At 72.2% G+C, this 57,544-nt stretch carries 47 protein-coding genes and 1 pseudogene (2 of these 48 running past the window's edge); 27 read left to right on the top strand and 21 right to left on the bottom strand.

All coding sequences use genetic code 11. The features are described 5' to 3' along the window. Both RAN62_RS21510 and RAN62_RS21515 read left to right on the top strand, forming a co-directional pair. On the top strand, positions 1 to 76 hold the final stretch of the coding sequence (locus RAN62_RS21510) for an extracellular catalytic domain type 1 short-chain-length polyhydroxyalkanoate depolymerase (RefSeq protein ID WP_305786482.1). Its footprint begins 1,196 nt before the window's first position; the window shows 76 of its 1,272 coding nt (coding positions 1,197-1,272); its start codon lies off the left edge, out of view; it ends in the stop codon at positions 74 to 76. Positions 77 to 100: 24 nt separating this feature from the next. Then, the gene (locus RAN62_RS21515) at positions 101 to 724 is read left to right on the top strand and encodes a maleylpyruvate isomerase N-terminal domain-containing protein (protein ID WP_305786483.1); all 624 of its coding nucleotides are present in this window, start codon (positions 101 to 103) and stop codon (positions 722 to 724) included. A 22-nt stretch (positions 725 to 746) separates the two neighbouring features. Here RAN62_RS21515 and acnA read toward each other — a convergent pair whose 3' ends face one another. Beyond that, positions 747 to 3,518, bottom strand: coding sequence for an aconitate hydratase AcnA (gene acnA, locus RAN62_RS21520; protein WP_305786484.1), 2,772 nt, complete (start codon positions 3,516 to 3,518; stop codon positions 747 to 749). Between the two features lie 177 nt (positions 3,519 to 3,695). On the opposite strand from acnA, the gene RAN62_RS21525 reads away from it, so the two are divergent. Then, positions 3,696 to 4,085, top strand: a complete 390-nt coding sequence (locus RAN62_RS21525) for a DUF6841 family protein (RefSeq protein WP_305786485.1) — start codon at positions 3,696 to 3,698, stop codon at positions 4,083 to 4,085. Here the strand turns inward: RAN62_RS21525 and RAN62_RS21530 are convergent. Next, a complete protein-coding gene (locus RAN62_RS21530; RefSeq protein WP_305786486.1) occupies positions 4,069 to 4,935 on the bottom strand; it encodes an SDR family oxidoreductase in 867 nt (288 codons plus the stop codon). The genes RAN62_RS21525 and RAN62_RS21530 overlap by 17 nt on opposite strands. Positions 4,936 to 5,020: 85 nt before the next feature. On the opposite strand from RAN62_RS21530, the gene RAN62_RS21535 reads away from it, so the two are divergent. The 8 genes from RAN62_RS21535 (at position 5,021) to RAN62_RS21570 (ending at position 13,961) form a co-directional block, all read left to right on the top strand. Beyond that, a complete protein-coding gene (locus RAN62_RS21535; protein ID WP_305786487.1) occupies positions 5,021 to 5,707 on the top strand; it encodes a TetR/AcrR family transcriptional regulator in 687 nt (228 codons plus the stop codon). A 39-nt stretch (positions 5,708 to 5,746) separates the two neighbouring features. After that, a complete protein-coding gene (locus RAN62_RS21540; RefSeq protein ID WP_305786488.1) occupies positions 5,747 to 6,265 on the top strand; it encodes an RNA polymerase sigma factor in 519 nt (172 codons plus the stop codon). Next, complete coding sequence (locus RAN62_RS21545; RefSeq protein WP_305786489.1) at positions 6,258 to 7,130, top strand: hypothetical protein; 873 nt, start codon at positions 6,258 to 6,260, stop codon at positions 7,128 to 7,130. The genes RAN62_RS21540 and RAN62_RS21545 overlap by 8 nt, the downstream gene beginning before the upstream one ends. A 42-nt stretch (positions 7,131 to 7,172) precedes the next feature. After that, complete coding sequence (gene pulA, locus RAN62_RS21550; RefSeq protein ID WP_305786566.1) at positions 7,173 to 10,412, top strand: pullulanase-type alpha-1,6-glucosidase; 3,240 nt, start codon at positions 7,173 to 7,175, stop codon at positions 10,410 to 10,412. Then, positions 10,412 to 10,909, top strand: coding sequence for a GNAT family N-acetyltransferase (locus RAN62_RS21555; RefSeq protein WP_305786490.1), 498 nt, complete (start codon positions 10,412 to 10,414; stop codon positions 10,907 to 10,909). The genes pulA and RAN62_RS21555 overlap by 1 nt, the downstream gene beginning before the upstream one ends. Before the next feature lie 155 nt (positions 10,910 to 11,064). Further along, on the top strand, positions 11,065 to 12,588 hold the full coding sequence (locus RAN62_RS21560) for an AAA family ATPase (RefSeq protein WP_305786491.1): 1,524 nt from the start codon (positions 11,065 to 11,067) through the stop codon (positions 12,586 to 12,588). A 74-nt stretch (positions 12,589 to 12,662) separates the two neighbouring features. Next, on the top strand, positions 12,663 to 13,415 hold the full coding sequence (locus RAN62_RS21565) for an HNH endonuclease (protein ID WP_305786492.1): 753 nt from the start codon (positions 12,663 to 12,665) through the stop codon (positions 13,413 to 13,415). Between the two features lie 57 nt (positions 13,416 to 13,472). Further along, entirely contained in the window at positions 13,473 to 13,961 is a 489-nt protein-coding gene (locus RAN62_RS21570) for a DUF6174 domain-containing protein (RefSeq protein ID WP_305786493.1), read from the top strand. On the opposite strand, the gene RAN62_RS21575 is transcribed toward RAN62_RS21570, so the two are convergent. From RAN62_RS21575 to RAN62_RS21585, 3 genes are all read right to left on the bottom strand, one after another. Further along, positions 13,951 to 15,216, bottom strand: coding sequence for an NAD(P)/FAD-dependent oxidoreductase (locus RAN62_RS21575; protein ID WP_305786494.1), 1,266 nt, complete (start codon positions 15,214 to 15,216; stop codon positions 13,951 to 13,953). The two genes, RAN62_RS21570 and RAN62_RS21575, sit on opposite strands and share 11 nt — an antisense overlap. A 61-nt stretch (positions 15,217 to 15,277) precedes the next feature. Further along, on the bottom strand, positions 15,278 to 15,580 hold the full coding sequence (locus RAN62_RS21580; RefSeq protein ID WP_305786495.1) for an NAD(P)/FAD-dependent oxidoreductase: 303 nt from the start codon (positions 15,578 to 15,580) through the stop codon (positions 15,278 to 15,280). Continuing rightward, positions 15,559 to 16,779, bottom strand: coding sequence for an LLM class flavin-dependent oxidoreductase (locus tag RAN62_RS21585; protein ID WP_305786496.1), 1,221 nt, complete (start codon positions 16,777 to 16,779; stop codon positions 15,559 to 15,561). Before RAN62_RS21585 ends, RAN62_RS21580 begins: the two co-directional genes overlap by 22 nt. Positions 16,780 to 16,969: 190 nt before the next feature. On the opposite strand from RAN62_RS21585, the gene RAN62_RS21590 reads away from it, so the two are divergent. After that, positions 16,970 to 17,473 carry a hypothetical protein gene (locus RAN62_RS21590; protein WP_305786497.1) on the top strand — a complete coding sequence of 168 codons (504 nt, stop codon included), beginning with the start codon at positions 16,970 to 16,972 and terminating at the stop codon, positions 17,471 to 17,473. Positions 17,474 to 17,786: 313 nt separating this feature from the next. Here RAN62_RS21590 and RAN62_RS21595 read toward each other — a convergent pair whose 3' ends face one another. Beyond that, positions 17,787 to 19,238 (bottom strand): aminopeptidase P family protein, encoded by a 1,452-nt coding sequence (locus tag RAN62_RS21595; RefSeq protein WP_305786498.1) that lies wholly within the window; start codon positions 19,236 to 19,238, stop codon positions 17,787 to 17,789. Between the two features lie 108 nt (positions 19,239 to 19,346). After that, positions 19,347 to 19,994 carry a superoxide dismutase gene (locus RAN62_RS21600; RefSeq protein ID WP_305786499.1) on the bottom strand — a complete coding sequence of 216 codons (648 nt, stop codon included), beginning with the start codon at positions 19,992 to 19,994 and terminating at the stop codon, positions 19,347 to 19,349. Between the two features lie 104 nt (positions 19,995 to 20,098). On the opposite strand from RAN62_RS21600, the gene RAN62_RS21605 reads away from it, so the two are divergent. Beyond that, entirely contained in the window at positions 20,099 to 21,037 is a 939-nt protein-coding gene (locus RAN62_RS21605; protein ID WP_305786500.1) for a carbohydrate kinase family protein, read from the top strand. A 25-nt stretch (positions 21,038 to 21,062) separates the two neighbouring features. On the opposite strand, the gene RAN62_RS21610 is transcribed toward RAN62_RS21605, so the two are convergent. The 4 genes from RAN62_RS21610 to RAN62_RS21625 form a co-directional block, all read right to left on the bottom strand. Continuing rightward, on the bottom strand, positions 21,063 to 21,452 hold the full coding sequence (locus RAN62_RS21610) for a thioesterase family protein (protein ID WP_305786501.1): 390 nt from the start codon (positions 21,450 to 21,452) through the stop codon (positions 21,063 to 21,065). Between the two features lie 9 nt (positions 21,453 to 21,461). Then, a complete protein-coding gene (locus RAN62_RS21615; protein WP_305786567.1) occupies positions 21,462 to 22,838 on the bottom strand; it encodes a PH domain-containing protein in 1,377 nt (458 codons plus the stop codon). A 254-nt stretch (positions 22,839 to 23,092) separates the two neighbouring features. Beyond that, positions 23,093 to 23,683 carry a PH domain-containing protein gene (locus RAN62_RS21620; RefSeq protein WP_438874532.1) on the bottom strand — a complete coding sequence of 197 codons (591 nt, stop codon included), beginning with the start codon at positions 23,681 to 23,683 and terminating at the stop codon, positions 23,093 to 23,095. 376 nt (positions 23,684 to 24,059) lie between these two features. Then, positions 24,060 to 24,266 (bottom strand): hypothetical protein, encoded by a 207-nt coding sequence (locus tag RAN62_RS21625; protein WP_305786502.1) that lies wholly within the window; start codon positions 24,264 to 24,266, stop codon positions 24,060 to 24,062. Between the two features lie 374 nt (positions 24,267 to 24,640). On the opposite strand from RAN62_RS21625, the pseudogene RAN62_RS21630 reads away from it, so the two are divergent. From RAN62_RS21630 to RAN62_RS21640, 3 genes and pseudogenes are all read left to right on the top strand, one after another. Continuing rightward, positions 24,641 to 25,750, top strand: a pseudogene (locus tag RAN62_RS21630) (AAA family ATPase); the annotation flags it as partial. A gap of 313 nt (positions 25,751 to 26,063) precedes the next feature. Continuing rightward, entirely contained in the window at positions 26,064 to 27,329 is a 1,266-nt protein-coding gene (locus RAN62_RS21635) for a DUF58 domain-containing protein (RefSeq protein ID WP_369077183.1), read from the top strand. Positions 27,330 to 27,576: 247 nt separating this feature from the next. Continuing rightward, a complete protein-coding gene (locus RAN62_RS21640) occupies positions 27,577 to 28,527 on the top strand; it encodes a VWA domain-containing protein (protein WP_305786503.1) in 951 nt (316 codons plus the stop codon). A gap of 770 nt (positions 28,528 to 29,297) precedes the next feature. Here RAN62_RS21640 and RAN62_RS21645 read toward each other — a convergent pair. The 4 genes from RAN62_RS21645 to RAN62_RS21660 form a co-directional block, all read right to left on the bottom strand. Further along, positions 29,298 to 31,139, bottom strand: a complete 1,842-nt coding sequence (locus RAN62_RS21645; RefSeq protein ID WP_305786504.1) for an acyltransferase family protein — start codon at positions 31,137 to 31,139, stop codon at positions 29,298 to 29,300. Beyond that, a complete protein-coding gene (locus RAN62_RS21650) occupies positions 31,136 to 32,296 on the bottom strand; it encodes an alpha/beta hydrolase (protein ID WP_369077184.1) in 1,161 nt (386 codons plus the stop codon). The genes RAN62_RS21645 and RAN62_RS21650 overlap by 4 nt, the downstream gene beginning before the upstream one ends. Before the next feature lie 534 nt (positions 32,297 to 32,830). Next, a complete protein-coding gene (locus RAN62_RS21655) occupies positions 32,831 to 33,490 on the bottom strand; it encodes a response regulator (RefSeq protein ID WP_305786506.1) in 660 nt (219 codons plus the stop codon). Beyond that, complete coding sequence (locus RAN62_RS21660; RefSeq protein WP_305786507.1) at positions 33,487 to 35,109, bottom strand: sensor histidine kinase; 1,623 nt, start codon at positions 35,107 to 35,109, stop codon at positions 33,487 to 33,489. Before RAN62_RS21660 ends, RAN62_RS21655 begins: the two co-directional genes overlap by 4 nt. 277 nt (positions 35,110 to 35,386) lie before the next feature. Between RAN62_RS21660 and RAN62_RS21665 the strand changes: the two genes are divergently transcribed. The 5 genes from RAN62_RS21665 (at position 35,387) to RAN62_RS21685 (ending at position 47,060) form a co-directional block, all read left to right on the top strand. Further along, positions 35,387 to 36,091 (top strand): beta-ketoacyl-ACP reductase, encoded by a 705-nt coding sequence (locus RAN62_RS21665; RefSeq protein WP_305786508.1) that lies wholly within the window; start codon positions 35,387 to 35,389, stop codon positions 36,089 to 36,091. Positions 36,092 to 36,431: 340 nt separating this feature from the next. Next, entirely contained in the window at positions 36,432 to 37,199 is a 768-nt protein-coding gene (gene fabI, locus RAN62_RS21670; protein ID WP_305786509.1) for an enoyl-ACP reductase FabI, read from the top strand. Between the two features lie 629 nt (positions 37,200 to 37,828). Then, positions 37,829 to 45,193, top strand: a complete 7,365-nt coding sequence (locus RAN62_RS21675; protein WP_305786510.1) for a hypothetical protein — start codon at positions 37,829 to 37,831, stop codon at positions 45,191 to 45,193. Positions 45,194 to 45,255: 62 nt separating this feature from the next. After that, the gene (locus RAN62_RS21680; protein WP_305786511.1) at positions 45,256 to 46,284 is read left to right on the top strand and encodes a ferrochelatase; all 1,029 of its coding nucleotides are present in this window, start codon (positions 45,256 to 45,258) and stop codon (positions 46,282 to 46,284) included. Then, positions 46,227 to 47,060, top strand: coding sequence for an HAD-IIA family hydrolase (locus tag RAN62_RS21685; RefSeq protein ID WP_438874533.1), 834 nt, complete (start codon positions 46,227 to 46,229; stop codon positions 47,058 to 47,060). Before RAN62_RS21680 ends, RAN62_RS21685 begins: the two co-directional genes overlap by 58 nt. Here RAN62_RS21685 and RAN62_RS21690 read toward each other — a convergent pair. After that, positions 47,006 to 47,632, bottom strand: a complete 627-nt coding sequence (locus RAN62_RS21690; protein ID WP_305786513.1) for a GNAT family N-acetyltransferase — start codon at positions 47,630 to 47,632, stop codon at positions 47,006 to 47,008. The genes RAN62_RS21685 and RAN62_RS21690 overlap by 55 nt on opposite strands. A 993-nt stretch (positions 47,633 to 48,625) precedes the next feature. Continuing rightward, on the bottom strand, positions 48,626 to 49,210 hold the full coding sequence (locus tag RAN62_RS21695) for a TetR/AcrR family transcriptional regulator (protein ID WP_305786514.1): 585 nt from the start codon (positions 49,208 to 49,210) through the stop codon (positions 48,626 to 48,628). Between the two features lie 178 nt (positions 49,211 to 49,388). Here RAN62_RS21695 and RAN62_RS21700 point away from each other — a divergent pair, with 178 nt between their 5' ends. Continuing rightward, positions 49,389 to 51,569 carry an MMPL family transporter gene (locus RAN62_RS21700; protein WP_305786515.1) on the top strand — a complete coding sequence of 727 codons (2,181 nt, stop codon included), beginning with the start codon at positions 49,389 to 49,391 and terminating at the stop codon, positions 51,567 to 51,569. Positions 51,570 to 52,092: 523 nt separating this feature from the next. On the opposite strand, the gene RAN62_RS21705 is transcribed toward RAN62_RS21700, so the two are convergent. Further along, positions 52,093 to 52,707: a TetR/AcrR family transcriptional regulator gene (locus tag RAN62_RS21705; protein ID WP_305786516.1), complete on the bottom strand. Its 615-nt coding sequence runs from the start codon at positions 52,705 to 52,707 to the stop codon at positions 52,093 to 52,095. Positions 52,708 to 52,845: 138 nt separating this feature from the next. Further along, positions 52,846 to 53,670, bottom strand: coding sequence for a PIG-L family deacetylase (locus RAN62_RS21710; protein WP_305786517.1), 825 nt, complete (start codon positions 53,668 to 53,670; stop codon positions 52,846 to 52,848). Positions 53,671 to 53,693: 23 nt separating this feature from the next. Here RAN62_RS21710 and RAN62_RS21715 point away from each other — a divergent pair, with 23 nt between their 5' ends. Then, entirely contained in the window at positions 53,694 to 54,464 is a 771-nt protein-coding gene (locus tag RAN62_RS21715; protein ID WP_305786518.1) for an alpha/beta fold hydrolase, read from the top strand. Continuing rightward, positions 54,448 to 54,828 (top strand): hypothetical protein, encoded by a 381-nt coding sequence (locus RAN62_RS21720; protein ID WP_305786519.1) that lies wholly within the window; start codon positions 54,448 to 54,450, stop codon positions 54,826 to 54,828. The genes RAN62_RS21715 and RAN62_RS21720 overlap by 17 nt, the downstream gene beginning before the upstream one ends. A 2-nt stretch (positions 54,829 to 54,830) precedes the next feature. Here the strand turns inward: RAN62_RS21720 and RAN62_RS21725 are convergent, their stop codons facing one another. Further along, positions 54,831 to 55,331 (bottom strand): NUDIX domain-containing protein, encoded by a 501-nt coding sequence (locus RAN62_RS21725; RefSeq protein WP_305786520.1) that lies wholly within the window; start codon positions 55,329 to 55,331, stop codon positions 54,831 to 54,833. Continuing rightward, entirely contained in the window at positions 55,324 to 56,106 is a 783-nt protein-coding gene (locus RAN62_RS21730; RefSeq protein WP_305786521.1) for an Rv1486c family protein, read from the bottom strand. Before RAN62_RS21730 ends, RAN62_RS21725 begins: the two co-directional genes overlap by 8 nt. Before the next feature lie 90 nt (positions 56,107 to 56,196). Here RAN62_RS21730 and RAN62_RS21735 point away from each other — a divergent pair, with 90 nt between their 5' ends. The 3 genes from RAN62_RS21735 to RAN62_RS21745 all read left to right on the top strand — a co-directional run. Continuing rightward, positions 56,197 to 57,003 carry a DUF3097 domain-containing protein gene (locus RAN62_RS21735; protein WP_305786522.1) on the top strand — a complete coding sequence of 269 codons (807 nt, stop codon included), beginning with the start codon at positions 56,197 to 56,199 and terminating at the stop codon, positions 57,001 to 57,003. Between the two features lie 65 nt (positions 57,004 to 57,068). Further along, on the top strand, positions 57,069 to 57,482 hold the full coding sequence (locus tag RAN62_RS21740) for a response regulator (RefSeq protein WP_305786523.1): 414 nt from the start codon (positions 57,069 to 57,071) through the stop codon (positions 57,480 to 57,482). Continuing rightward, positions 57,479 to 57,544, top strand: partial view of an Hpt domain-containing protein gene (locus RAN62_RS21745; RefSeq protein ID WP_305786524.1) — the start only. 321 nt of this gene lie beyond the right edge of the window; 66 of the gene's 387 nt are visible here — the first part of the coding sequence; it begins with the start codon at positions 57,479 to 57,481; its stop codon lies beyond the right edge, outside the window. Before RAN62_RS21740 ends, RAN62_RS21745 begins: the two co-directional genes overlap by 4 nt.

Raw genomic sequence — 57,544 nt, forward strand, 5'->3', positions numbered from 1 at the left:
CGGGGGCAGCGTCGAGTTCGGCTTCCAGGGCACCGGCAGCGGACCGGGCGCCGCTCCGGCCTGTCAGGCGGCCTGACCGCCGAGTGGCACGCTTGGGGGCATGGATTTCCGCTGGGCCTACAAGTCGGCCGTCGCCACGTTCACCGATCTCGTCTACCGCGTGCCGGAGGACAGGTGGGACGGGCCGGGGCTCGGCGAGTGGACGTTGCGCGAGCTGACCGGGCACGTGGTCGGGTCGGCGCTGCGCGAGGTGCCCCGGGCGCTCGGCGGACCCGCGGCCACGGTCGACGTGGCGTCGCCGGAGGGCTACTGGGCCTTCGCCCAGGCGGCGCCGGCCGAGGTGGTGGCGGCCGTCCGGGCCGCGGCCACCGAGGACGCCCGCAAGACGGCGGCGGAGTTCGGCGTGTCACCGGCGGCGGGAGTCGCCGAGTATGCGCGGGCGGCGACCCAGGCGCTGTCGGCGGCCGGCGACGCCGACGTGGTGCTGACCGCCGTGGGCGGCATGCGCGTCCGCGAGTGGATCCCCACCCGCACCTTCGAGCTGGTCGTGCACGGTCTCGACGTGGCCGCGGCCGCCGGGGCCGAGGTGGAGTTCGCCGAGGAGGTGCTGGCCGCGGTCACCCTGCAGGCCGCCCGGGTGGCCGCGACAAGCAAGGAGAAAACACTGGTCCTGCGCGCCCTCACCGGCCGCGCCACGCTGCCGCCGGACTTCTCGGTGGTCTGAGAAGCCCGGCGGCAGCGCCGGATCAGCTGTTGAGCATCTTGCGGAGGACGTACTGCAGGATGCCGCCGTGGCGGTAGTAGTCGGCCTCGCCGGGGGTGTCGATGCGGACGTCCGCGTCGAACTCGACGCCCGTGTCGGTGCGGACCTTGACGGTGGCGGGGATCTTGCCGTCGTTGAGCTCCGTGACCCCGGTGATGGTGAAGGTCTCGTTGCCGGTCAGGCCCAGGGACTCGGCGTTGGTCTTGGGCGGGAACTGCAGCGGCAGCACGCCCATGCCGATGAGGTTGGAGCGGTGGATGCGCTCGTAGGACTCGGCGATGACCGCGCGGACGCCCAGGAGCATGGTGCCCTTGGCGGCCCAGTCGCGGGAGGAGCCGGAGCCGTACTCCTTGCCGGCCAGGATGACCAGCGGGACACCGGCCTCCTTGTACGCGACCGACGCGTCGTAGATCGTCGTCTGGTCGCCGGTGAGGTGGTTGACCGTGAAGCCGCCCTCGACTCCCGGGACCAGCTGGTTGCGGAGCCGGATGTTGGCGAAGGTGCCGCGGATCATGACCTCGTGGTTGCCGCGGCGGGAGCCGTACGAGTTGAACTCGTGCCGGGGGACGCCGTGCTCGGCCAGGTACTGGCCGGCGGGGGAGTCGGGCTTGATCGAGCTGGCCGGCGAGATGTGGTCGGTGGTGACCGAGTCGCCGAGCTTCGCCAGCACGCGCGCGCCCGAGATGTCCTTCACGGCCGCCGGGGAGGCCGCCATGCCCTCGAAGTACGGGGGCTTCCGCACGTAGGTCGACTCGCCGTCCCAGGAGAAGGTCTCCCCGGCCGGGGTCGGCAGCGACTGCCACTGCTCGTCGCCGGCGAAGACGTCCTGGTAGGCGGCCGAGAACCCGTTCGCGCCGATCGCCGAGGCGATGGTGTCGTCGATCTCCTGCGCGCTGGGCCAGATGTCGGCCAGGAACACCGGCTTGCCGTCGGAGCCCGTGCCCAGCGGCTCCGTCGTGATGTCCAGGTCCATCGTGCCGGCCAGCGCGTACGCGACCACGAGCGGCGGCGACGCGAGGTAGTTCATCTTGATGTCGGGGTTGATCCGGCCCTCGAAGTTGCGGTTGCCGGAGAGCACCGACACGGCGGTGAGGTCGGCCTCGTTGACCGCGGCGGAGATCTCCTCGGGCAGCGGGCCGGAGTTGCCGATGCAGGTCGTGCAGCCGTAGCCGACCAGATTGAAGCCGAGCTTGTCCAGATAGGGCGTCAGGCCGGCCCGGTCGTAGTAGTCCATGACCACCTTGGAGCCCGGGGCGAGCGTGGTCTTCACCCAGGGCTTGCGGGCCAGGCCCTTCTCGACGGCGTTGCGGGCCAGCAGGGCGGCGCCGATCATGACCTGCGGGTTCGAGGTGTTCGTGCAGGACGTGATGGCGGCGATGCCGACGAAGCCGTGGTCCAGCTCGAACTCGGTGCCGTCCTCCAGGGTGACCCGGGTCGGCTTGGACGGACGCCCGTCGGCACCGGCGGCGGCGGAGAAGTAGTGCGGCTTGTCGGCGTCCGACTGCTGTCCGTTCGCGATGGGGTCCGAGGCGGGGAACGTCTCCTCGACCGACTCGTCCGCCGGACCCTCCTGCTGAACGTAATTGCTGAGAGCGTCGCGGAACATCGGCTTGGCGCTGTTCAGCGGGACGCGGTCCTGCGGGCGCTTCGGGCCGGCCAGCGACGGGACGATCGTCGACAGGTCCAGCTCGAGCTTCTCCGAGTAGGACGGCTCGGCGGCCGGGTCGAGCCACAGGCCCTGCCGCTTCGCGTACGCCTCGACCAGGGCGACCTGCTGCTCGCTGCGACCGGTGAGCTTGAGGTACTTGATGGTCTCGTCGTCGATCGGGAAGATGGCGACGGTCGAGCCGTACTCCGGGCTCATGTTGCCGATGGTCGCGCGGTTGGCGAGCGGGACGGCGCTGACGCCGGGGCCGTAGAACTCGACGAACTTGCTGACCACGCCGTGCTCGCGGAGCATCTCGGTGATCGTGAGGACCAGGTCGGTGGCGGTGGTGCCGGCGGGCATCTCGCCGGAGAGCTTGAAGCCGACCACGCGCGGGATGAGCATGCTGACCGGCTGGCCCAGCATGGCGGCCTCGGCCTCGATGCCGCCGACGCCCCAGCCCAGCACGCCGAGGCCGTTGACCATCGTGGTGTGCGAGTCGGTGCCCACGACCGTGTCGGGGTAGGCCTGCCCGTTGCGCTCCATGATCGTACGGGCCAGGTATTCGATGTTGACCTGGTGCACGATGCCGGTGCCGGGCGGGACGACCTTGAACTCGTTGAACGCGGTCTGGCCCCAGCGCAGGAACTGGTAGCGCTCGCGGTTGCGCTGGTACTCCAGCTCGACGTTGCGGGCGAAGGCGTCCTCGCGGCCGAACAGGTCGGCGATGACCGAGTGGTCGATGACCAGCTCGGCGGGGGCGAGGGGGTTGACCTTCGCGGGGTCGCCACCGAGGTCGCTGACCGCCTCGCGCATGGTGGCCAGGTCGACCACGCACGGCACGCCGGTGAAGTCCTGCATCAGCACCCGCGCGGGCGTGAACTGGATCTCCACGCTCGGGTCGGCGGTGGGGTCCCAGCCGCCGAGGGCCCGGATGTGGTCGGCGGTGATGTTCGCGCCGTCCTCGGTCCGGAGCAGGTTCTCCAGCAGGATCTTCAGGGAGTAGGGCAGGCGCTCATGGCCCTCGACCTTGTCGATCGTGAAAATCTCGTAGCTCGCGTCATCGACGCGCAGCTCGCTCTTCGCACCAAAGGTGTCCAGGCTGGCCACGTCATCTCCTTCACACCCAGCGACCGTGAGTAGTCCTCAGCAGTCTCGCGCACCGGTGAGGCGCGCGTAGCGGTTAGGCACACCTAACTCAACGTCGATGTGTTCGCCTAAACCGTACGTCCGTCTTGTTTAAGCGCGCAAGTTTGCCGCCATGATCACGGGGGTACGACGTGTTCCGTGAAATCGCCCGTGGATCTGGACCGCCTGACGGACTTCTTCGACCGTTACGGCTCGGCGCTCACCCGCGGGGACGTGTCCGCGATCGCGGGCTGCTACGCCCTGCCCGGGATGGTGGTCGCGGACACGTACAGCTTCACGTTCACGTCCCCGGCGGCGGTCGCCTTGTCGTTCCTGGGCGCCGCTCCCGCGTACCAGGAGCAGCGGATCGTGGCGGCACACGCGCAACTTCGCGACGTGCGCCCGCTGAGCACGGCGCTGGCGATGGTCGACGTCGAGTGGGAGTACCTCGACAGCCGCGGCGCCGCTGTCCCCGGCGAGAGCTTCAGCTATCTGCTGCGCTCCGACGCCGAGGGGCCCCGCATCACCACGGTCATCGCGACTCGCTGACAACCCCTTCCAGCAGGGTACGCACGGAGCGCGCCGGCCGGCCGGTCAGCTTCTCCAGGTCGGGGGCGGTGACGTCGAACTCCCCGCGGCGCGACGCCTGGAACATGCCCAGCGCGATGGCGGCGCGGAACTCGGGCACACCGTTCGCGAGCAGGCCGGCCGTGAACTCCTCGTCGCCGATCACCACGTGCCGGATCGGGCGGCCGGTGAGCTCGCCGAGCATCGCGGCCACGCCGGCCATGTCCACGGTCTGCGGGGCGGTCAGCGGCGGCGTCGGGCCTTCGAAGCGGCCGGGCTCGGTCAGCACGGCAGCGGCCGCCTCGGCGAGGTCATCGTGCGCCGTCCAGGACACCGGCCCGTCGGCGGGCGTGCGCAGCTCGCCGCTCTCCAGGCTCCGGCCCAGCTGCCACCGGATCGTCTCGGCGTAGAACCCGTTGCGCAGCGACGTCCATGGCCGGCCCGTCGCTGCCAGGTGCGCCTCCGACGCGGCGTGCGAGTGCATGGGGGAGAAGGCTGAGCCCCGGGCGGCGCCCTGGTGGCTCGTGTAGACGACCCGCTCGGCCCCGGCGGCGACGGCCGCGTCGATCGCGGCGCTGTTGGCGGCGAGGGCCTCGGCGCCGGTCAGGTTGGCCGAGACCACGAGCACCTGCTCCGCGCCCTCGAAGGCGTGGGCGAGCGACCCCGGGTCGGTGAAGTCGCCGCGGCGCACCCGCACGCCCCGGGCGGCGAGGCCGGCGGCCTTCTCCGGGTCGCGGACGCTGACCGCGACCTGCTCGGCGGGAACGCGGGCGAGCAGCCGCTCGACGATGCGCGAACCCAGCTGGCCGGTCGCGCCGGTGATGACGAACATCGTGTGCCTCCTGGTATCAATGGAATCGCAGCAAAGGTAACGCTGGAACCACCGGTGTTGTCAAGGTGGTGTTATCGTCGGCACCATGACGGCGGGGCGGGAGAGCACGCGGCAGCGGATCATCAACGTGGCCGCGCGGCTGCTGGGCGAAAGCGGCCCGGCCGCGGTGACGACCCGGGCGGTGGCGCAGGCCGCGGCGCTGCAGCCCCCGGCGATCTACCGGCTCTTCGAGGACAAGGACGCGCTGCTGGACGCGGTGGCCGAGCACGTCTTCGCCGCCTATGTCGCCGGCAAGCAGCAGGCCCTGCAGCACGACGACCCGATCGCCGAGCTCCGGGCGGGCTGGGAGACCAACATCGGCTTCGCCCTGGCCAACCCGGGGGTCTACAGCCTGCTCACGGATGTGTCGCGCGGGGCGCGCTCACCCGCCTTCCGCGCGGGCACGCAGGTGCTGCGCGACAAGGTCCACCGCATCGCCGAGGCCGGGCGGCTGCGGGTCAGCGAGCGGCGCGCGGTCGAGATGATCCAGGCCGCCGGAACAGGCGCGATCCTCACCCTGCTCGCGACGGCGCCGGCCGAGCGGGACACCAGCCTCACCGACGCCGTCTACGACGCGGTCGTGCGCGCGATCCTGACCGACGCGCCCGTCCTGGACCCCGCCGACACCACCGCCGCGGTCGTCGCCTTCCGCACGGTCGTCCCGCGGCTCGGCGCGCTCACCGAGGCCGAACGTACCCTCCTGAACCAGTGGCTGGACCGCGCCGCCGGCTGACGGCTGCAACACCTCTCCGGGCCGGTGCGTGTTGTCGATGTGTCCACCACCGCCGAACGGGAGGCGCCACCCGCCGTGACCGGCCGCCCACCCAGCTTCCACGACTTCTACGAGGCCCACTACGCGGACGTCAGCGTGCAGCTCTACGCGTACTTCAACGATCGTCACGAGGCCCAGGACATCGCGCAGGAAGCGTTCTGCCGGGCGCTCGCGCGCTGGGACAAGATCGCCGCGTACGACGACCCGGTCGCGTGGGTCCGCCGCGTCGCCTGGAACCTGGCCGTGAGCCGGTGGCGCCGGGCGGGTACGGCCCTGCGGTTCCTGCGTCGCCAGCGGCTCGAGGAGCCCGTGCAGGACGGACCGGCCCCGGACCGGGTCGCCCTCTTCGCCGCGCTGGCGAAGCTGCCCGCCGCGCACCGCCGCGCCGTCGTCCTCTACTACCTGGCCGACCTGCCCGTACCGGAGATCGCCGAGCGGGAGCAGGTCGCCGAGGCCACCGTCCGGTCCTGGCTGCACCGGGCCCGCACCGCGCTCGCCGGAGAGGTGCAGCATGACTGACCAGCTCGAAGACCTTTTCCACGCCGCGCGCGCCCAGGCCGTCCGGGAGATCGAGCCGCCCGGCGCCGAGTCGGCCGGCCGGACGGTCCGCCGGCGCCGCCGCAGCGCCACGGCCGCGGTCGCCGCGCTGGTCGTGCTGGCCGGAGCCGGGGCCACGGCGCTGCTGACCCGGCCCCGGGAACCGGAGACGATCACGTTGGGGCCGGCGCCCGGTGCCGTCGCCGCCGAGGATGCCGGGCAGGTCGGCAGCGCGTACGCCCGGACCACCCCGGCCTGGCTCGGCAACCTGACCCTGGAACTGGCCTGCACGGGCCCGGACCGGGTGACGCTGGTAGTTCGGGGCACTCCCGCGGCGGACCCGGGCGAGACGGCCCCGGCCGAGCTGGCCCGGGCGACGGCGGTCTGCGGCACCGGCGCTACGACCAGCGTTTTCTCCGTCAAGCGGGGGATCGCCGGCCTCACCCTGCAGCTGTCCGGCGCGGCGGAGGCGATGTTCGCCTACCGGCTGACGACCGACACCGGCGAGCCGCTGACGGAGACCGACCCCGGTGCCCGCCTGCGGCCGGCCGCCGGGCTGGTCCGGTCGCTGCCGTGGCTCGACCCCGGTGCGGTGCGGTCGGTGGATCAGGTCGCCGAGGCGGGACGCTACCGGCTGACGATCGTCTGCACCGGTACGGGCACCGCGGAGATCGCCCTCGGCGACCGTCCGCACCGGATCGGCCGTGCGCCGTGCGCCTGGCCCGGCGAGCCGACGGTGCTCGACGTGGCCGTCTCCCAGGCGCGAACGCTGCTGCGAATCGAGTTCCGGGCGCCGGAGGGCGCCACCGCCCCGGCCCGCCTGGCCTGGACGTGGGAGAAGCGGTGAGACGCGGACGCACCCCGGTGCCATCATGGGCGGGTGAGCACGATGGAGATCACCGAGCCCGTCCTGACCGAGCTGAGCCGGCCGGAGTGGCTCGTCGTGCACTACCGGCGCGACGACGAGAGCTACACCGGCTGGTCGTTGCACGCCTGGGGTGACATCGCGCCCGGCGCGGAGACGGATTACGCGGCCGGGCACCCGTTCGCGGGCGAGGACGCGTACGGGCGGTTCGCCTGGGTGCGGCTCGCCGATGACGCGCGTGACGTGGGCTTCCTCGTGGTCGACAGCGCGTGGGGCAAGGACGTCGCCGAGGACAGGCACGTCGACCCGCGCGTCACGCCGGAGATCTGGCTGCGGCCGGGCGACCCGGAGATCCATGCGTCGGCCGAGGCAGCCGGCTTCCCGGCGCCGGTCACGGCCGACGACGATCACGCGGTGCTGCACTACCGCCGGCCCGATCTGGACTACTCCGGGTGGGGCGTGCACGCCTGGGAGGGCACCCCGGCCAAACCGATCTGGGGCGTGCCCATAGCGCCGGCCGCGTTCGACACGTTCGGCGCGGTGTTCCGGGTGCCCGTGCGGCCCGGCGCGGCCGGAGTGCGTTACGTGATCCATCGGGGCGACGAGAAGGACCGGCCCGACGACCAGCGGCTCGATCTCACCGTCGCCCGCGAGGTGTGGCTCGAGGCGGGGACGGCGGCGCCCGTGCGCCCGGATCTGCGCTCGCTGGGCCCGGAGCTCGACCCGGCCCGGGCCCTCGCGGTGTTCGTGGACCGCACGACTGTCGCGCTGCCCGCGTGGTTCGCGGAGCTCGGGGGCACGTTCGCGCTCGTCGGGGCGCCGGGCGGCGACCTGCGGCGGGCCGGCGACGAGCTGACGGGCGAGCGGACGACGCTGCCGCTCACGCCCCGGCCGGGCGGCTTGTTCCAGGCGCAGAGCCGGCAGTTCCCGCACCTCCGGGCGTACAAGGCGTTCGCCGTGCCGGAGCTGGGCGACGCCGCGCTGGCCTATCTGCTGCGCGGGCAGCTGCTCGTCGCGGGCCGCGACCAGCGCGGGCGGCTCGTGGCACTGACCGCCGTCCAGCTGCCCGGCGTGCTCGACGATCTCTATGCCGAGGCCGCCGACGCGCCGCTGGGACTGGTGGCGGGCACGCTGTCGCTGTGGGCGCCGACCGCCCGCGCGGTGGTGCTCGAGCTGTCCCGGGCGCCGGGCGACGAGAAGCCGAAAGAGCTGCCGATGGAGCGCGACGCGGCCACCGGCGTGTGGAGCGTCCCGATCAAGCCGAAATGGCTCGGGCGCTTCTACCGCTACCGCGTCGAGGTGTGGCACCCCGCCGCGCAGCGCGTCGTGACCAGCGTCGTCACCGACCCCTACTCGGTGTCGCTGGCGGCCGACTCCACCCACAGCCAGCTCGTCGATCTGGCCGACCCCGCGCTCAAGCCGCCGGGCTGGGACGCCGCCGCCCGCCCGGCGCCCGTGCCGCCGGCCCGGATGCAGATCGCCGAGGTGCACGTCCGGGACTTCTCGATCGCCGACCGGACCGTGCCCGAGGAGCACCGGGGGACCTTCCTGGCATTCGCCGACGAGGACGCGGCCGGGCCGCGGCACCTGCGGATGCTCGCCGAGTCCGGGCTGACCCACGTGCACCTGCTGCCGGCCTTCGACTTCGCGAGCGTGCCGGAGCATCGCGCCGATCAGGCCGTACCCCTGTGTGCTCTGTCGTCCTTCGCCCCCGACTCGCCGGAGCAGCAGCGCGCGGTGATGGCCGTCGCCGACCGCGACGGCTTCAACTGGGGGTACGACCCGGTGCACTACACGGCCCCCGAGGGCAGCTACGCGACCGAGCCGACCGGCAGTGCCCGGGTGCTCGAGTTCCGCCGGATGGTCGCCGCCCTGCACGCCGCCGGGCTGCGCGTGGTCATGGACGTCGTCTACAACCACACGATGGCCGACGGGCTCGCCCCCTTCAGCGTGCTCGACCGGATCGTGCCCGGCTACTACCACCGGCTGCTCGCCGACGGCACGGTCGCCGAGTCGACGTGCTGCTCCAACACCGCCACCGAGCACGTCATGATGGGCCGGCTCGTCGTCGACTCGGTGGTCACGTGGGCCCGGGAGTACAGGATCGACGGCTTCCGCTTCGACCTCATGGGTCACCACCCGCGCGCCAACATCCTCGCCGTCCAGCGGGCCGTGGGGAAGGACGTGCACCTCTACGGCGAGGGCTGGAACTTCGGCGAGGTGGCCTACGACGCCCGCTTCACCCAGGCCACCCAGGTCCACCTGGCCGGCACCGGCGTCGGCACCTTCGACGACCGGCTGCGCGACGCCGTCCGGGGCGGCGGGGCGCACGGCGACCCGACGGTGCGCGGCTTCGCGAGCGGCCTCGGCGCGGACACCCCGCTCGCCGTCCACGACCGGCTCAAGGTCGGCCTGTCCGGCGCGCTGGCGACCTACCGCTTCGTCACCTCGACCGGCGCCGAGCAGTCCGGCGCGCAGATCGACTATCACGGCTCGCCCAGCGGCTACACGACCGCCCCGGGCGAATGCGTGACCTATGTGGACGCCCACGACAACGAGATCCTCTACGACGCCCTGGCCTTCAAGCTGCCGCGCGACATTCCGATCGCCGACCGCGCCCGGATGCAGATCCTCGCCCTGTCGTTCGTGACCCTCGGGCAGGGCACCGGCTTCTTCGCCCTGGGCAGCGAGCGGCTGCGCTCCAAGTCCCTGGACCGCAACTCCTACAACTCGGGCGACTGGTTCAACCAGATCCGCTGGGACCCGGCGACGGGCAACGGCTTCGGCCTCGGCCTGCCGCCCTTCGCCGACAACGCGTCGCAGTGGGACTTCGCCCGCCCCCTGCTGGCCGAGCCGTCGCTGGTGCCGCCGCCCGAGGTGATCGAGATGGCCGCCGCCCGCTTCGCCGAGCTGCTGCGCATCCGCCGCTCGACCCCGGTCTTCGGCCTCCCGACGGCCGAGGAGGTGCAGCGCCGCCTGACGTTCCCGCTCGGTGGCCCGGCCGAGAGCCCGGGCGTGCTCGTGATGTGCCTGGACGGGACGGGTCTCGACCCGCGCTGGTCCACCGTGGTCACCGTCTTCAACGCGACGACCGAGGCCACCACCCAGACCGTGCCGGCCCTGGCGGGGGTCGAGCTCACCCTGCACCCCGAGCTGATCGCCTCGGCCGACCCTGTGCTGCGTACGGCCACCGCGGACGCCGCCGCGGGCACCCTGACCGTGCCGGCCCGCTCCGTCGCCGTCTATGTGGCAGAGCTCGCCTGATGCGTGAAACCGTGAGCTACCTGGAGATGACGGCGCCCGGTCAACTTGTGCCGGCCGCCGTGGTCCCCGGGCTGACCCTGACTCCCCTGAGCCCGGAGTCGCCCTTGGTGGTGGAGCTGCAGGTCCGCATCGGCGCCCCGCACGGCTGGCCCAGCGCCCGCCGCACCGCCGACCAGTGGACCACCTGGCTCGCCGAGCACCCGGACCGGCGCTACTGGCTGCTCGCGTTCGAGGGCGAGCCCGCTGGCCTGCTCGCCTACGACCTCGAGGCCGACGTCGTCGAGATCGAGACCTTCGGCCTGGTGCCCGAGTTCGTGGGTCGAGGTCTCGGCGGTCACGCGCTGACGCTCGGGCTGGAACAGGCGTGGCAGCTGGCCCCCGACGTCCACCGGGTCTGGCTGCACACGTCGTCGGTGGACCACCCGCACGCGCTGCCCAACTACCACCGCCGGGGCCTGCGCACCTTCCGCACCGAGGAGCGCGAGCGCGCGAGCTGATCGTTCAGGCGAAGCCACGATGAGCGGCAGGCGCTCGGAACTCTCCGGCGACCACGATCGCGGTCAGTGTCCGGGAAGCGCATGAAGCGATGTGGTCGTACCCGCTCGGTACGGTCGTCGGAGTTGAGTGACCGACGAACGGACCGGGGAGTTCGATGCGCTTCACGTTGCAGCAACAGCGCTGGTTCGAGGCCCCTGCCGGAACGGTGAGCGAAGCTTTCCTGCTCCGGGACGCTTGGAACGACTACGGCTACGTGACCATGTTCGACCTCGTCATCTATGACGACGACGGGGTCCGGCGAGACATCGGTCAGGTCAAGATAGCCCGGACAGGCATGGGCAACGGTGGCCCGACGAGCACCTCGGACATCCTGCCGGATTCCTTCGAGAAGCTCGACGACAGTCACTTCTCACTCGGTCAGGACGACACCTACTACGAGCGACTCGGCGAGCTCGGAGACGGCCTGCGGGAAGTGGTGCTGCGGTCGCTCCAGGACATCGCTTTCGCGCCTTCTGCTCTCGAACGGGCACGGGGAGAGGCTGTCACGGAGACGTCGTTCTACCGTTTCGTGTCCGAATCCGTGGTCACCGGCTGGTACCGGAGGATCGCTCAAGGCGGGGAGCGGCTCACCGAATACAGGTTCACCTATGTGCCGGGGCCGGAGGCGACCCCCTTGCTCTTCGACATCGAGCCCGACGGCCGGCCACCCACGAACATTCACGTCCTCATCGGCCGTAACAACGTCGGTAAGTCCTTCCTGCTCCGGAATCTGGTGCGAGCCGCGGTGGAGGGCCGGGACATGGCTCCCGAGGCCGGCACGATCATCTACCGGGCCGGTACGCAGGCCACCTTTCTCGGCGTGGTCGCCGTCTCCTTCAGCGCCTTCGACGAGTACGTCGACATCCCGCCCGAGCGGCAACTGATTCCGTGCACCTACATCGGTGTGCGAGCTCCGCTGCGTTCGGGTACCGACCACGCGACTCTCCGCTCGCGGGCCGATCTCGCCACCCAGTTCGCCGCCAGCCTCGACGCATGTCTCACCGGACGGGCGGCTGCCCGATGGATCCGGGCGGTCGAAACTCTGCGCTATTCCGGCTCGGGCTTCCTCGAGGACGATTCGTGGATCGAGATGTTCCGAAGGGCCGAGCCGGATCGACGACACGCGATGGCGACGGAACTCTTCGGCAATCTGAGCTCGGGCCATGCGATCGTTCTGCTGACCGTCACGAGCCTGGTCGAGCACGTCACCGAGCGAGCCTTGGTGGTCCTGGACGAGCCGGAGTCCCATCTGCATCCGCCGTTGCTGGCCGCCTTCGTCCGCGCGCTGTCCGGGCTGCTCATGGATCGTAACGGCGTCGCGGTGGTCGCCACACATTCTCCTGTCGTGCTGCAGGAGGTGCCGGCTTCATGCGTGTACAAGCTTCGTCGCTACGGATCGGTTCTCGAGGCTGACCGTCCGACCATGGAGACCTTCGGCGAGAACGTGGGCACGCTGACGCATGAGGTCTTCTCGTTGGAGGTGACCGACTCCGGTTATCACCGGGACCTTCGCGATGCCGTTCGAGAGGGCCTCTCCTTCGAGGAGGTGCTGGCGCGCTTCGACAACAAGCTGGGCGCCGAGGCTCGCACCATAGCCCGGACGCTCGTCGCCGTTCGCGACAGCGCGGGACAGATCTGATGTGGCGGGTGAATCGCCCCGGACTGGACGCCAGGACGGTCTATCGCTCCTGTCTGACCGGTGCGGGTGCGGACATGTCGCGCTATGAGGACGAGGTCGTACTGGCCGCGACCCGTTATGCCGTCGCGGCCGATGCCGGCCGACTGCTCGACCTCAAGGACCTTTGCGAGATGCCGGCGGTGAAAGACGACCGCGCTGCCCTCAAGGACCTGTACACCTCCCGCCTGGTACGCCAGGCTGACGCGCGCCGGTATTACGACAAGCTGAAGGCGGCAGCTCCCTTCGGGCAGTGCCCGCTCTGCGGTCACCGCGACGTCTCTACTCTCGACCATCAGCTGCCGAAGTCGTCCTACCCGCTGCTTGCCGTCGTTCCCGACAATCTCGTTCCCGCGTGCGCCGATTGCAACAAGAACAAGAGCGCCGCTGTGGCAACCACGGATGACGCTCAGACGCTGCATCCCTATTTCGACGACGCAGGCGCGGGGCAGTGGCTTTTCGCGACGGTGAACAGGGCGACACCGGCCACCGTGACATTCTCGGCGGAGCCTCCGCTGGAGGTGGGCGAGGTCATGCGGGCGCGGATCCGAGCACACTTCGCGGCCTTCGGACTTGCCGGGCTGTATGCCATGCAGGCCTCGCGGATGCTGGCCGGACAGCAACGCGCACTGGCCGGTCTGTTCGAACTCGCGGGTTCTGCGGCCGTCGTGGCGCATCTGCGGGAGCAGGCCGACAGCTGGTGGGGACGTTTCCGGAATTGCTGGCAGTTCGCGATGTACCAGGCGCTCGCCGGGGACGAGTGGTTCGTCGGCGGCGGGTTGAGGGGGTGAGGGGCTTCCGGGATGATGGCTGGTCGGTGGCCGAGGTGAGCTGGGGGAAGAGGCGACATGCGCCTGCTGGTGGTGGGGACCGTGGTGCTGGCGGTGGCCGGCGGGTGCACGACCGGGGACGCCGAGCCGGCGCCGCAGCCCGGGCCGTCGACCGGGGCCGGGTCGTCGACGGCGGGCGGTTCGGCGACGGTGGCGGGGTCGGCGCCGGCGTGGGACGAGCCGGACGATTACGCGTACACGGTGGAGCGCCGGTGTGACGGCAAGCCCTCGCTCGGCACCTATGCGGTGACCGTCGCCGGGGGTGAGGTGGTGGACGTGCGGCGGACCGGGGGGACGGCGGTCGCCGGCGAGGAGGAGATCGATCCGCCGACGCTGGGCGGGTTGCTGCAGCTGGCGCGGACGGCGGCCGAGGACGGGGGGCGGATGACCGTCAGCTCGGACGCGGGGGACGGCCATCCCGTGCTGATCTCGTTCGACGTGTCGGAGGGCGGGACGAACGACGACAACACCTGTTTCCGGATCGTGGAGTACGCGCCTACGCGGTGACGACCGCCTCCGCCGCCTTCGGGATCGTGGCGCGGTCGTAGTGGAAGTAGGGGCGCAGGGCGGCCGGCGCGGCGGTGCGGCCCCAGTCGTAGATGAGCTTCTGGGTCTCCTGCGAGCCGTCGTGCCAGCGGCGCAGGACGTCGTGGAGGTTGAGCGGGCTGGGGGAGGCCTCGCCGTCGCCGAGGAGATAGGCGAGTTCCGGTACGGCGTCGGCCGCGCTCAACGTGCCCCGCTGGACACGTTCCATGACGGCGAAGCACTCCTCGAACTGGCGTTGCGCGCTCGGCAGTTCGGGGCAGAAGGAGCCCGGCAGCGGCCCCTGGTGCAGGCGGGCCAGCACGGCGGGGTCGGCCGTCTCCACGTACTGGTAATAGCTGCCCGCCACCCGGATGACGCCGAGGTTCCAGGCGAGGTACCACATCTTCGACCAGGCCCGCCACAGGTCGAAGTCGCGGAAAGCGATGTAGGAGCCGGCGATCAGCTTGTCGTTGTTGTCGAGGATGTTCTGGTTGAGCACGTCGAGCGGGGCGAACCGCGCCGCCGAGAAGTCGCCCTCCGCGCGCGCCGCGAGATAGGTGGGCACGAAGGTCTCGATGACCGCCATCGTGTTGGCCATGCCCCGGCTGAAGAGCGCGTCGATCGCCCCGGCCGCGTGGCTCATGAGGATCCAGCGGTCGCCGACGGTCTGCCGCGACGAGAACTGCGTGCGCCCGGTCGACACCCATGGGAAGGCGGCCTCCGCGCCGGCGAACTGCCGCTTGATCGCCGGGTAGCGGTCGAGGAACGCGTCCCACTCCCGCTGCGGCTCCCGGGTCCTGGGGAAACGGGCCGAGTCGAGGTTGAGCCCTACGCTGACCAGGTCGGACTCGCTGCCGGCGTGGTTGTCGAACGGAATGACCCACATCCAGCCGCCGTCGAACAGGTGGTGCAGCGTGCCCTGGTGCCACAGGTTGGGCTGGCCGCTCGACTCCTCGACACTGTCGTACGGCCGGACTCCGCGCATGTGCGTGAAGATGGTCCGCGAGTCGGTCTTGAACCGGCACGGCTCCTCCCGCAGCCCGTACGCGTTGGCGAGCACCGACGTCCGCCCGGTGGCGTCGATCACGTACTCGCTCCTGAGCACCGTGCCGTCGGTCAGCTGGACGACAGCGTGGTCGGCGGTGATGTCCACCCCGGACACGCGCACTCCCTCACGGGCGACGGCGCCGTAGCCGACGGCCGCCCGGAACAGGTACTGGTCGATGTCGGCGCGCATCAGGTGCGACTCCGGGCCGAAGGGTCCCTCGGAGACGCTGCACTGCGTGACCTCGTACGGATCATGGTCGATGTCCGGACGGTGATAGACGAAGCCGAAATTGGTCTTGATGCCGCAGCGCCGGCTCGCGTGCGCGGATGCCGGCGGAGGTGGACATCTGCGCCAGCTCGGGCACGTCGTAACGGGCGGCGAGCAGGCGCATCAGGAACGACGTCTCGCCGATGGTCGACTCGCCGAGGGCGAAGCGCGGGTGCGTGGCGCCGTCGATCAGCGCCACCGAGATGCCCTGCCGGGCCAGGATCGCGGCGACCGTGCTGCCCCCGATCCCGCTGCCGAGGACTGTCACTTCGACGTTGATGTCCATGTTCTCTCCCCGTTGGTGCTGTCGCTTTTGTCCCCGTCGGCGCTCTCGAACCGGCGCTCGCGCGCATAGTCGACGCCGGCCTTGGCTTGCGCGGCGGCCATGGTGCGGCGGGTCCGGCCGTCGGAAGCGAGCTCCCGGTCGTACGCCTGCAGTCGCGGTGCCGTGCTCCCCTTGAAGTAGGGGGCGACCTGCCGCGCGAAGAGCTCGTAGGAACGCCGGGTGGCGGCCGGGTCCGCGATGTCCGACTGCTCGATGAGGAACGTGCCGAAGCCGCCGCTCATGTCCCACATCGTGCGGATGTGCTCGATGGCCTGACCGGGCGTGCCGATGACCGCCGTGCCGGTGAAGGTGAGCAGGTCGACCAGGGCGTCGGGATCGTCGAGGTCGGCCGGGATGTTCTGGGGCAGGATCTGCCGGATGTAGCGCAGATAGGGCCCGATGCGCCGGCGCACGTCCGCCCGCGCCTCGGCCTCCGTCTCGGCCACGTGCACGAGACTCAGCACCGACCAGCGGCGGCGGTCGAACGTACGCCCGGCGGCGGCCGCCTCGTGCTCGGCAATGCTCGCGGCTGTCCGGAGCGGGTTGTCGGTGCCCGACCCGATCGCGGCGGACGCCCCGAAGGACACCAGGCCCGTGCCGAAGCGTCCGGCCAGGCGCGGGCCCGCCGGGGACTTGAAAGCGGCAACCCGAATGTCAAGCCCGCTTCCGTACGGCCGGAGGTGCAGCCTGGCCTCGTCCAGCGCGAACCAGTCGGTGCGCCGGGTCACCGGCCCGTCGCCGCGCAACAGGGCCGTGATCGCCTCGAGCGACTCCTCCATCATCCGGCGGGCCTGCATCGGATCATGGCCGATCATCCGCGCGTCGAGCGGCAGCGCCCCCGACCCGACCCCGAAGAGCAGCCGGCCGCGCGTGAGATGGTCGAGCAGGATGATCCGGTCGAGGAGCAAGAACGGCTGATGGTACGAGAGGGTCGACACTCCCGTGCCCAGCTTGATGCGCGTGGTCCGCTGGGCCGCCGCGGCGATCATCAACTCGGGCGCGGCGATGATCTGCCAGCCGCCGGAGTGATGCTCCCCGAACCAGAACTCCTCGTAGCCGAGGCGATCGCAGTGCTCGGCCAGCGCCAGGTCGTCGTGCAGCTGCAGGGTCGGATCGCCGGACGGCTCGTGGAACGGAAAGACCAGGACGCCGAAGTCCATGCCGCGCTCCCTCACGCGATCAAGCTCTTCGTGAACCTTTCTCATTGTCAATGTGGACAGTGACGCGCGCAGCCCCGTGCCGCCGATTGGCACATCGTCGGCCTGATCAGGCGTCGCTTGCCCGGCTTCTCCCGGGCGTCCTCGGCGCGTTCGGGCCACGACCCGCCGGAGAAGCGGCCATGCTGGAGCGGTGACCGCTGATCCTCCCGGCCCCCGCGGACTCCTCGGCGGCGCGGCCGTGACCGCGGGCCGCGTCGGCTTCGGGATGCTCTGCGCGATCGGCGGGACCCTGTGGGCGGTGCTCGATCCGCCGGACGCCACCCACGTCGTGGTCGGCCTCGTCTTCGCCGCCGGTGGGCTCGTGATCGTGACACCGTTGCGCCGGCGCCTTCCCCGGCGGCTGACCGGGCTCGCCATGGTGCTCGCCGCCGCAGCCGGGACCGCCGGCGGGACGGCGGTGGAACACACCAGCCTGGGCGGCATGTTCGTCTGGTCCATGGCACGCGGGTGGCCCTTCGGCTGGCTGACCCGCGACGGCATCGCCGGCGACGCCGAGACGGCCTACCGGATCGCGCTCGCGGACACCTGGTCGATCGGCGCGACCTCGCTGCTCGCCACCCTGGCCTTCTGGAGCATGGCGGCAATGGTGCTGACGCTCGCGGGAACGCTGACCAGACAAGCGTGGCCCCGCTAGACACCTTTCGGGGTGGAGCCGCAGCGACACCGGGATCGTGGTGACCTTGGTGGTGCTCGCCGGTCTGCTGCTCGTGACGGTGGCGTTCGGCGACAGGGCGGCCGCCAGGGAAACGGCTGCCACTTGCTTCGCGGGCCTGCACCTCGTCCTCGCCGGCTACTCCGGGTTCGTGCGGTGGAGGGCCGCCCGCCGAGGCGTGGACCGTCGTGTCAGTCGCCGAGGGCTGGCCATGCATCGCGAACCCGGCCCGGCCGCGACGGAAGCCGGGCGCACGCGGGTCAGCGTGGCCGGTCCGTCGCGGCGGGGGCGCGGGTCACTCGGGGAGGCGGGGCCCCGCCTCGCGCTGGGAGGCGAGCCAGGCCTCGACGTCGGCGGAGGAGCGGGGCAGGCCGGCCGACATGTTGCGGTAGCCGTCGGCGGTCACGAGGATGTCGTCCTCGATGCGGACGCCGATGCCGCGGAGCTCCTCGGGGACCAGGTCGTCCTCGGGCTGGAAGTAGAGGCCCGGCTCGACCGTGAGGACCATGCCCTCGCGGAGGTCGCCGTCGCGATAGTGCTCCTTGCGGGCGTTGGAGCAGTCGTGGACGTCGATGCCGAGCATGTGGCCGGCGCCGTGGAGGGTCCAGCGGCGGTAGACGGTGGACTGCTCGGAGACGGCCTCGTCCACGCTGACCGGGAGGAGGCCCAGGGCGTCGAGGCCCTCCGCCAGCACGTGCATGCAGGTCTTGTGGATCTCCGAATATGTGACGCCGGGCTTGATGACGTCCATGCCGGCCTGCTGCGAGGCGTGCACGATGTCGTAGACCTGGCGCTGCAGGGGGCTGAACGTGCCGTTGACCGGGACCGTGCGGGTCACGTCGGCCGTGTAGAACGTGGTGCCCTCGACGCCCATGTCCATGAGCAGCAGCTCGCCGGGCGTGGTGACGCCGGTGTTGCGCACCCAGTGCAGGATCGTCGCGTGCGGGCCGCCGCCCACGATGCTGCTGTAGCCCACGTCGTTGCCGTCGTGCCGGGCGCGCAGGCCGAAGACGCCCTCGAGCAGGCGCTCCTTGACGCTGCGGTCGGCGGGCAGGACCCGGGCGACGTCCTCGAAGCCGCGCACGGTGGCGTCGATCGCGTCCTGCAGCTGGGCGATCTCCCACTCGTCCTTGATCAGCTTGAGCTCGGAGATGGCGACGGCCAGGGCGCGGTCGCGGCGCACCCGCGGGTCGGGGTCGTAGCCCAGGATCGCCCGGTCGACGGCGGCGTCGAGGCCGCGCAGCACCCGGGTGCGCGAGGGGGCGAGGTCGGCGAGGGCGTGGCCCAGCTGCTCGTAGGGCCGGGTCTCGACGCCCAGCTCGGTCGAGCGCTCCCCGAGGGTGTGCCGGCGGCCGACCCACAGCTCGCCGTTGCGGCTGCGGAAGAAGGCGTCGGTCTCCTTGGAGTTGCGGTCGTGCGTGTAGACGACCGCGTCGTGGCCGGAGCCGCTCGGGCGCATGATCAGCACGCCGTCGGGGTCGGCGTCGCCGGTCAGGTAGACATAGTCGCTGCCGGGGCGGAAGTGGTAGTCGGTGTCGTTGGCGCGCACCTTCTCGCGGCCGGTCGGGATGACCAGCGTCTCGCCTGGGAACGCCGCGGAGAGCTCGGCCCGCCGCTTCGCATAATTGGGGGCCTCGGGCCGCGCGGTGACCTCGAGCGCGTCGTTGCGCCAGCCGGTGCGCATGAACTGCAGGTACGCCTCCGGGAAGTCCGGGTCGTGCGACTCGGTCTTCGGCTGCTCCGCCATGGTGGGCCCCTCCCTTGTTGTGCCGCCCCTGACGTTACCGCCTCGGCCCGCGCCGCCCAAAGATCAACTTCTCGCACGGGGGCTGGAGTTCCGGGCCGGCCGCCCTGGTTAGGCGTCCAGGGTGAGGCAGGCCACTCGCGCTCCGGCCGTCCCGGCCTTCCCCGCATCCGTACGCGTGGACTTCTCGTGCACCACCAGCGACCGCGGCGGACGCGCGGGGTCGAATACCCACTCCTGCCGCGCCATCGAGTGACCACCGCCACGCTCGTCGGCCGTGAAGTCGAGCCACACTTCGTTGCGTGGGTTCGCGTACGACGGGTCGACCGAGGGCTTCGACGGGTCCGCTTGGTGCTGATAGTGGGGCCCGGCGTCGTCCGGCTCGAGGGTGCACGGCTGGGTGTGCAGGTGCGCGCCGTAACTGCGCCTCGGCACCATGCCCGTGACCGTCAGGCCGATCATGAGGCCGGGACGGACGGCGGCGAGCTCGACCTTGGCCGTGGCGCCGCTGGGGACGACGCTGGTGTCGTACGTGATGGTGGGAAGGGTCTTGGGCCGGAACGTGCCCGCATAGGTCTCCACCGCGTCCGGCGCCGGGGCCGACGGGCTGCTGCTCGAGACGGCCACGGCGGGCGCGCCCGTGACGATCCAGGGCGTGCCGGCGGGCGGGGGCTGCGGCTCGGTGCGCGGGCTCTGCGCGGTCGGGGCGCACCCCGCGAGCGTGGCGGTCAGGGCGATTAGTCCGGCGGCGCGCATCATGTCCGGATTGTTTCAGTGGATCACCGGCCGGGCGAGCATCCGGGGAGTGTTAGCTTTCTCGCGCCGCCGGTCGGCGGCCTGAGAAAGGACCGGAGGGGATCGGCATGGGGTACGCGGTCGTGCTCGGCGAGGCACTCGTCGACCTGCTGGAGACCGAGCGGGACGGCGAGCTGATCTATCGGCAGGCGATCGGCGGCGCCCCGCTCAACGTCGCCGTCGGCGTCACGCGCCTCGGCGGCCGGGTCGACTATGTCGGGTCGCTCGGCAACGACACCCTCGGCGACCGGATCGCCGCCTTCCTGCGCCAGACCGGCGTCGGCACGGACTCCACGATCCGCGTCCCGGTGCCGACCACGCTCGCGGTCACGACCTTCGAGGGCGCGGAGCCGACGTTCCAGTTCTACGGCGAGCCGCCCTCCTATTCGCTGGTCCGCCCGGACGACGTCGCGGTGGACCGCGTCGCCGGCGCCGCCGTCGTCTACGCCGGCTCGATCAGCCTCATGCGCGAGCCCTTCCAGGCCGCCGCGCAGGCCGCCTGGTCGGTGGCCGGTCCGATCAAAGTCTTCGATCCCAACGTACGCCCGAAGCTGCTCCCCGACGCCGCGGCGGTGACGGCCCTGCGCGAGCTCGTCGAGGGGTACTTCGCCTCGGCCGACCTCGTCAAGCTCAGCTCCGCCGACGCCGAGGTCCTGTGGGACGGCGCCGGTCCCGAGGCCGCCGCCCAGCGCATCCTCGGCCTGGGCGCCAAGGCCGTCGTGGTCACCTGCGGTGCGAAGGGCGCCCACGTCGCCGTCCCCGCCGGGGCGACCACCCTCCCGGCGCCGTCGGTCAACGCGATCGACGCCACGGGCGCGGGCGACTCGGTGATGGCGGCCCTGGTCAGCCGGCTGCTCGCCGGCGGCGTGCCGGAGGACCTGGCCGGCTGGCAGCAGTACGTGACCTTCGCGCTGGCCGTGGCCGGCCTGGTCTGCGAGCGCCGGGGCGGCGCCGTGGCGATGCCGACCCCGTCCGAGCTGACCGCCCGCTGGGGCGCGCTCATCTGACCGAGCGCCTTCTCAACACGCTTATTCAGCCGAGCGCCTTCTCGATGAAGCGCTGGCGGTCGACCAAGGCCCGTTCCACCCGCACCTCGGCCACCACGGTCTCGCCGGCGCGCACCTCGACGTCGAAGAACAGGCGGCGCCCGTCCACCTTGACGAGCGTCGCCTGCGCGGTGACGAGCCGCCCGACCGGGGTGGGGGCGTGGTGCTCGACCTCGGCCCGTACCCCCACCGTGGTCAGCCCGGCCGGCACCTGCCGCGCCGTCGTCAGCACGGTGGCGGTCTCGGCCAGCGCCAGCACCCGCGGCGTGCCGAGCACGGGCACGTCCCCGGAGCCGAGGGCCTGGGCGGTGTCAGCATCGGTGACGGTCAACTCGACCCGGGCGCCGGGCCCGGGCGCGAACTCGGGAAGGTCCATACCGTCAGCTTAGGACGGTTCGGGCCGCTGCCAGCCGGTGTCACTCGGGGGAGCCTGTCCCGTCGGTGCCGTCACAAGTGGCCGGGAGTCCCGGGCGTGGCGGGCGCGGTCGGCCAGTTGGGCGGCGATCCAGTAGGCCTCGGCCAGGTCCCGGTCCTTGGCGACGGCGGCGCGACCGCCGGCGGTGTCGGCATAGACGGTGGCGAGACCCAGGCGACGCTGGATCGGGCCGCGGATGACCCGGACGCTCTGCATTCTCGCGTACGGAACCAGGGTCATCTGGCGGGTGACCACCCCCGACCGGGACACGAACACCTCGCCGGCCAGCGCGATCCCCAGCCCGCGCCAGCCGATGGGCTGCAACCAGCGCGCCCGCCGCGGCACCGGCACCGTGGGCAGCGCACCCAGGTCGACGCCGGGCAGCACCTCCCACACCAGGTGCCGGCCGGCCTCGAAGACCCCGACCGGCAGCAGACTGTCCGAGCTGTTGTCGTTGTCCCCGCCCGGCGCGGCGATCCCGGCGATGTCCAGCCGCAACCGCAGCCAGCCCCGCATCCGCCACAGGAACGGCCACGTCACGCCGATCGTCTGCACCCGGTTCAGTGGCACGACCTGACTCCGCGTCTCCAGCAGGCCGTACCGCACGCCCAGCCGGCCGGCGGTGTCGCGCGAGAGCCGGAAGTTCCAGTCGCGCAGCACCCGGCGTACGGGCTGGAGCAGCACACCCGCCATCGCCGTCACCGTGCTCGCGATGCCGATGAAGGTCCACGAGCCCTCGAGCACGAACTGCATCACCACGAAGGCCACGCCGACCGGCAGGAAGAACGCCTGCGGGGTGAGCAACTGGCTGATCACGAGGTCCCGGTTGACCACCCGGAAGACCGGCCGCTCGGGCGCCTCGACCGCGACAGGCCCGGCGTCCGGACCGATCTGCCCGGCGGGTCCGCCGGTGGTCCGGCTTTCCCCGGGGGTACGCCCGGCGAGCGCGAGCAGCCGCGACCGCAACGCCACGGCGTCCTTGACCGTCAGGTACGCGAGCGGCGCCTCGGTCTTCCCGCCCCCGACGACCTCGAGCCGGAGCTCGGCCAGGCCCGTCAGCTGCGCCAACAGCGGTCGCCGGACCTCCACGGACTGCAGCCGGTCGAGCGGGATCGCGCGGTTGCGGCGCCAGAGCAGGCCGTCCTGGATGCGCAGCTCCCGGTTGACCACGTGGTAGCCGGTGTTCAGCCATCCGATCAGCGAGAAAATCACCACGCCGACCGCGATCGCGCCTACGACCAGCGCGAATACCTCGAGTCCGACCTGCGACAAGGTTTGCCAGCTGAGCGCGGCGACGATGACGGCGATGGATTTGGCCCCGTTGAGCAGGGGGCTCAGCGGGTGCAGCCGGCGGCGTGGCTCCTCGGCGGGGGCGCGCTCGGCCGTTTCCTCGCGGCGTGCGCCGCTAGCGGTTTCGTCCCGTCGGGTGTCGGCGGCGGCCTCGTCGTGTCGGGTGTCGGCGGTGACTTCGTCGTGTCGGGTGTCGGCGGTGACCTCGTCGTGTCGGGTGTCGGCGGTGACTTCGTCGTGTCGGGTGTCGGCGGCGGCCTCGTCGTGTCGGGTGTCGGCGGCGGTGTTGTCGCGGCGGGCGTCGGCGGCGGTCACAGGCCCTCGGCCCGGTCCTCGCCCAGCGCGGTCAGGCGGTCGCGCAGCCGGGCGGCCTCCTCGGGCGGCAACCCGGGGATCTTGGCGTCGCTGGCCGCCGCGGCCGTGTGCAACTGGACGGTGGCCAGCTTGAACGCCCGCTCCAGCGGCCCGGCGGTCACATCCACGAACTGCATCCGCGCGTACGGCACGATGGACAGCCGGCGCACCACGAGCCCGTGCCGGACGAGCAGATCATTGTCCCGCTCGGCGTAGCCCCACGCGCGCACCGCCCGCACGGTGATCCAGGAGCGCCAGACCGTGAAGACCAGCTCCAGCCCGATGAGCACCGGCCACAGCCAGAAGCCGGTCAGCGCCCAGCCGACGCCGAGCCCGGCCAGGACGACGGCGACCCAGATCGCCCGGTTGATCAGCTCCACAGTGATCAGCTTGGGCGAGACTGGGCGCCACTGGACGGTGTCGGGCCAGGGTTCGAGGGCGCTCTCCGGCCCGTACGCCGGGGGAGCCCCATAGCCCTGCGGCGCTCCGTAGCCCTGTGGAGGTCCGTAGCTCTGCGGCGGCGCGCCGTATCCGCCGGGCGCCGACACGCCGCCGGGCGGTCCATACATTCCCGGTGCGGCGTCCGGCGGCCCGTAGCTCCCGGGCACGTTCGTCGGCGCACCGGCGTAACCGGGCGTGTGCATCGGCGTGGCGGCGGGTTCGGGCGGAGTGAGTGGTGGTCCGTAGGTCCCGGGCGCGCCCGGCGGCGGGCCGGCGGGACCGGGGCCGTTGGACGGCGGTCCGTAGGCCGCGGTCTCACCTGGCGGCGGGCCGGCGGGACCGGGTGTCGTGGTCGTCATGGGTGGCGGTGGGTAGGCCCCGGGCGCGCTCGTCGGCGGCGTGGCCGCGTGGTGCGGCGGCGGGTCGGCCGGGCCGGGGGTGCCGGGCGTGCTCACGCCGGGAAGCTCGCTCACCCCTGAAAGACTAGGCGGTGGCGGGGAACGCGGTCACCTCGCGCAGGAAACCCCGCGCGCCCAGGAAGTCGGACAGGTGCTCGCGGTGCTGGTCACAGGCCAGCCACGTTTTTCTGTACGCGGGCTCGTGCAGCTTGGGATTGTTCCACCGCAACGCCCACGACGCAGCCGACCGGCAGCCCTTGGCGGAACACTGCACCGCCACTTCCTCGTCCACCCGCAAACTCTATCCAGCAGCGCGACGAAACCCGGAAGCCCGCACCGCGGCGCCTCCACCGGACGCGCCCGGCGGCGAGTGTTTGAGCGCCGGGCGACCACGGGGGAAGTCGCCCGGCGACGGGGTGAATGCTACACGGGCCGCACGAGCTCGCGTCCACCCGGCGCGGTGCCCGTCCGTGCTCATCGCGCAGAAAGATCGACATGTTCGCCGCCCGGGTCGGCGCGTAATGCGGCACTGGCGGACCGCTCCGAGCGGCGTCGTGTAAGTCTTGGGGGTCGGCACGCACGCCGATCCCGTCCGGCCGCGCGCCGGGCCGGGCCGGAGTGCTCGCCGACGTGACCGCACAGTGCAGACCAGCTGTTGGAGGACCGGTGGCCGAGCCGACCACGCCCGAGGGCCCGACCCGCGCCGACGCCGGTGCGCCGGTGCCGCCCGCGCAGGACGCCACGCAGCTCGAACGGGCCATGTTCGAGGTCAAGCGGGTGATCGTCGGGCAGGATCGGATGGTCGAGCGCATGTTCGTGGCGCTGCTCGCGCGCGGGCACTGCCTGCTCGAGGGCGTTCCCGGCGTCGCGAAGACGCTCGCCGTGGAGACCCTGGCCCGCGTCGTCGGCGGCTCGTTCTCCCGCGTGCAGTTCACCCCCGACCTGGTGCCGGCCGACATCGTCGGCACCCGGATCTACCGGCAGTCGAGCGAGAAGTTCGACGTCGAGCTCGGCCCCGTCTTCGTCAACTTCCTGCTCGCCGACGAGATCAACCGCGCGCCCGCCAAGGTGCAGTCGGCGCTGCTCGAGGTCATGGCCGAGCACCAGGTGTCGATCGGCGGCGAGAGCCACCGGGTGCCCGACCCGTTCCTGGTCATGGCCACCCAGAACCCGATCGAGCAGGAGGGCGTCTATCCGCTGCCCGAGGCCCAGCGCGACCGCTTCCTCATGAAGATCGTCGTCGGCTATCCGACCGACGCCGAGGAGCGCGAGATCGTCTACCGGATGGGCATCAGCGCCCCCGAGCCGAAGCAGATCTTCACGGCCGAGGACCTCCTCGCCCTCCAGCGCCGCGCCGACCAGGTCTTCGTGCACAACGCCCTGGTCGACTACACGGTGCGGCTGGTCCTCGCGACCCGCGCCCCGGCCCAGCACGGCATGCCGGACGTGGCGCAACTCATCCAGTACGGAGCCAGCCCCCGCGCGTCCCTCGGCATCGTCCGCGCCACGCGGGCCCTCGCGCTGATGCGGGGCCGCGACTACGCCCTGCCCCAGGATGTCCAGGACATCGCCCCGGACATCCTCCGGCACCGCCTCGTCCTCAGCTACGACGCGCTCGCCGACGACATCCCGGCCGACCACATCGTCAGCCGCATCATGTCCAGCGTCCCGGTGCCCTCGGTCGCCGCCCGTCAGGACACGGCCAACGGCCAGCCCGTCCCGGTCTCCGGCGGTCCCGCCCCGGCCGGTGCCCCGTTCGGCGGTCACCCCGGTCAGCCCTACCCGGGTCAGCACCACCAGGGCGCCCCCGGTCACCCGCAGCCGCCGTTCGGCCAGCCGGTCGGCCACGGCCAGCCGCTGGGCGCCGGTCAGCAGCACGCGGGCGCGGGCCAGCAGTTCGGCGCCGGTCAGCCGACGGGCGCGGGCCAGCAGTTCGGCGGCGGTCAGCAGGCGGGCGGCGGTCAGCAGGCGGGAGCGGGCCAGCACCCGGGCGCGGGCCAGCCGGGTCAGGCACACCCCGGGGATCAGGGCCTCCGCAACGGTCAGCCGCAGCAGCAGTCCTGGCCCGGCCAGCAGTGACGGCACGCCGATGACCACCGCCGACACGCCGCCCTCAGGCGACGCTTCCGCGCCGGTCAGTGCGCCGCCCGGGTGGAACGCGCCGGTCAGTGCGCCGCCCGGGTGGAACGCGACCGCGCCCAGCGACATGCCCACGTTCGGCGCCCCGGTCGCCCCGGTGGCGACGGAAGGCGTGACGGCAGGCACACCACCACTCGGCGCGCCGGCTTCGACGAGCGGCCCGGCGGCGACCGGCGCCACGCGAGCCGGGCAGCAGAGCGGGACACGGTTCGAGCTGCCGCCGGTGACTTCCGGTTCGGGAACGGCGCGCGCGGAGGCCGTACTCAATCGTCTGCAGCTCTTGGTCACCCGCAAGCTGGACGGGCTGCTTCAGGGTGACTACGTGGGGTTGTTGCCCGGGCCCGGGAGCGAGGCGGGGGAGAGCCGCGAGTACCGGCCCGGTGACGACGTGCGACGCATGGACTGGCCGGTGACGGCGCGCACCACGTTGCCGCACGTGCGGCGCACGGTCGCGGACCGGGAGCTCGAGACGTGGATGGCGCTGGACTTGTCGGCGAGCCTCGACTTCGGCACGGCGAACTGTCTCAAACGCGACCTCGTCCTCGCCGCCGCCACGGCCATGGCGCATCTCACGGTGCGCGGCGGCAACCGGATCGGCGCGGTGGTCGGCACCGGTGCGGGCCGGGCCGTCCCCGAGTCGCGGGGCGGCTGGTCGTGGCTCCGGCGCAGCCGGCGCGCCGAGGCCGTACCCGAATCGGCGTCGGTGATCCGCATGCCGGCGCGTCCCGGCCGCAAGGAGGCGCAGGGGCTGCTGCGCGCGATCGCGCGCACCGAGATCAGGCCCGGCCGCGCCGACCTGGGCGAGTTGATCGACATGCTCAACCGCCCGCCGCGCCGCCGGGGTGTCGCGGTCGTCGTGTCCGACTTCATGGCGCCGGTCGACGGCTGGTCGCTGCCGCTGCGCAAGCTGGCCGTGCGCCACGACGTCCTGGCGATCGAGGTGGTCGACCCGCGCGAGCTCGAGCTGCCCGACGTCGGCGTGCTGACCCTCGCCGACCCGGAGACCGGCGCGCTGCACGAGGTGCAGACGGCCGACCCCCAACTGCGCCAGAGGTACGCCGAGGAGGCCGGCCGCCAGCGCGGGGAGATCGCCCGTGCCCTGCGCGCCGCCGGGGCCGCCCACCTCCGCCTGCGCACGGACTCCGACTGGCTGCTCGACGTCGTACGTTTCGTCGCCGCGCAACGCCACGCCCGTACCCGGGGAACCACCCGATGACGACGCGTCCCGCCGCTCTCCCTCGCCGGGGGCGCACCGTTTCCCCTGCTGCGCCGCTTTGTCCTGCCGCGCCGCTTTTCGCTGCTGCGCCGCTTTCCTCTGCCGCGCCGCTTTCTCTCGCCGGGGCCGCGCCGCTTTCTCTCGCGCGCCGGCGCTGCGCTCCCTTGCCGGGGCCGCGCCGCGGTGACACGCTCGCAGCAGGGAACGAACCGATGACCCGCCACGATCGCACCCGGGGGACCGCCCGATGATCCGTTTCCTGCAGCCGTGGTGGCTGCTCGCCGTGCTCCCCGTGGTGGTCGTCGCGGGCTTCTACGTGTGGCGGCAGTTCCGCAAGCGCCAGTACGCGATGAAGTTCACCAACGTGAACCTCCTCCGCAGCCTCGCCCCCCGCGGCCTGGGCTGGCGCCGCCACGTGTCCGCCGCGGCGATGCTGCTCAGCCTGCTCGTGCTCGCGCTGGGCCTGGCCCGCCCGTCGATCGACAAGGAAGAGCCGCTCGAACGCGCCACCGTGATGCTCGCCATCGACGTCTCCCTGTCCATGGAGGCGGACGACGTGGCGCCCAACCGCATCGAGGCGGCACAGGAGGCGGCCAAGGCGTTCGTGCAGGAGCTGCCCCAGACGTACAACCTGGGTCTGGTCTCCTTCGCCAAGTCCGCCAACGTCCTGGTCCCGCCGACCAAGGACCGCGCCGCGGTGATCTCCGGCATCGACGGTCTCACACTGGCCGAGGCGACCGCGACCGGCGAGGCCGTGTTCACGTCGCTGGACGCCATCCGTTCGGTCCCCGCCGACGGCGCCGACGGGGCCCCGCCCGCGCGCATCGTGCTGCTGTCGGACGGCTACCGCACCTCGGGCCGCTCGGTCGAGGACGCCGCCTCGGCCGCCTCGGCCGCCAACGTCCCGGTCTCGACGATCGCCTTCGGCACGGACTCCGGCATCGTCGACATCCGCGGCGTCCTCCAGCGCGTGCCGGTCGACCGGCTCTCGCTGCAGCAGCTCGCGGAGAAGACCAAGGGCTATTTCTACGAGGCCGCTTCGGTGAGCGAGCTCAAGCAGGTGTACGAGGACATGGGCAGCTCGATCGGCCACCGTGTCCAGCCGCGGGAGATCACCCAGTGGTACGCCGGAGCAGCCCTGCTGTTCGGTCTGGCGGCCGCGGGCCTGAGCATGCTGTGGACGTCACGCCTGCCGTGATCGCGCGCGGGTTACGGGGTTGACGCCCGGTCGCCGATCCGCGTGGCGCGCGCTGTGTTTTCCGCGCGTGCGTCTCTTCCCGTGGGAGGCGCTGCTTGTGCGTCTCCGGTCGCCGCACCTTTTGGGCGAGCGTCTTGCCGTGCGATGGGCTGTGCCTGCCGCCCTCTTCGCGCGGGCGCCGGGTCGGCGACGTGCCCCTTCCGCGCGGTCGCGGGGGTCAGCGCCGCGTCGGGCGGTCGATCCGACTGGTCCGGCCGGCGGCTCTCCCGGGGGAACCGCCGAACGGCGCGGATCGGTGGGCACGGCGTGTCGGATGATTGGGACCGGTCATGCGTTGTTGTGGGCCAGCACGAAGACGACGAGCACCCAGGCGGCGGCGATGGTGAAGCTCAGTGGAGCAAGAAAACGGCTCATGGCAATGACTTCCGACGGCGGCGGCGAACGGGAAAGTGCGCACACGGCAGTCGTGACCGGAGCCTTCAGCGCAGGCGCGGTGCCACCGTCCGGGGATGTTCAGCCCAGGACGGGACCGGTGATCGAGCCGAGCACGGCACGAACCCCGGCGAAGCACAAGTGGCGACAGAAGGCGGAGACTGTGTCAGCGGCCGAAGCCCGGCATCACCGCGCCTCCACGCGGAAGGCGCGGGGCGAGGCGGTGGCTCAGGACGGCTGACGAGCGGCCCGGCCACGACTAGGAGGATCGCTATCTCGCACAGCGATCACCTCCAGAGCTAGTCGGGCCGTAACGAACCGTGGTGAAGAGTACCCCCTCACAGCCACTTGAAAAATCCGGACCTGGGTGTGCTGCGCCACGTGCGAAAGGACCGCCGCGCCCGTATCCCCGCGCGCCGGAATTCGTTCGTGCGCACACCCTCTGCCGCCTCACGAGGTGCCGAAGTTCCGAGTGCCGGCGCCCGATGATCGGCGGGTGCTCGCAGCGCCAAGGCACCCGAGAGTGATCGGTTCGTGGCCGCGGCACCACCGTTCCCGCTAGTGATCGGTCGATGGCCGCGGCGCCACCGCACCCGAGAGTGATCAGGTGATGGCCGCTGCACCACCTCATCCGCGAGTGATCGGTCAGTGGTCGCCACCTCATCCGCCCGTGACCGTCGTCGTCGCAGCACCCGACTGCTGTGCACCGCCACGGCGAGCACGACGGCCAGCACCGGAAGCCAAGCGACACGCCAAGCCACCCAGCTGGTGTCGCCGGGCGTGCCGATCATCCCGGGCAGTCCGAGCGCCACCGCGGCGCCTGCGGTCACCAGCAGGACGGATTGATGCCACAGGTAGACGGGCAGCGCGTATCTGTTGAGCGCGGCCACCCACCGCCACGGCCGGTCGGCTATCGGTCGCAGCAGGAGGAAGACGCCCACCTGAGCGACGGCCAGAGCGATGGCGGCCAGCGACGGCGGGTCCAGATTCGACCGCCCCGCCCCGGGAACCCCGACCGCACTGACCGGGTAACCCCCGACGCCGACCAGCGTGACCAGACTCGCCGAACCCATCACCGCCAGCAGCACGGCGTGTCGGCGCCCTGCCAGACGACCCCGAGCCACAGCAACACCCAGACACCACGGAACCGCCCAGGCCGCCGCCACGGCCAGATAACCAGCCCAAGCCGGCAGCGCCGAAATCCCGGCGACGAAATGTCCGGTCCCGCCGTTGTCGGCGCCGCCCACTATTGACGGAGACATCGTCGCCGCCCGGCCGAACGTCATCATCCCGGCCGCACAATCAAGCGCGGCAACAACTGCAACCGCGACGCCCGCACCGCCGAATAGCCACGCAATCCCGCAACGCCGAAGTACAGGCGTGATGACGAGCAGAGCAAAGTACGGCACCAAGAACCACAACGGACTCACCGCCAGCCGGCCCGCCGTCGCCAGAGTCACCCCCGAAACCCCCGCCGCCGCCCCGAAAAACAGCACAACCATCCACGACCCGAGAAGAACCATCACCCCCTTCCAGGTACGCCCGACCCGCCGCCGCACAAGCACTGCCTGTCCCGTCGGTGCAGCCCCTCCCCGAGGCGTAACCGCCCCATGCCCCGCTTCTGCCGCGCGTTGCCCCGTCGCTGCCTCTTGCTGCGCCGCCGTTTGCCGCGCTGCCTCTTGCTGCGCCGCCGTTTGCCGCGCTGCCTCTTGCTGCGCCGCCTTCTGCTGCGCCGCGTTCCTGCACCCCGCTCGAGTGGCCGCGAAGCCTCCCGCGAAGAAGAACAGTCCAAGCGTCTGGAGAAACCAACTCACCGGCGCCGCTTGGGGAAATGTGGCAAGGGGGCTCGTGGTGTGCAGCCCGTCCGCACGCATGACAAGTCCCGTGACAAGCCAGTGCCCGACCACAACGCCGGCCATCGCCATTGCCCGCGCGGTGTCGACGCCTCGATCGCGCCCATTCGTGCCGGCCGTCCCAGTGCCGGAACAGGCGGGCCGCGCGCCTCCGCCAGAGAAGGCATGCCGCGCGTCTCCGCCCAAAGAGGCAGACCGCACGTCTCCATCTGAAGTGGCACTCGGCCGTAGGTCTGCGGAGGGAGGCAATTCCGGACGAACGCGCGGGCGCCCCTCCGCGCGGGTGATCAAGTTCGGTCGTCCGCGCACCCCGGGCCGGCGGGTCATGAGGCGGCCGCGGCGGGGACACGCCCGACGACGATGTCCGCGACCGCCGCGAGTGTCGGGGTGCCGGGGACGAGGTAGCCGTCGTGGCCGCGTACACCGGTGGTGGGAAGGGTGACCGCCCCGAAGGCCGGCGCGGACGGACGGCGCCCGTGGCCCAGGTGGCCGAGTCGAAGTTGCGGTATGCGCCGGATCCAGTCGTCGGCGGCCAGCGCCGACCACACGCGCGCACCGCCCAGTTCGTCCGCGTGCCGGACGCCCATGCCCGGCGCGCCGAGCGCCACGATGTCATGCACCCGGGCGAGTCGGCAGGCGGCCAGCCCCGCGACGAGTGCGCCGTAGCTGTGCCCGATCACGGTGACAGCCGCGCCACGCGGGAGCGAACGGACGAAATCGCTCAACGCGCCGGCGCCGGTCAGCGCCCGGAGATCACGAGCCGCCTCCAGATCCAGCCCGGCGGGCGGCTCGTAACCGAGCCACGCCACCACCGCCACCCGAGCTCCCGGATCCGCGCGGCGGGCGGCGGCAAGAACAGCCCGAGCCTGTACGGCCGGAGCCCGCCCCGCCACGCCCCCGAGCCCCCGATCGAAGTCGGCGAGCCGCGTGCTCACCCCCGGAACCAGAACCGCGATCCGCTCCGCCCCTTCCAGGTCCCCGATCACCTCCACCGCCCGTCCGCTCCCACCGGAATCGAACGACAAGAACCGCCGCCCCGCCCGAACCCAGTCCGAGTAGGGCTCCCCAGCGGCACCCATCGCCGCCCGAACCCGACTCTGCTCAGCCGAAAAGACCTGGGAACGGTCCGAACTCCCTGCCCCCACCCCGCCGTGGCCCGAACCCCCGACCCCCGGCCCACCGTCGCCCGACCCCTCGATGCGCGCCCCGCGATTGCCCGACCCTTCGACCCTCGTCCGGGATCGACCGCGCGCGTCCGAGTCCGCCCCGCTGACAGCCGAAGGGCCGGACGATGGAGAACCCGGGCCGTCGGCACCGATGGGCACGTCATGAGTGGTGCTGTGAGAGAAGGTGACAGTGGACGAGGCGTCGACGGCGGCTTCGCGGGGGCGTCGGCACGGTGGAGACGGATGGGGCTGCGGCACTGCCATGGCGTAGGTGGTCAGCAGCATGGTCGAGAGCGCGAGTACCGAGGTTGGACGCATGCGAGGCAGCGTCCGGCGAAGGCCGGCCCCGGCGAGTCACGCCGGAGTGCTGACTTCCGCCCGGTTCCGGGGTAGCCCCTTTCCCGTACCGCGGAGCGACACCGTGCATGTGCGCCGCGCCGGACGAGGCGGAGCGTGGAAGCCTGCGGCGGGCGGACGGATCGCCGGGGGAGAGCCGCTCGACGACGGAGCTGCGGCGGGGTGACGGCACCGAGGCTCCGGTTCGTCGTCGGGTTCGTCGGCGGGCCCTGGCGTCGGCGGCGGTCGGTCGATCCGCGGCCGGACCAAGCCGGGTCTCCTGCCGTTGTCCCCCAGCCGTTGCGCGGGGAAGCCGTTGCGAGGCGACATGTGCGCCGGGCGCCCGGGACCCCGCGCTCGCAGACGGCGACTCACCGGTGACGCGGGCGTCACGTGCGCCCAGTGGCTCCCCGCTCGCGCAGCCGGGTGGTGGCACGGGCGTTCATGGGTGCCCTGGCGGTTTCGCGCTCGCGCGGCTGGGCCGTGGCGCGGGCGTCCGGTGCGAGGTGATGCGGGTCAGGCGCGGGCGGTGACGAGGCCGGTTTCGTAGGCGAGGACGACGGCTTGGGCTCGGTCGCGGAGGGCGAGTTTGGTGAGGATGCGGGACACGTGGGTCTTGACGGTTTGTTCGGCCAGGACGAGGGCCGTGGCGATCTCCTGATTGGACATGCCGCGGGCGATGAGGCGGAGGACGTCGGTTTCCCGTGGGGTGAGGCCGTTGAGGATGGTGGGGTGGGGATGGCCGGCGCGGGGGAGGGCGGCGAACTCGGAGATCAGGCGGCGGGTGACCGACGGGGCCAGGAGGCCGTCGCCGGCGGCCACGACGTGGACGGCATGGACCAGGTCGGCGGCCGGGGCGTCCTTGAGGAGGAAGCCGCTCGCGCCGGCGCGGAGAGCGGCGAAGACGTAGTCGTCGAGGTCGAACGTGGTGAGGATGAGAATCCGCGGCGACTCCCGGGAAGCGGCGGCGATGCGGCGGGTGGCCTCGATGCCGTCCATCACCGGCATGCGAACGTCCATGAGCACCACGTCGGGCGCCAGCCGACGAGTCTCGGCGACGGCCTGCTCCCCGTCGGCCGCGTCGCCTACCACGAGAAGATCGGGCTGCGCGGCCAGCAACGCCCCGAAGCCCTGGCGCACCATGGCCTGATCGTCGGCGATCAGCAGCTTGATCATGTGTCCTCCCCGGACCGGACCGCCTTCTCCGCGAACGACTCCACCGGACGCGATCGCCCCACGGGCAAAGACTCCGCAGAAGATGATCCTTCCCCGGGCAGAGCCCGTGAGCCACTTCGTGCTTCGGCCGGTGGCTCCGACGTCAGCGGCAGGCGGGCCGCCACCAGGCAACCGCCGTCCGGCTGCCGCCCCACATCGAGAGTCCCGCCCAACGCCAGCGCGCGTTCCCGCATGCCGTCCAAGCCGTGGCCGCGCGACGAACCCCCCTCAACCGGTGACGGATCGACATCGGACTGCGGCGAACCCGGGACGAGCGGTCTGCCGGCCAACGGCAACGACTTGCCGTCCTGCGGCGATTGCTGGACCGGCGCCACGTCGGAGTCCGGCTGCTGCTTGTGGAGGCCCGGCGGCGGATGGGTGGGTGGCGGGTTGAGAGTCGACGGGTCCGTGTGGGACGGGTCGGTGTGGGGCGGCGTCAGGTGGTGCGGGGTTGCTGGGGCTTCGGCGGGGAGAGCAGCGGTGGAGGCGGTGCGGCGGGAGGTTTCGGGGTGGGCGGTGGTGGGGGTGGGGCCGTTCGCTATTTCCAGGAGGAGGGCGGCCGGGGTGGCTCGGATCGCGACGGTGGTGGGGCTGCCGGGGGCGTGGCGGGCGGCGTTGGCGAGGGCTTCCTGGATGATCCGGTATGCGGCCAGGCCGGTTGCCGCGGGCACGTGTGAGGGTGGGGGACCGGGCTGGGGGCAGGTCACGGGCATGCCGGCGCGGGCGGCCCCGGCGATCAGGGCCGGGACGTCGGCGAGGGTCGGCTGGGGGGTGAGCGGGGCGCGGTCCGGCTCGGCGCGGAGGACGCCGAGGAGGCGGCGCATCTCGGTCAGGGCCTCGCGGGCGGCGGCGGCGATGTCCTGGAACTCGGCCCGGGCCGGGTCGGGCACGCCGGGCACGCGATAGGGGGCCGTCTCGGCCTGGACAGCGATCATCGACATGTGGTGGGCGACGACGTCGTGCATCTCGCGGGCGATGCGGGTGCGCTCTTCGAGGACGGCGCGGCGGTCCTGCTCCCGCTCGGTCAGGCGGGTCTGCTCGTCCAGCTGCGCGCGGGCCCGGCGGCGGCGGGACACCAGGTCACCGGCGAGAGCGAGGGCGATCAGGAGCACCGCCACGCCCCACGCGTTGGTCCGGGGGGCGAGGGCGAGGATCGGAACGATGGACAGCGCCGTCGTCCAGGCGATGACGGACGCCCTCTCCCGCATCGTCAGGAGCACGAAGACCGCCAGGAAAGCCAGGATCTGGACCGGGGTCCACGGCCACGGCTCCTCCGGGGTGGCCCGCGCCACGCCGATGAACAGCATCGGCCAGGCCAGGCGCCACGCCGTCAGGCGCAGCCCCGCTGCGGAGAGCACCACCGGAAGCACCACGCCGATCGACAGCAGCGCGGCCGGCCACGGCCTGAGGGACCGCGTGTCCATGAGGTAGGCGCCGTTCGCCAGCCCCAGCATCAGCAGCACCAGCAGGCCGAGCGGCGTCCCGTACAGCCGGAATGCAGCGGGCAGGCGCCATCCGGCCGGCGGTTGCCGACGGTCCGGACCGGCGATGAGCCGGCGCAAGGCGCGGAGAGGTTCCATGCCCGGGACGGTACGACGGGGGATCGATTTCGTCGCCCCTCTTCGGTAGGGGGTGCCACCCTCTCCGGTAGGGGGCGCGCACCTACCGAAGAGGGTGATGCCGCAGGTCGCGCCTGCGAAATTCTGGGCGCCCAGGTCAGCATGGCGAAGGTCTCGTCCGGCGGGTTCGCTCCTACCGGCGGGTAGGGCCTAGTCTGCTGCCATCCCGCTGAATTGGACCGGCCGTGTGCCGGACCGGCTCCGGGCACCGAGCAGCAACGAGAGAAGGAGCAGCGCGTTGGCCCGCACCGTCCTGGTGACCGGAGGAAACCGTGGCATCGGCCTGGCCATCGCCCAGGCGTTCGCCAAGCAGGGTGACCGGGTGGCGGTCACCCACCGTGGCAGCGGCGCACCGGAGGGACTCTTCGGCGTCGAGTGCGACATCACCGACCCCGCCGCCGTCGACGCGGCCTTCACCACGGTCGAGAAGGAGCTCGGCCCGGTCGAGGTCCTCGTCGCCAACGCCGGCATCACCGACGACACGCTGCTCCTGCGCATGTCCGAGGAGCAGTTCACCCGGGTGCTCGACACCAACCTGACCGGCTCCTTCCGCGTCGCGAAGCGGGCCAGCTCCAAGATGCTGCGCGCCAAGTGGGGCCGGATCATCTTCATCTCCTCGGTCGTCGGGCTCTACGGCGGCCCCGGCCAGGTGAACTATGCGGCGAGCAAGGCCGGCCTGGTCGGCATGGCCCGCTCGATCACCCGCGAGCTGGGCAGCCGTAACATCACCGCCAACGTGGTGGCGCCGGGCTTCATTGCCACCGAGATGACCGACGTGCTGTCCGACGCCCGCAAGGAGGAGATCCTCAAGGCGATCCCCGCCGGGCGGCTCGCGACGCCGGACGAGGTGGCGCAGGCGGTCACCTTCATCGCCGGGGACAGCGCGGCCTACATCTCGGGCGCGGTCATCCCGGTCGACGGTGGCCTCGGCATGGGCCACTGACGGCAGTCGGCGCCGATGCGGTCAACGGGCGGCGGTGCGGTTCGGAGCGGCACGTGGTCTTGGGGCGGCGGTGCGGTTCGGAGCGGCGATGCGGTTCGGAGCGGCACGTGGTCTTGGGGCGGCGATGCGGTTCTGGGGCAGCGATGCATTCTGGAGCGGCACGCGGTCTTGGGGCGGCGGTGCGGTTCCGGGGCGGCGACGTGGTTCCGGGGTCATTTGGCTGACGGGTTGACGAGCTGACCGGCTGCGGGATCGCGGCTGGGGCTGCAGGGCTAGGAAGTACGCGGGGGCGGGCGTCGAGAGGCGCGCGCCAGCGACGAGTGACAACACAGGAGATTTCGTGTCTGGACTGCTGGCCGGTAAGCGGCTGCTCATCACCGGCATCATCACCGACCAGTCGATCGCGTTCTCGGCGGCGAAGCTGGCGCAGGAGAACGGTGCGACGGTCGTGCTGACCGGGTTCGGCCGGCTGTCGCTGGTCGAGCGGATCGCGAAGCGGCTGCCGGAGCCCGCGCCGGTGATCGAGCTCGACGTCACCGATCCCGAGCACCTGGCCGCGCTCGAGGGCAAGGTGCGGGAGCACGTCGACGGGCTGGACGGCGTGGTGCACTCCATCGCGTTCGGGCCGCAGAGCGTGCTGGGCGGCGAGTTCCTGAACGCGGGCTGGGCCGACGTGGCGAAGGCGCTCGAGGTGTCGACGTTCTCCTACAAGGCGCTCGCCACGGCCTGCCTGCCGCTGATGGGCCGGGGCGGCAGCATCGTCGGCCTGACGTTCGACGCGACGAAGGCGTGGCCGGTGTACGACTGGATGGGCGTCGCCAAGGCGGGCCTCGAGTCGGCGTCGCGCTACCTGGCGCTGCACCTCGGCCGGCACGGTGTGCGCAGCAACCTGGTCTCGGCCGGTCCGCTGCGGACGATGGCGGCCAAGTCGATCCCAGGCTTCGAGCAGTTCGAGGAGGCGTGGCAGAACCGGGCGCCGCTCGGCTGGGACCTCACCGACCAGGAGCCGGCGGGGCGGGCGATCTGCGCGCTGCTGTCGGACTGGTTCCCGGCGACCACGGGCGAGATCGTGCACGTCGACGGCGGGTACCACGCGCTGGGCGCCTGAGCGGCGGGCATTGGGCAAGACAACGGCGAGGGGTCGCGAGGTTGCGGCCCCTTTTCCGCGCCCGGGCAAAGGAGCCTAGCCTCCTAGGATGACCAACGCGCCGCAACGTCTGACACAGCCGACACGGCTGGAGCGCCGACGCACTGCGGCATACGCCGCGACGTCCAGCTCGGCCGACACTGCTGGAGCGCCGACGCACTGCGGCATGGGCCGCGACGGCCGGCACGCCCGGTCGCAGCTGGAGCGCCGATGCACCACGCCGTGCAACAGGCCGATGCACTACGCCGCGCAACGCGGCGTTCAGCACGGCGGGCGGTGCTGGGACGCCGATGCGCCGGGGCGTGCAACGCGGCGGTCGCTCTTGGAGCCCAGATGTACTGCGGGGTCCAGCACGGTCTGCACACCATGACGCCGATGACTTGCGGCGCCAATTGCAGGTGAGGCGGCGTGCGTACGGCGGCGGGGGAGATCATCCGAACGGGCTGGGGAGAAACGGACGGGCGGGCGGCGGACACTGGACGGGCGGCCTACGGCTGTGAGGCGGGCGCCGATAACGGGAAAAGTCTGACTTGTGAGCTGAATCCGGAAACGAAAGATCTTTCGCATTCGTCGGGCTTACCGTTCGCCTCGTGGTGCATATGCGAGTGTTTCGTGATGACGACTCGGGACAGCCCCGGCGCATGGTGGTCTTCGCCGCCGTGCTGCTCGCCCTGGCGCTCATAGGGCCGCCCACCGCCGCCCAGGCCGCCCCCGCCACCGTCTCCACGACCGCCCAGGGTCTCCGCACCGACCTGACCCTGCTCGGCCTCCCGGTGAACCTGCTGACCACGACGCAGAGCACCTGGCAGACGGGTCAGGCCGCGAACACGCAGCAGGTGGCGAACATCGGGGTACCGAACGTTCTCGGCACCGGAGCCATCACGGCGCGGACCGGGCCCGACTCTACGAGCAACGGCGGCACGGCGCGAGCCACCGTCGCCGGGCTCAACGTTCTCGGGGCGAGCACGCTCGGCCTCGACGCCGTCGACACCTCCTGCACGATGTCGCCGACGGCGGTCACCGCGGACACGGATGTCGCGAACCTCAAGCTGCTCGGGGCGACGGTCAACCCCTCGACGGGCCTGAACCTCGACGTGCCCGGCATTCTGACCGGCGTCCTCGACCGGCAGACCGCCTCTTACAACGCCACGACGGGCCGGTTGTCGTACACCGTGCAGGGTTTGAATCTCGATCTGCTCGGCGGCACGACCGGGGCGCTCGCCAAGGGCACGGTGATCGTGGCGGAGTCGACGTGCTCGGGGTATGTCAAGTTCGGGTCGATCGGCACGAGCGCGAAGACCGTCGTGCCGGGCACCACGGGCACGCCGACGGTCACGATCACCAACGCGGGCGAGGTCGCCGCGCCGAACACGGTGGTGACGATTCCGGCGCCGCCCACCGGCTACACGCTGGGGGAGGTCACGGCGACCGGCGGTGGCACCTGTTCGACGGCCAGCACCACGCAGATCCGGTGCACCGGCGTCACCGTGCCGGGCGGCGGCAGCGTCACCGTGTCGCTGCCGGTGACGGTCGCGGCGAACGCGGCCGGCGCGGCCAACTGGTCGCCGGCCGACGGGAGCATCACGGCGGTCAGCACGCCGTTCCCGGCGGTGCCGGACACCACGATCTCGGTCCGGGGCGAGGGCCGGCTGGTCACGGTGGGCAATCCGCAGACCACCCGGAGCACGATCACGGTCACGCAGATGGCCCTGCCGGCGGGCAAGTCGGCGTCGACGCCGATCACGGTGACGAACGAGGGCCCCTCGGACGCGACGACCACGGTCACCGTCCCGCTCGCGGGCCGGCCCGACGGCGTGTCGATCACCCGGGCCGTCGTGGGCAGCAACCTGTGCACGGTGACGAGCACCGCGATCACGTGCACCGGCGTGACGGTGCCGGCCAACGACAAGATCGCGATCACGGTCACGGCCGCGGCGACCACGACCACCCCGCCGGGTACGACCTGGGACGTCAGCAACATCACCGCGACGCTCAACGGCTTCGCGGCGACCGGCGCCGGGCGCCTCCTGACGGTCAGCGACCCCGACGTGAACCTCAACAACGGCCTGACGATCGTCCCTGTGACGGCCACGCCCGGCAGCCAGCAAGCGGCAAATGTCCGGATCCGTGTGACCAACGCCGGGCTTCAGAACGGCACCGGCACTCTCACGATCCCGGCCCCGCCCGCCGGCTACACCGTGGGGACAGTGACCACCACCGGCGGCGGCACCTGCACGAACGGCGCGATGAGCATCTACTGCGAGAACGTCACGTTCCCCCGGCAGGGCACGACGACGGTCACCGTCCCGGTCACGCTGGACCCGGACGTGACGGCGAACTGGGTCACCACTCCGACCCGCCCGGTCAGCGCGACCAGCGGCGACTCCACCGGCCAGACCACGGGCACCCTGGTCACCGCCGACCCGCGGTGGACGTACTCGGTGGACGCGGTCCCGCCCGCGCCCCGGACCGTACGCCCGGGGCAGAGCACCACGATGAGCGTCACCATCACGAACGACGGCCCCTCGGACGCCGGCGAGTCGACCTTCACGGTGCTGGCGCCGCGCTCGACGACGTTCGGCCCGCTTACCGGCCCGGCGAGCCAGCAGTGCACGGTCACCGGTCCGACCGCCCTGCGCTGCACGGTGACCCTGGCCGCCGGTGACGACGTCACCTACACCCTGCCGCTCAATGTCTCCGCCCAGGCGGATGCGAGCACCCCGCTCGACGGCGGCTGTGTGAGCTTCAACAACGACGCCGACTGCGACGACCCGGACGACAGCCCGCTGCCCGGCATCCAGCTGCGCACCCCGCTGGCCAACCGCCTGACCGAGACGTTGGTCGCGGCCACGATCACCCCGGGTACGACCGGAGTCGCCCGCGTGCGCCTCCGATCGACCCAGGACGAGGACGACCTGACCGTCACGATCCCGCTGGGTGCCCTGCCCGGCGGCTGGACGGCCACCGCCCCGGGTTGCGCCGTCACGACGAGCGTTGTCACCTGCACCGGGGTCGACCTGCAATCCAACGAGCAGCGGGACCTGACGCTGACCGTGGCCGTTCCGTCCAGCGCGACTCCGCCGGCCAAGTGGACCGCCGCCGACGTCGTGGTCACCGACGGCGACGAGGAGATCAGCCGCGACGGGGACCTGGCGATCGCCGGCCCGCCCGTCACCGATCTCACCGCGACCGTCACGGGCCCGGCCGACAACACCGTGCTGCCCGGGGGTACGACCCAGATCACCGTCGTGGTGGCCAACGGCGGCCCGTCCGACGCGACGGACGCGAGCGTCGTCGTCATCGCCCCGAACAGCACGACCTTCGGTCCTCCGGCGAGCCCGTGCCAGCTCAGCAGCCCGCGCCGCGCGGTGTGCACCGTCGACGTGGTCGCCGAGGACGAGACGCCCGAGCTGCGGCTTCCGCTTGTCGTGGCGGCGGGCGCGGACCCGTTCACCCCGCTGGGCGGCGGCTGTGTCGAGCTCGACGGGGTCTCCGGCTGCGGTCCCGACGACGAGCCGATCGAGCCGATCGTGCTGCAGGTGCCCTTCGACCGCCGCGTGACGCTGGACGCCACGCAGGCCACCGTGACGCCCGGGCGGCAGGACGTGGCCACTGTCACGGTGACCGCGGCGCACGGGGATCTGGATGACATCGCGGTGTCCGTACCTCTGAACGGTGTGCCCGGGGGTCTGAGCGTCCGGACGCAGAGCGCGACCAACGGCGGGGTGTGCACGGCGACCGCCACGCGGGTCACCTGCACCGGGCTGACGATCCCGGACGGCACCACGGCGACCGTGTCGCTCGGCGTGGCGGCGGCCCCTTCGGCCGTACAGGGGACGCCGTGGTCCGCGGACCCGGTCACCGTGAGCCGCGGCACCCAGTCGGTCGCCGCGCGGGAGCGGCTCGCGGTGGTCGGCGCGCCGGTCTACACCCTTGACGTCAACACCACGCCGCCGTCCGGGCCGGTGCCGCCGGGCGGGACGGGCACGCTCACGGTGAGTGTCGACAACACCGGCCCGTCGGACGCCAACGACGAGACGATCAGTGTGCTGGCGCCGGACGGCGGGACGTTCGGGCCGCTCGGCGGGCCCACCGCGCAGTTCTGCCGGATCGTGACCAGCGGCCGCGTGAGCTGCACCTTCGACCTGCCGGTGGACGCGCCCGCGATCAACTTCGCGCTGCCGGTCGTGGTGTCCGGCGGTGCCGACCCGGCGCAGCCGCTCGGCGGCGGCTGCGTGGACCTGGACGACAACGGCTTGTGCGGCCCGGGCGACGATCCGCTGCCGCCGATCGTGCTGGCCGCGCCCTTCGACCGGCAGCTTGACATCAGCACGAGCCCGGCCCGGGTGACCCCGGGCACCACGGGCAACGCGGTCGTGCTGCTGTCGGCGAGCCCGGCGCAGACGGGCCTGACCCTGTCGATTCCGCTGGACGACAAGCCGGCCGAGATGACGCTGGGCACGGTCACCGCGACGCCGGCGGCGAGCTGCGCGGTCAATGCGACGGCCATCACGTGTACGAACGTCAGCGTCCCGGCCTCCGGCACGACCATCACCATCCCGGTCAGCGTCGCGTCCGGCGTCCAGGGCACGCTCGTCTGGTCGACGCGTGCCATCACCGCCACCAATCCGGCCGGTGACCAGGCCACGGGCGCCGGCCTGCTCGTCCGCACCGGCGACCCCGACTACACCCTCGACGCGCAGGTCACCGGTCCCGCCCCGGGCACGGTCCTGCCCGGCGACACCACGACCATGCGCGTGACGCTGACCAACGCCGGCCCCTCGACGGCCACGGACGCCCTGGTCACGCTGCGGGCGCCGGTGGGCACCGCGTTCGGCACCCTGGCGGCGCCGCTGGCGGACTCGTGCACGCGCGCCTCGGCGACCCGGATCAGCTGCTCGGTGACGCTCGGGGTGGCGCCGGCGAGCCTGGTGTGGGACGTGCCGATCGTGGTGCCGGGCAACGCCGATCCGAACCAGGCGCTCACCGGCGGCTGCCTCGACCTCGACGGCGACGCGGCCTGCGGCGGCCCGAGCGACCGCGCGCTGCCGGACATCCGGCTGGCCACGCCGCTGGGCCGGATCGCGACGGTCACCGCCACGAACACGCCGGTCGTGCCGGGACGCACGGCGGTCACCACGGTGTCGGTGGCGCTGAGCCAGGCGCGTACCGGCGTGCGGGTGACGATCCCGCGCGACGCGCTGCCGGCCGGCCTGACCACGACGGCGATCGCGGCCGACGGCGCCACGTGCACGACGTCCGGCACCGCGTACAGCTGCGGGGACTTCGCGGTCACCGCGGGCGGTACCGTCGCGCTGCGGGTCACGGTCGCGGCCTCGGCGGCGGCCGACCCCGGTGCGGTGTGGGCCCCGGCGGTGGCGGTCACGCGGGGGGACGAGAGCGTGACGCGTACGGTGGCCGCCGCGACCGTGGCCGACGCCGACGCGCCCCTGACCGTGACCGTCGTCGGCCCCGCGCCGGGCACGGTGACGCCGGGCTCGGCCGCCGACCTGGCGATCACGGCGACGAACCCGGGCCCGTCGGACGCGCGCAACGCCTTCCTGAGTTTCCGGGCGCCGGGCGGCACGACGTTCGACCCCGGTTTCGCGTTGCCGCGTTACTGCACGCGGGCGTCCGGCACGCGCGTGGACTGCACGCTGGACGTGGTCGCCGCGGGCACGAACCGCCAGTGGACGCTGCGGGTGCTCGTGCCCGGCACCGCCGACCCGGACGAGCCCGTGGACGGCGGCTGCGTGGACACCAACCGCGACAACGTCTGCACCAGCCCGCCCGACAACCCGCTGCCCGACATCGTGCTCGGCGCGGAGCTCGACGGCACGCTGGGTGTCGGCACGCGTTCGGGGACAGCTACGCCGGGTCTGACGGGTACGGGTTACGTCGTCGTCACCGCCTCGCGCGCCGTCACGGGGCTGACGGTGACCGTACCGCTGGCGCAGCTGCCGGCCGGTTTCACCGTGAGTTCCGCCACCGGCCCGACCGGGTCGGCGTGCCAGATCCAGGCGGCTCAGGTCCTGTGCACCGGCGTCGACCTGGTCGCCGGCACCAACCAGGCCGTCGCGCTCGGCGTGACCACGGCCTCGTCCCTGGCCGCCGGTGTGACCTGGACCCCGACCGGCATCACGGTCAGCCGGGGCACCGGCGACACCGCGCAGGGCAACGGCACGATCGTGCTGACCGGCCCGCCCGTACCCGGGGTGCGGATCGTGCTGACCGGCCCGACCGACCCGGTGCCGCTGGGCACGACGACGGTGGTCACGGCGACGATCACCAACACCGGCCCGTCCGACGCCACCGGCACGACGACCACGGTCACCGCGCCGAGCCAGACGACCTTCGGCACGCTGTCCGGGCAGGCCGCGATCGACTGCACCCCGGCCACGAGCACCCAGCTGACCTGCCGCTTCAACCAGGCGGTCGGCGCGGCGGCCCGGATCTGGCAGCTGCCGGTCGTGGTGCCCGCCGACGCGGACCCGTCCCTGCCGGCGACCGGGGGTTGCGTGGCGGTCAACGGGTCGAGCACCTGTCTGACGACGTTCGAGCTCGCCGACGAGCAGGCCCTCTATCAGCCGCTGCGGAACACGGTGACGATCGACACCACCCCGGTGGAGATCGCCCCGGGCAGCGACGGGCAGCCGCAGATCACGATCACCGACACGAGTACGCGCGACGGGCTGAGCCTGGTCGTGCCGCTCGAGACGCTGCCGGACGGCTTCGCGGTGAGCGCCGCGGCGTCGGAGTCCAGCTCCGGCGAGGCCTCCAACGGCACCTGCGCCGTCACGACCGCCCAGGTCAGGTGCACCGACATGGCCGAGGAGGAGGGCACGGTCACGATCACGCTGACCGTCGCCGTGGACGACGCGGTCAGCGCGGACGCCAAGTGGACGGCGACGAACATCACGCTCACCGACGACAGCAGCGCGACCGACCAGCTGGTCGCCTCGGGCGTGCTGGTCACGACGGGCGGCGACACGGACACGGTCACCACCACCTTCGGCACGCCGACGGTCAACCCGGCCGCGCCCGGGCAGAAGACGGTGCTCCCGATCCGGCTGCGCAACCCCGGCCCGAACGCCGCGAACCCGCACGTCATGACGCTGAAGGTCCCGTCGGGGCTCACCCCGGGCTCGCCGCTGCCGGCCGACTGCGTCTGGGACGAGGAGAGCAACGTCGTCACCTGTACGCGGAACCTGGCCGTCGGGGCCGCGTACACGTACAACATCCCGTTCGTCGTCGGGCGTACCGTGAGCGTCGGCACGGTCATCACCGGCGGCTGCCTCGACGCCGAGCCGGCCAACGGCAGCTGCTCGGACGCCGAGGACCAGGCGATGCCCGCGATCTCGGTGGTGTCCTCGCGGGTGGACCTGGAGCTGGGGGTCAAGCGCAAGACGACCACCGCGCGGCCCGGGGGCACGGTGCTGCTGAAGCTGCCTTACAGCAACAACGGCTCGCAGACCGCGGCCGGCATCACCTTCAGCATCGACCCGCCGGCGGGCGTCAACCTGGCACTGGCCCGGGTGCTGCTCGACGCCTCCGGGGACGACGCCGGGCTGGTGACCATCGAGTGCATGCCCGACGAGACGGGGGACGCGAACGCCGTCGTCTGTGACGGTCCCGACGCTCCGGTCGGGGCCACCAGCGAGCTGTGGCTCAGCATGCGGATCACCTCGGCGGCGAAGAAGGGCGTCCATCCCGTACGCGTGACGATCAGCACCACGAGCGCCGAGGGCAATGTGGTCAACAACACGATCGAGGCGCTGCTGTCGATCGCGGGCAGCTCGGACTCCACGCCCACCGACACCTCGAACTCGGGCGGTGGCGGCGGGGACAACCTGCCCAAGACCGGTCAGAACCTGCTCGGGCTGCTGGTGCTGTCCATGCTCCTGGTCATCGGCGGCGTGATGCTGCGCGTCGGAGGCCGTACGCGTAAACAGTGACGTCGATTGCTGATCGGCGGGGTGCGCGGGCGCCACCGGGCCGGGCGAGGGAGGATGGTCCGGTGGCGTACGACGCGTTTCTCCTGCTCTCCTTTGGCGGCCCCGAGCATCCCGACGACGTGATGCCGTTCCTGCGCAACGTGACGCGCGGGCGCGGTGTCCCCGAGGAACGGCTCGCCGAGGTCGCCGAGCACTACTACCACTTCGGCGGGGTGTCGCCGATCAACCAGCAGTGCCGCGACCTGCTGGCCGCGGTCCAAGCCGACTTCTCCGCCCACGGGGTGCAGCTGCCCGCGTACTGGGGGAATCGCAACTGGGGCCCGATGCTGGCCGACACCGTGGCGCAGATGCGCGACGAGGGGATCACGTCGGCGCTGGGCTTCGCGACCAGCGCGTACGGGGGCTATTCGTCCTGCAAGCAATACTGGGAGGACATCGCGCAGGCCCGCGCGAAGGTCGGCCCGGGCGCGCCGGCGATCACCAAGCTGCGGCAGTTCCACGACCACCCGGGCTTCGTCGGCCCGCACGTCGAGGCGGTCCGCTCCGCGCTGGGCACCCTCGACCCGGCCCGCCGCGCGAGCACCCGCCTGGTGTTCACCGCGCACTCGATCCCCAACTCCATGGCGGCGACCGCGGGCCCGACCGGCGGCCGCTACGAGGCGCAGCTCAACGAGACCGCCGCCCTGGTGCACGCCCAGGCCGCGAGCGACCTGCCGTGGGACCTGGTGTGGCAGAGCCGCTCCGGCCCGCCGCAGGTGCCGTGGCTCGAGCCCGACATCAACGATCACCTGAAGGCCCTGGCCAAGGAGGGCGTGACCGACGTCGTGGTCAGCCCGATCGGCTTCGTCTCCGACCACCTCGAGGTCATCTGGGACCTCGACAACGAGGCCAAGGAGACCGCCGGGGAGCTGGGCCTGGGCTACGCCCGCGCGGCCACGCCCGGCACCCACCCGGCGTTCGTCACGATGATCCGCGAGCTCGTCCAGGAGCGCACCGCGGGCGTCGACCGCGACCGGCTCGGTAGTCTGCCGGTCTGGGACGTCTGCCCGGCCGACTGTTGCCCGGCCCCGCAACGACGAGGAGCCTCATGACCGAGCGCAAGGCCATCGAATCCTGGCTGACCGACATGGACGGAGTCCTCGTCCACGAGGGCGTGCCGGTGCCGGGGGCCCCGGAGTTCGTCAACCGGATGAAGGAGAGCGGCAAGCCGTTCCTCATCCTCACCAACAACTCCATCTACACGCCGCGTGACCTGCAGGCCCGCCTGGCCCGCATGGGCTTCGACGTGCCCGAGCAGTCGATCTGGACGGCCGCGCTGGCGACCGCGCAGTTCCTGGCCGACCAGCGCCCGGGCGGCACGGCCTACGTCATCGGCGAGGCCGGCCTGACCACGGCCATGCACGCGGCCGGCTACATCCTGACCGAGTTCTCGCCGGACTATGTCGTGCTCGGCGAGACGCGCACCTACAGCTTCGAGGCCATCACCAAGGCCGTCCGGCTGATCAACGACGGCGCCCGCTTCATCTGTACGAATCCCGACGCCACCGGCCCGTCCAACGAGGGCGCGCTGCCGGCCGCAGGCTCGGTCGCCGCGATGATCAGCAAGGCGACCGGCGTCGAGCCGTACTTCGTCGGCAAGCCCAACCCGATGATGATGCGCTCGGCCCTCAACGTCATCGGCGGCCACAGCGAGAGCACCGCCATGATCGGCGACCGGATGGACACCGACGTGCTGTGCGGGCTCGAGGCCGGGCTGGAGACGATCCTGGTGCTGACCGGGATCAGCACGCGCGAGGAGAGCGAGCGCTATCCCTACCGCCCGTCGCGCATCGTCGACAGCGTGGCGGATCTGATCGGCGAGATCTGATGCCCTGGCCCCTCACGCGGGGGCCAGGGTCTTCCGCACCACCCAGCGATGCTTGCCGATCTGACGATCACGGACAAAACCCATCTTCTCGTACGTCGAGAGCGCCCCGTGAAAAGAAAGCCGGCTGCCACGGAGCCGGCGCTCTCCGGGTAGCCCTCCACGGTCCCGCCCCCGAGCTCCGCGATGAGATCGAGCGCCCCGGCCAGCGCGGCCGTGGCGACCCCTTGCCGCCGGTGCCCCTTCCCGACGAAGTTGCAGGCGATCCGCCAATCGGGCGGGACCGGCCGGTCCCGCTCGTACGCGGCTCTGTTCTTGATCGCCGGCACTTCCTGCGGTGAGCCGAACTGACACCAGCCCACGCAGTCGCCCCCGTCGAAGACGAGCGCGGCGTGCGCCTGCCCGCCGAGCACCCGCTGCTGTTTCGCTGTCTTGTTCAGGCCGGGGTCACGCCGGGACAGCCCCCCGTGGAAGCCCATGCACCAGCAGCCGCCGAAGACGCCGTTGTTGCGCTCGACCAGGGCGGCGAACGCGTCCCAGGTCGACGCGTCCAGGGGACGGATCTCATAGGTCATGGCTTGCACCTCACGTAGCGTCATACCACATAGTCGAGGCATGGCATTCCACTACGACGCGATCGGATCGCCTCGCCCATCGGGGCCGCCTGCGGTGACGCCCGCACGGGGTTGAACGTCGGCGTGGGCACCGGCTCCCGCCCCATCCGGACCACCCGCGTCGCGCCGCGCCCCTCCTCTTTCCGGGAGCGAGAGCGCCCGGGCCGTTGTGCTTGCGCGGTTCCGCGTGGGTGCCCTCGAGCGGTCCTCGTCCTCGGCCGCGCCCTCGTTACCTTGCCCGCATTCATGGTGCTCGGGTGGTTCCGCGTGGGTCGCCTCGCGCGCGTTGTCGCGTGGAGGTCCGACGACCCGGATCGCATGGTCGCCGGAGGGGCCGACCTCATGGGCGACCTCGCCGCACGGCCCGCTGACCTAGGGGCGACGTCACCGCTCAGCCCGCTGATCTTCTGGGGCGACCTCGCCGCACAGCCCGCTGACCTCATGGGTGACGTCACCGCTCAGCCTGACAAGCTCGACACCGAGCTAGCACGCCATGGCCGTCCCCGCACCGCGCCGTCTCGCAAGGGCCTCCCCACGCCGCCTCGCCGCCCGTGATGTCGGACTCCCATCCCTTGCCGTAATCCTCGCCGGCGGTGTCCCGCGTGGCCGACTCGCCGACACCGCTGCTGTGACCCGGGATGTCCGGGCGGGCCGGCTGTCGACGCTGGGGCTTCGCCTCAGGGGCTTGAGGGCGGCTACGGGGAGGGCGTGAGCGCGGGCCAGGGGGCGCGTGGCCGGCGGCGGCTGCTCTCGATCAGGTGCTTGCGCGGGGCGGGCCGGAGGGCGTGAGGCCGGCGGCGGCCGCTCTCGATCAGGTGCTCGCGCGGGGCGGGGTCGGAGGGGGCGTGAGGGCGTGTCAGGGGGCGTGGGGTCGGCGGCGGATGCCGGGCGGGCGGCGGCCGCTCTCGATCAGGTGCTCGCGCGGGGCGGGGTCGGAGGGGGCGTGAGGGCGTGTCAGAGGGCGTGGGGTCGGCGGCGGATGCCGAGCAGGCGGCGGCCGCTCTCGATCAGGTGCTCGCGGAGGGCGGCGTCGCCGAGGGCCAGCAGCTCCGGATCGGTCAGCGGGCCGCGCAGGCCCGTGACGAAGACCGACAGCGCCACGCGGGTCGCCATCGTGGCGGGGTCGGTGCCCGTCAGCGCCAAGGACTCGGCGAGCTCGGCGAAGCCCAGCGCGTCGACCTCGGCCTGCAGCACGCTGCCGATGTAGGGGTCGCCCATGACCACTTGGAACTCGTCGTTGTGCGCGACGGCGAGGTCGACGATGCCGATGAGCATCGCGTCCAGCCGGGCATTGCGACCCCGCTGGGCCCCGATGACACGAGCCAGCTCGGCGATCCCGGCGATGATCGGCTCCAGGACGCCGCGTACCAAATCGTCCTTGGTCTTGAAGTGGTAGTAGACAGCAGCCTTCGAGACGCCCATCAGGTCCGCGATCGCCTGCAGGGACGTGCCCTCGACACCGTGCAGCGTGAAGAGCCGCCGCGCGGTCTCGAGAACCTGGACCCGCCCGGCCCCCCGGGGTCTCGTGCCCGCTGCCATGGTATCGCCTCCCTCGCTGGAAAACTAACCATACGGCAAGCCTGGTACTAGCCGGAAGGCAAGTGTGATACTGGCCGCATGGCAAGAAATAAACTGGCCGAGCGTCAAGTTTAAGCCGATGCTGGGAAGCGCCGAACGGCATAGATGAGCCGGTAACGAGCAGGCGAGGGAGAGTGCGATGGCGACGTTGCTGTACAGGTTGGGGCGGTTCTCGTTCCGGCGGAGGCGCCTTGTGCTGGCGTTGTGGGTGCTGGTCCTGGCGCTCCTGGGAGTGGGCGCGGTGACGCTGTCCGGCTCCACGACCAGCGCCTTCTCCATCCCCGGCACGGAGTCGTCCCGGGCCCTCGACGTGATCGGGGAGAAGATGGGCGGCGGCGGCAACACAGCGTCCGCCAAGGTCGTGTTCACCGTCTCCGGCGACGCGACGCTGACCGGTGGCTCGCCGAAGGCCGCCATCGAGCGGGCCGTCGCCAAGCTGCAAACCGCCCCGCAGGTGGCCGCGGTTGCCGACCCCTACGAGTCGCAGACCGTGTCGCAGGACGGGCAGACCGCCTACGCGACGGTCACCTACCGGGTCGCTGCCGTCGACCTGACCGAGGCCGACAAGGAAGCCCTGCTCGCGGCGGGCGACACCGCGAAGAGCGCCGGCGTCGGGGTCGAATACGGCGGCGACGCCACGCAGGCGGGCACGGAGGCCGGAGCCACCGAGGTGCTCGGCGTCGTCGTGGCCGCCGTGGTCCTGCTCGTCACGTTCGGTGCGCTCGTGGCGGCCGGACTGCCCCTGCTCACCGCGATCGTCAGCGTGGGCGTCGGCATGGCCGGGATCCAGATCGCCACCGGCTTCTTCGACCTGTCCGGCAGCACCTCGGCGCTCGCCTTGATGCTGGGCCTGGCCGTCGGCATCGACTATGCGCTGTTCATCGTCACCCGCTATCGGCACGAGCTCGGCGCCCGGGATCCCGAGGAGGCTGCCGCCCGCGCCGTGGGCACCGCCGGTTCCGCCGTGGTGTTCGCGGGCTTGACGGTCGTCATCGCCCTGGCCGCCCTCGCCGTTGTCGGCATCCCGTTCCTGGCCGCCATGGGCTTCGCCGCCGCGGGCACCGTCGCGGTCGCCGTGGTCATCAGCCTCACGCTGCTGCCGGCCCTGCTGGGCTTTGCCGGCACCAAGGTGCTGCCCAAGAAGCAGCGCGCCGGTGCCGCCGAGCCGACCGGCAAGACGCCGGCGGGTGAGCGCTGGGCCCGTGCCGTCGTCAAGCACCGGGTGCTCGCGCTGCTGGTGCCCGTGCTCGCGATCGGTGTCGTGGCGATTCCCGCGCTGGACCTGCGCCTGGCCCTGCCGGACGACAGTTCGGCAGCACCGGACTCCACCCAGCGCAAGGCCTACGACCAGCTCGCCGAGGGCTTCGGCGCCGGCTTCAACGGACCGCTGGTCATCGTGGTCGAGGCCCCCGCCGGGCAGGCCGCCACGGCCGGCGCCCAGGCGCAGAAGATCATCTCCGGTCTTGCCGACGTCGTCCTCGTCACCCCGCCGACGCCCAACCAGGCCGGCGACACGGCCCTGCTCAATGTGATCCCGAAGAGCGGGCCCACCAGCGAGGACACCAAAGACCTCGTGCACGCGATCCGAGCCCAGGAGTCGGGCTTCACCGCGGCGACCGGAGCCACGCTCGCCGTCACCGGCACGGCCGCGATCAACATCGACGTGTCCGAGAAGCTCAGCGACGCGCTGCTGCCCTACTTGGCGGTCATCGTCGGGCTGGCCTTCATTCTGCTGATGCTGGTCTTCCGCTCGATCCTGGTGCCGGTCAAGGCCACGCTGGGCTTCCTGCTGTCGGTCGTGGCGGCGTTCGGGGCGCTGGTCGCGGTCTTCCAGTGGGGCTGGCTCGCGGACCTCTTCGGCGTCGACTCCACCGGCCCGCTCGTCTCGTTCATCCCGATCTTCCTGATCGGCATCCTCTTCGGCCTGGCCATGGACTACGAGCTCTTCCTGGTCAGCCGCGCCCGCGAGGACTACGTGCACGGCGCCGCCCCCGACGAGGCAATCATCAGCGGCGTCAAGCACGGCGCCCGCGTGGTCACCGCGGCTGCCCTCATCATGATCAGCGTCTTCGCCGGCTTCGTCCTGGCCGACGACACGATCATCAAGTCGATCGGCTTCGCCCTGGCCTTCGGCGTGGCCGTGGACGCCTTCCTGGTCCGCATGACCATCGTCCCGGCCGTCCTGTCCCTGCTCGGCCGCTCCGCCTGGTGGCTGCCCCGCTGGCTCGACCGAGCCCTCCCCAACGTCGACGTCGAAGGCGAGCAGCTCACCAAGCACCTCGCCGCCACCGAACCCGAGCGCGAACTCCAACACATCTGACCCACCCGTCACCGCCCGCCGCGCTCGGGCACCGGCAGTCGCGCTGGGCACCGGCCGTCGCTTTCGAGTGCCGACCGCGCTCGGGCGTGCACCGCCGCGCTCGAGCGCCGGCTGCCGCGCTCGGGCTCCGGCCGTCGCGCTTGAGCGCCGTCCGCCGGGTTCGTGCGCTGTCCGCCGGGTTCGTGCACCGGCCGCCGTGCTCGGGCGCGCAACGCCCGTGCTCGGGCGCGCAACGCCCGTGCTCGGGCGCGCAACGCCCGTGCTCGGGCGCGCAACGCCGTGCTCGGGCGCGCAACGCCGCACTCGGGCGCCCGCTGCCGCGCGCGGGCACCGGCTGCTACGCCTGACCATGGGCTGCCGGGCTCGCCCACCGGTTGCCCGCCCGACCACGGAGGAAGACCGGTTGGCCTGCACGGCTACGGAGGAAGGACGAAACCGTGCAGAAGATCAGCTCGCCGGCGCCGAGGCGTGTCGAGGGTGGGACGGTCGCGTGGCGCAGGGCGGTTGGTCGGCGGGGTGGAGGTCAGGGGGTGAAGAGGGCGTTGAGGCGGTAGGTGATGACGTCGACGGCTTCTTCGGGGGTTCGGGCGCCGACCAGGACCATGGAGGAGAGGCCGGCGGCCAGGGCTCCGAGGGTGCGGGCTTCCTGGGTGGGGTCGGCGGTCGGGGGGATGTGGCCGGTTTGCTGGGCGCTTCGGATCTGGGTGGTGAGGACCTTCTCCATCGAGTCCTGGGGGAGGGGGTCCGGTCCTGCCGCGGCGGCGGAGGCGAGGGACGGGTCGGCCAGGGCAGCGGAATAGTAGGCGCCGTGGACGCGGGCCATCATGAGGCTTTCGTCGTCGGTGGGGAGGGCTTCGATCAGGCAGATCCGCATGATGTCGCGGGGGCCGGGCGGGCGGCCCAGTTCGCGGAGGCGGGTTCGCATGCGGTCGGCCATGGCTCGGGTCAGGTAGTGGAGGGCGTCGGCGAGGAGGCGGTCCTTGGTGGCGAAGTAGTACTGGACGAGGCGGACCGAGACGCCGGCTTCGGTGGCTACCTCGCGCAGGGTGGCCGCCTGGAGGCCGCGGGTTGCCGCGATGCGCCAGACGGCTTCGGCGATCTGCCTTCGCCGCACCTCGTGATCGACCCGCTTCGGCACGCCCTCACTGTGGCACAGGGGCCGCGGCCGGCCGTGCGGCACCCGCGATCGGTTGACCGTCGATGCCGCCGGCGCACCGGGTTCAGGACGGGCGGGGCGGCGTGTCGGGTTCAGGACGGGCGGGGCGGCGTGTCGGGTTCAGGACGGGCGGAGGCCGGCGAAGAGGTCGTCCTCCGGGAGCGGGGCGCCGGTGGTGTCGTGGACGCGGACGTAGGTTTCGGTGCGCATCAGCTTGGCGAAGCCCTCCTTGCCCAGGTTGAGGAAGAAGGCGCTGTCGCCCTGGCTGGCGTGGGCGGCGAGGGCGTCGTACTGCTGGTCGGTGAACTCGCTCGTGTCCAGCCAGGTGGTGATCTGGTCGTCGGGCAGGCCCTCGGGCGGCGTCTCGGTCTGGTCGGCGGGCTCCTCCCAGGTGATGCCGAGCTCTTGCAGCCGCTCCTGGAAGTTTTGCACCCACGACTCGGGCACGACGCTCCAGTAGACCTTGGCCGGGCCTCCGGCCAGGGCGACCGCGGCCATCGTGACGCGGTGGGCCTGGATGTGGTCGGGGTGGCCGTAGCCGCCGTTCTCGTCGTAGGTGACCACGACGTCGGGGCTGTGGCGGCGGATCAGCTCGGCCAGGCGCTGGGCGGCCTCGTCGACCGGGGTGGTCCAGAAGGCGCCGGGCGCCTCGTTGGCCGGCCAGCCCATCATGCCGGAGTCGTGATAGCCCAGCGTCTCCAGATGGGTGACGCCGAGGGTCGCGCAGCTGGCCTCCAGCTCGCGGCGGCGGGTGGCCACGACGGCCTCGGGGTCGTGACCCGGGTCGCCGGGCTTGACGCCGTCCGGCCCGTCGCCGCAGCGGCCGTCGGTGCAGGTCACGACGATGGTGGTGAGCCCCTCGGCCGCGTACCGGGCGAGGGCCCCGCCTGTGCTGGTCACCTCGTCGTCGGGGTGTGCGTGCACCGCCATCAGTGTGAGAGTCATGGTGTCACCTTAGAGAAGGGATCATGATGACGACTGTGGGCAGCGGACCGTTGCGGGTCCTGGCGCTGCACGGGTGGTTCGGCTCCGCGCGCGGCTGGGGTCATCTGCCGGACCTGATCGACCGCGAGCGGCAGACGTGGGTCTTTCCCGACTTCCGGGGGTACGGGCAACGCCGGGACGTGGCCGGCGAGCACACCGTGGCCGAGATGGCCGCCGACGCGCTCGCGGTCGCGGACGAGCGGGGCTGGGACCGTTTCGCGGTCGTCGGGCACTCGATGGGCGGCAGCGCGGCGCAGCACCTGCTCGCCGACGCGCCCGGCCGGGTCACGCACCTGATCGGCATCAGCCCGGTGCCCGCGAGCGGCGTGCCCTTCGACGAGCAGGGCTGGGCGCTCTTCTCCGGGGCAGCCGGCAGTGCCGAGCACCGGCGCACCATCGTGGACCTCGTCACCGGCAACCGGCTCGCGCCACGGTGGGTCGATGCGCTCGTACGGGAGAATTTGGCTTCTTCCGACGCCGCGGCCTTCGGTGCGTACCTGGAATCGTGGGCCCGCACCGATTTCGCCGCCCGCGTCGCCGGCAGTCCCGTTCCCGCCCTCGCGATCGTCGGCGCGCACGATCCGGCGATCAGTGCGGCGGTGATGGAGGCGACGTGGCTGCCCGCCTATCCGAACGGGCGGCTCGAGGTGCTGGCCGAGGCGGGCCACTACGCCATGGACGAGACCCCGGTGCGCCTGATCACGCTCATCGACGAGTTCCTGTCCGCCAGAGAGCAGCATGGAGCGTCCACCTGAGAAAGGCACGGATCGTCAGCCGGAGACGGGCGGAGAGCGCCCGCCGGGGAGGAACGGGAATCGTCTGCCGGGCACGGACGGGGAGCGTGGTGATCATGCTGCGGTCGCCACCGCCGCGGCTTCGGCGTATTTTCGGCAGGCCCTCTACGGCACGACCGAGCCCGCGGCCGACCGGCGCGTCGTCGACCTGCTCGGGGCGCTGGGCCGGTCCGACCCGCGTACGTGGGCCGCGCTCACGGTGCTGCGCGCCAACCCCACCGACCCGGTGGCGACCGCGGCCCTCGAGCAGCGGATCGCCGAGGTGGCCCGGCGCGATCAGGTGTTCCGGGACGCGCTGGCGCGCACCCTCCACGGTGAGTGGTGAGCTCAGAAGCCCGCGGCGATCTGCTCGAACCAGCGGTTCGCGGCGCGGGTGTGCAGCTCGAAGCCCAAAGGCTCCGGGCGCGTCAGCACCTCGCGCCCCCGGGTCTCGTCGTCCGCGTGCTCGGGGAGGTCGGCGACGGACGCCAGGGCCGGCAGCAGACCGAAGATGAGCAGCGTGCCGTCGGGCGCACTGACGGCGTCGAACAGGCGGACGTCGGCGGGATCCGCGCGTACGCCGGTCTCCTCGGCCAGCTCCCGCGCGACCGACTCCTCCCAGGTCTCGCCGGTCTCCATGAAGCCGCCGGGCAGCGCGAGCCGATCGGCGGCGGGCGGGACCGCGCGCCGGATCACGAGCAGGCCCGCGCCGACCGGCTGCAGGGCGACCGCGACCGGCTTCGGGTTGAGATAGCTGGTCTCGCCGCACGCGGCGCAGCGGCGCGGCCAGGGCTGACCGGGGGTGAAGCGCGCACCGCAGAACGTGCAGTGCGCGTAGCGGTCAGGCATGCAGCGGCGAGTTGCAGGCGGCGACGAGGGCCTGGCGGCAGGCACTCATCAGCGGGCGCAGGGCGGCGTCGCGCTGCTGGGCCTCGTAGTTGTTGACCGCGCCGCCCGGGGCGTTGTGCTCGGCGAGGGCGAGGACCTGGTCGAGGATGCTGGCCCGGGCGAACAGCCGCCGCGAGCGCGGGTCGAAGCCGGGCGGCAGGGTCGCCGTGCTCTCCGGGCGGCGCAGGGCCTGCAGGGCGCCGGCCAGCTCCGGGCGCCACTGGGCGATGTCGAGGCGGGCCAGCTGGGTCGTCGCCTCGGCCAGCACGCGGGTCAGCTCGGCCTCGGCCTCCGCCGAGCCCATCTGGAACACCGGCTTGTAGTCGGCGACGGGATGGAAGCGCCACAACACCGTCTCGAACGTCACACCGGAGCCCGACGTGTGGGTGCGTACCTCGGGAACCACCCCGTAGTCCGGGGTCATCACCGCCTCGCCCGCCAGCATCGCGGCGCCGGTCAGCTCGCCGGGGCCGGGCAGGCCGCGCGGGTCGCCGGGCACGGGCAGCACCAGGCGGATGTCGTCGGGGTGCAGCTTGGCCAGCGTCGGCAGGGCCTGGGTCAGGGACACGTCGGTCCACGTGCCCGGGGCGTCGGTGACGAGGTGTTCCTCGTCACCGGCGATCTCGTCGGCCAGCTCGTCGAAGGGCACGAGACCGGCGCGCCAGGCGCGTACCCAAGCGACGAACCGGGTCGACCGGCGCGCCGTCAGCGTCGCCGCATCTGCTGCGGGGGACATGCAGGCAAGGGTACGTGCCATCGCGCGAACTTGTCTCGGCCGGAGCGTCGGACCGGCGTGTCCGGGCGTACGGGAGTTACGGTGCGTTTCATGTATGGGGAGGACGTGCTCTCGGGCAACTGGCGGCGCCGCAAGGTCATACCCGAGGTGGACGCCGAGCCCGGCCTGGTCGTCGAGGACGCCGGCGCCGGCTTCTGCGGGGCGGTGGTCGGCTTCGAGTACGGCGCCGTGGTCCTCGAGGACCGGCACGGCAAGCGCCGCAACTTCCCCCTGGAGCCGGCCGGCTTCCTCCTCGAGGGACAGCTGGTCACGCTCCGCCGCCCGGCCGCCGCCCCGGCCGCTCCGCGACAGCAGCGCACGGCCTCCGGCTCGGTGGCGGTCGCCGGCGTCAAGGCGCAGGTCGCCAAGGCCAGCCGCATCTGGGTCGAGGGCATCCACGACGCCGCCCTGGTCGAACGCATCTGGGGCGACGACCTGCGCATCGAGGGCGTCGTCGTCGAACCCCTCGACGGCATCGACGACCTCGCCGGCGCCGTCCGTGATTTCCGTCCCAGCCGCGGGCGCCGCGTCGGCGTCCTCGTCGATCACCTCGTCCCGGGCTCGAAGGAGAGCCGCATCGTCGCGGCGGTCACCGATCCGAACGTGCTGGTGACCGGTCATCCGTACATCGATGTCTGGCAAGCGGTGAAACCGGCGAGCGTGGGCCTGCGCGCCTGGCCCGACATCCCGCGCGGCCAGGACTGGAAGGAGGGCGTCTGCCGCGCGGTGGGCATCGCCGAGCCGTACGAGATGTGGCGCCGCATCCTCGCGAGCGTCAGCAGCTACAAGGACGTCGAGACGCCCCTGATCAACGCCATGGAACGCCTCATCGACTTCGTCACCGAGCCCGCGGAGTAGATAATCCCCGAATGCCCGGTGCGGGCGCCCAGGGTCGCCTAGCCTCGCAGGTGGAGGTGGCCGTCTTGCCGTACTCGCCGCATTCCGGGCAGCCCGTCGTCCTGATCGTCGAGGACGACGAGGACGTGCGTGACCTCGTGGCGCATTCGCTGGGCCGGCGCGGCTTCGAGGTGCTCGCCGCCGCGGACAACAGTGGGGCCGAGGCCATCTGCCGGGAGCGGGCCGGCCGGATCGACATCCTCATCGCCGACCTGTCGCTGCCCGGCGAGGTGCCCGGCGAGCTGGCGCGCTGGGTGGCGTCGATCTATCCGAGCATCAAGATCGTGTACCTCAGCGGCATCCCGCGGCACGTCGCGCTGAGTTCCGGGCTCGTGCAGGCCACGGCGCCCTATCTGGAGAAGCCGGTCAATCCGGAGGTGCTGGCCGGCACGCTCACGAGCCTGCTGCCGCGGGCCAAGGTCGCGTCGGACGACTGGTGACGTCCGGTCACGAGCGAGGCATCCGGGCCCGGCTCGACGAGATCGGCGACTGGGAGGAGCCG

This window comes from Symbioplanes lichenis, from assembly GCF_030709675.1.
GTDB classification, from domain to species: Bacteria; Actinomycetota; Actinomycetes; order Mycobacteriales; family Micromonosporaceae; genus Actinoplanes; species Actinoplanes lichenis.

Excerpts from the sequence above, each read along its gene's own strand:
- RAN62_RS21515 (WP_305786483.1), top strand. The coding sequence starts at position 101 with ATGGATTTCCGCTGGGCCTACAAGTCGGCCGTCGCCACGTTCACCGAT.
- RAN62_RS21530 (WP_305786486.1), bottom strand. The coding sequence starts at position 4,935 with ATGTTCGTCATCACCGGCGCGACCGGCCAGCTGGGTTCGCGCATCGTC.
- RAN62_RS21535 (WP_305786487.1), top strand. The coding sequence starts at position 5,021 with ATGACGGCGGGGCGGGAGAGCACGCGGCAGCGGATCATCAACGTGGCC.
- RAN62_RS21545 (WP_305786489.1), top strand. The coding sequence starts at position 6,258 with ATGACTGACCAGCTCGAAGACCTTTTCCACGCCGCGCGCGCCCAGGCC.
- pulA (WP_305786566.1), top strand. The coding sequence starts at position 7,173 with ATGGAGATCACCGAGCCCGTCCTGACCGAGCTGAGCCGGCCGGAGTGG.
- RAN62_RS21555 (WP_305786490.1), top strand. The coding sequence starts at position 10,412 with ATGCGTGAAACCGTGAGCTACCTGGAGATGACGGCGCCCGGTCAACTT.
- RAN62_RS21560 (WP_305786491.1), top strand. The coding sequence starts at position 11,065 with ATGCGCTTCACGTTGCAGCAACAGCGCTGGTTCGAGGCCCCTGCCGGA.
- RAN62_RS21565 (WP_305786492.1), top strand. The coding sequence starts at position 12,663 with ATGTCGCGCTATGAGGACGAGGTCGTACTGGCCGCGACCCGTTATGCC.
- RAN62_RS21570 (WP_305786493.1), top strand. The coding sequence starts at position 13,473 with ATGCGCCTGCTGGTGGTGGGGACCGTGGTGCTGGCGGTGGCCGGCGGG.
- RAN62_RS21575 (WP_305786494.1), bottom strand. The coding sequence starts at position 15,216 with ATGCGCGCCGACATCGACCAGTACCTGTTCCGGGCGGCCGTCGGCTAC.
- RAN62_RS21580 (WP_305786495.1), bottom strand. The coding sequence starts at position 15,580 with ATGGACATCAACGTCGAAGTGACAGTCCTCGGCAGCGGGATCGGGGGC.
- RAN62_RS21585 (WP_305786496.1), bottom strand. The coding sequence starts at position 16,779 with ATGGACTTCGGCGTCCTGGTCTTTCCGTTCCACGAGCCGTCCGGCGAT.
- RAN62_RS21595 (WP_305786498.1), bottom strand. The coding sequence starts at position 19,238 with ATGGCGGAGCAGCCGAAGACCGAGTCGCACGACCCGGACTTCCCGGAG.
- RAN62_RS21600 (WP_305786499.1), bottom strand. The coding sequence starts at position 19,994 with ATGATGCGCGCCGCCGGACTAATCGCCCTGACCGCCACGCTCGCGGGG.
- RAN62_RS21605 (WP_305786500.1), top strand. The coding sequence starts at position 20,099 with ATGGGGTACGCGGTCGTGCTCGGCGAGGCACTCGTCGACCTGCTGGAG.
- RAN62_RS21610 (WP_305786501.1), bottom strand. The coding sequence starts at position 21,452 with ATGGACCTTCCCGAGTTCGCGCCCGGGCCCGGCGCCCGGGTCGAGTTG.
- RAN62_RS21635 (WP_369077183.1), top strand. The coding sequence starts at position 26,064 with ATGACCACCGCCGACACGCCGCCCTCAGGCGACGCTTCCGCGCCGGTC.
- RAN62_RS21640 (WP_305786503.1), top strand. The coding sequence starts at position 27,577 with ATGATCCGTTTCCTGCAGCCGTGGTGGCTGCTCGCCGTGCTCCCCGTG.
- RAN62_RS21645 (WP_305786504.1), bottom strand. The coding sequence starts at position 31,139 with ATGACCCGCCGGCCCGGGGTGCGCGGACGACCGAACTTGATCACCCGC.
- RAN62_RS21650 (WP_369077184.1), bottom strand. The coding sequence starts at position 32,296 with ATGCGTCCAACCTCGGTACTCGCGCTCTCGACCATGCTGCTGACCACC.
- RAN62_RS21655 (WP_305786506.1), bottom strand. The coding sequence starts at position 33,490 with ATGATCAAGCTGCTGATCGCCGACGATCAGGCCATGGTGCGCCAGGGC.
- RAN62_RS21660 (WP_305786507.1), bottom strand. The coding sequence starts at position 35,109 with ATGGAACCTCTCCGCGCCTTGCGCCGGCTCATCGCCGGTCCGGACCGT.
- RAN62_RS21690 (WP_305786513.1), bottom strand. The coding sequence starts at position 47,632 with ATGACCTATGAGATCCGTCCCCTGGACGCGTCGACCTGGGACGCGTTC.
- RAN62_RS21695 (WP_305786514.1), bottom strand. The coding sequence starts at position 49,210 with ATGGCAGCGGGCACGAGACCCCGGGGGGCCGGGCGGGTCCAGGTTCTC.
- RAN62_RS21700 (WP_305786515.1), top strand. The coding sequence starts at position 49,389 with ATGGCGACGTTGCTGTACAGGTTGGGGCGGTTCTCGTTCCGGCGGAGG.
- RAN62_RS21710 (WP_305786517.1), bottom strand. The coding sequence starts at position 53,670 with ATGACTCTCACACTGATGGCGGTGCACGCACACCCCGACGACGAGGTG.
- RAN62_RS21715 (WP_305786518.1), top strand. The coding sequence starts at position 53,694 with ATGATGACGACTGTGGGCAGCGGACCGTTGCGGGTCCTGGCGCTGCAC.
- RAN62_RS21720 (WP_305786519.1), top strand. The coding sequence starts at position 54,448 with ATGGAGCGTCCACCTGAGAAAGGCACGGATCGTCAGCCGGAGACGGGC.
- RAN62_RS21725 (WP_305786520.1), bottom strand. The coding sequence starts at position 55,331 with ATGCCTGACCGCTACGCGCACTGCACGTTCTGCGGTGCGCGCTTCACC.
- RAN62_RS21730 (WP_305786521.1), bottom strand. The coding sequence starts at position 56,106 with ATGTCCCCCGCAGCAGATGCGGCGACGCTGACGGCGCGCCGGTCGACC.
- RAN62_RS21735 (WP_305786522.1), top strand. The coding sequence starts at position 56,197 with ATGTATGGGGAGGACGTGCTCTCGGGCAACTGGCGGCGCCGCAAGGTC.